Below are 54,468 nucleotides of genomic sequence, written 5' to 3'. Positions count from 1 at the left end.
GTGCACGGCCCCGCCCTGCGCCGCTCCGCCGAGCCCCCGGTGGCCGTGGACCTCGGCTACGGGGCGGCGCCCTGGACCGCCGTCGAACTGCAGACCCGGCTGCGCACCGCCGATCCGCGCACCCGGGTCGTCGGCATCGAGATCGACCCCGCCCGGGTCGAGGCGGCCGGACCGTACGAGCGCGAGGGCCTGAGCTTCGTCCACGGCGGCTTCGAGGTCCCGGTGCCGGGCGAGGTCGCGCTGATCCGGGCCGCGAACGTGCTGCGCCAGTACGACGAGGCGGAGGTCGCCGCGGTGTGGCGGCGGCTGTGCACACGGCTGGCCCCGGAGGGGCTGCTGGTGGAGGGGACCTGCGACGAGATCGGGCGGCGGCACGTGTGGGTGGCGCTGGGGCCGGAGGGGCCGCGCACGGTGACCTTCGCGACCCGGCTCGGCTCGCTCGACCGTCCCTCGGACCTGGCGGAGCGGCTGCCGAAGGCGCTCATCCACCGCAATGTGCCGGGCGAGCCGGTGCACGCTTTCCTCCGCGACTTCGACCGGGCGTGGGCGGCGGCGGCCCCGTACGCCTCGCTGGGCGCGCGGCAGCGCTGGATGCGGTCGGTACGGGACCTGGCGGCGGACTGGCCGCTGCGGGACGGGCCGCGGCGGTGGCGGCAGGGCGAGGTGACGGTGGACTGGCCGGCGCTCGCGCCGTCCGCCCCCTGAACCCCTGCCCCCTCCCGAGCCCTCCGAGCCCCTCTGAGCCCCTCCGAGCTCCCTTGCGCCCCCTGAGATCCCCTCAGTTCTCGCACAGGGAACGGATTCCCTCGATCAGTCGTCCCCTGTGGGGGGAAGTGACCCGACGGGCCCGGGTTTCCTCTGTTGCTTTGCCCCGACGCATGGCACTATCACCAAGGTCACCACAAGTTACTGACGGTAAATCAGCTGGGGGAGCTAGTGAACCGACGCCGTTGCGCCACCGCCGCGATCACCGTGGTCAGTGCCCTGACGGTGCTGGCCTCGCCGATGCTCGCCCTGCCCGCGTACGCGGCGCCCGCCGCGCCCCTCGCGCCCGAACCGCCCCCGGCCGCGACGCAGAAGAAGACCCTCGAAGAGGTCCGCAAGGAGATCGACGCGCTGTACCGCAAGGCGGCCGTCGCCACCGACGCGTACAACCTGGCCGAGGAGCAGGCCAAGCGGCAGTCCGCGGAGATCGTGGAGCTGGCCCGGATGATCGTGGCCGGCCAGGCGAAGATCGAGGAGCTCAAGACCCAGGCCGGCGCCGCCGCCCGGGCGCAGTACCGCAACGGCGGCCTGCCCGAGGGCGCCCAGCTCGTCCTCACCGACGACCCGCAGCTCTTCCTCGACAACGCCGGCCGCCTCAAGGAGGGCCAGAAGGCCACCAAGGACCTCCTCGGCGAACTCACGCGCTCGCAGGCCGAACTGACGACGTATACGAAGGAAGCCAGCGACAACTGGACCAAGCTGGAGGCCAACCGCGTCAAGCAGGCCAACGCGAAGAAGGAGATCAACGACAAGATCGCCGCGGCGAAGAAGCTGGAGAGCACGCTGGCCGCCGAGGAGTTGGCCCGGCTGCTCAAGCTGGAGGAGGACGCCCAGTACCGGTCGCAGACGACCTGGCTGAGCTCCGGGATCCTCAAGGAGCTGAACGGCACGGCGACCCCGCAGGGCCGCAAGGCGGTCGAGTTCGCGACGGCGCAGATCGGCAAGCCGTACATCTGGGGCGCCGAGGGGCCCGGCTCCTACGACTGCTCCGGGCTGACCCAGCGGGCGTGGGGCGTGGCCGGCCGGAACATCCCGCGCACCTCGCAGGAGCAGTGGCGGCTGCTGCCGCGCGTGGAGATCAAGGACATGCGGCCCGGCGACCTGATCGTCTACTACCGCGACGCCAGCCACATCGGCATGTACGTCGGGAACGGCGCGATCGTGCACGCGCCGCGCCCGGGACGGAACGTCACGCTGGCGGGCGCGGGCTCGATGGAGATCCTCGGAGTCGTCCGCCCGGAGCGGTGACCGGCGCCACAGGCCGCCCCGGTGACCCGCGCCACAGCCCCGGCGTGATGTTCGTCATGACTCCGCGGGCAACAACCTCCCCATGCGCGGCATATGCCATCGGCTCTTCGGTGTTCAGTGCGTGATCGCCATTCCGCTGCACCGCGCAGTACCGCTATGGTCCCCGTCGGTGGGGCGCGGTTCGTCGTCCCGCCGCGCCCTCGGGGGGAGGGAAGGAAACCAGGACGATGCCCGTACCCGTACCGCGACAGAGGACCACTTCGGCGGCCCCCGTCGTGGAGGCCGGCACAGCCACTGGCACCGATCTCACGCTGCTGGTGATCGAGGACGACCCGGCAGGCGCCTTCGCCGTCCCCGAGCTGCTCGACGGCGCCGGGCCCCGGCTGCGCATCCGCACCGCCCGCAACCTCACCGAGGCGGAGCGGCTGCTCACCGACGACGTGCACTGCGTCCTCGTCGACCTCGCCCTCCCGGGCGCCGGCGACGACCCGCTCGCACCGCTGCACCACGTACTGCGGCTCGCGCCGCGGCACGCCGTGCTGGCCCTCGCCGCGTCCTCGGACGCCGAGCTGGCCGCCGAGGCGGTACGGGTCGGGGCGCAGGACCACCTGTTCCGCGAGGAGCTCGACGGCCGGCTGCTGAGCCGGGCGATCCGGTACGCGGTGGAGCGCAAGCGCGCCGACTCGGTCCAGGTGAAGCTGACCGAGTCCCGGCTGCGCGCGCAGGAGAACGCCCGCCTGGAGCGCGGGCTGCTGCCCACTCCGCTCCTCGAGGGCTCGGAGCTGCGGTTCGCCGCCCGCTACCGGCCCGGCCGGTCCCGGGCGCTGCTCGGCGGCGACTTCTACGACACGGTCCGCACGCCCGACGGCACGGTCCACGCGATGATCGGCGACGTCTGCGGGCACGGCCCGGACGAGGCGGCGCTCGGCGTGGAGCTGCGGATCGCGTGGCGGGCGCTGACCTTCGCGGGCCTGTGCGGCGACGAACTCCTCTCGACGCTCCAGCGGGTCCTGGAGCACGAGCGGGAGAGCGAGGAGATCTTCGCGACGCTCTGCACGGTGGACATCGCCCCGGACGGGCGGCGGGCGGGCCTCTGCCTGGCCGGCCACCCCTCGCCGCTGATCGCCCGGCACGGGCGCGCGGCGCAGCTGCTGCCGTACGAGGACAGCGGCCCGGCGCTCGGCCTGCTGCCGCGGGCCCGCTGGCCGCGCCGCCAGGTGGAGCTGGGCGCCTCGTGGAGCCTGATGATGTACACGGACGGCCTGATCGAGGGCCGCTCGGCGGGGCCCGGTTCGCCACGGCTCGGCCAGGACGGGATGGTCGACATGATCAACCGGCAGCTGGCGGAGGGCCTGAGGGGCGAGGCGCTCCTCGAGGCGGCGGTCACGGAGGTCCGGTCGCTGAACGGCGGCGAGCTGACGGACGACGTGGCGGTGCTGCTGCTGGACCGCCGGCGGTAGGCGCGTACGGACGACGAAGGGCCCGGACGGGAGCAAGCCGTCCGGGCCCTTCTGCTCTTCTGGCTAGCGGCCGCCGTTGTAGGGGCCGTACGGGCCGTCGCTGCTGGAACCGCCGCGCCGGCCGCCGCCGCCCGAGACCTGCCGGATGGCGGGCCGGACGTCGACCATGAAGACGATGGCCGCGATGAGTCCGGCGATCTGCAGGAAGAGCATCGGCAGCACCAGGTTCAGGAGCAGGTTGATGCCCAGCAGGATCAGCCAGAACTTCTTCGTCTGCTTGTCGGCCGCGCGGTAGGCGTCCTCGCGCGCCATGGCGGCGAACAGGAAGGCGACCACGGCGAAGCCGAGCATGACCAGACCGATGACCAGCCAGAGGATCGAGTCGAAGTTCCAGAAGAAGGAACCGAAGCCCGTGCTGAACATCTGCTACCGCCTCGTGAGTGGGAATGCGCCTCGCGGCCAAGGTACCCCTACAACGTGCGGGGCACTCTGATTGCTCCCGCGGACTACTTCTCGGTGGACGCCGTGGTCTTCTTGGCGGGGGCCTTGCGGACGGCGGCCTTGCGCGCCGCCGGCTTCGCCTCGGCCTTGGCGTCGGACTTGGGGGCCGCCTTCGTCCCGGTCTCGGACTTCGGCGCGGCCTCGGGCTCCGTCCGCGGCTCGACGACGACGGCGATCTCGGTGATCTCCTCGGCGGCCTCGCCGCGCCAGGCCTTGACGGCCTCCTCGCCGTGCGCGGCGACCTCCTCGTACTTCTCCCGGGCCTTCACCGCGTACTCGGCGGCCACGCCGACCCCGCGCAGGGCGAGGTCCTGGGCCTGCTCGCCGAGCTTCTTCAGGTCGGTGTCGAGGGTGCCGACGACCTCGGTGAACTTCGCCTGGACGGTCGCCTGGGCCTCCTTGGCCTGCGCGGCGACCTTCTCCTGCACGGCCTTGGGGTCGGTCTTGCGCACGGCGTCGATCCGGGCCGGCGCCTCGGCGGCGAGCTGCTCGATCAGGCCGGGCACCTTGCGGGCCTGCTGGACGGCGAGGTCGGCGGTGCCGGCGGCGAAGTAGAGAGGGGTACGCAGCTCTTCGATGATGGCCATGACGGTTGGTCCTCCCGGATGTACGGATGTTCGCGTGTCCGCGGTGCACGTGGACGTGAGCTAGGACGTCGAAGGTCGGTCGGCATCGGGGGCGGTGCCGGGCGCGCCGGCCGGCGCGTCGGCAGCAGCGGCTGCGGCCTCGGCGGCGTTCTCCTTGCGGAAGGAGTCGTAGATCTGGAGCAGCACCTGCTTCTGCCGCTCGTTGATCGAGGGATCGGCCAGGATGACGGCGCGCGTCTCCAGCTCCTCCCGCTCCGTCTCGTCGAGGATCCCCGCCCGCACGTACAGCGTCTCGGCGGAGATCCGCAGCGCCTTGGCGACCTGTTGCAGCACCTCGGCGCTGGGCTTGCGCAGCCCGCGCTCGATCTGGCTCAGGTACGGATTGGACACCCCGGCGGCGTCGGCGAGCTGACGCAGCGACAGCTGCGCGCTGCGCCGCTGTTCGCGCAGGTACTCACCGAGATTGCCGACGTTGAGCGATGCCATGCTGCCGATGATGCCGCCTTCCGCTAACTATTGCAAGCACCCGCTTGCAATAGTTACTCGGACGGCGGCCCGGCTTCGACGCCGGAGCGGAAGCCGGCGGAACGGGAGCCGGCGGAACGAGGCCGCCGGAACTCAGAATCCGGCCGGCTTCAGGTCCAGCTCGCGCAGCCGCTCCGGGTCGGCCACGACGTCGATGGCCGTGATCGCGCCGTCGGTGACCGTGAAGGCCATGATCGAGATGCGCCGGCCGTCGTCGGCCACCACGACGGCTCCGGCCGTGCCGTTGATCAGCGCCGGGCGGGCGTACGGGGAGAGGCTGCCGAAGGTGACGGCCTGGGAGGCCACCGTGCGGGCGCCCTGGAGCACCACGGTGTGGCGGGCGCGCAGGACCCCGCCGTCGGAGCGCAGCACGACGTTCGGGTCGAGCACGGCGACGAGGGCCTCCAGGTCGCCGCCGCGAGCCGCCGCGAAGAAGGCGTCGACGGCCGCGCGCTGACGGGTGTGATCGGGGTCGGGGACCGGGGACCGGCCCTGCACGCGGCGGCGGGCCCGGCTCGCGAGCTGGCGGGTCGCGGCGGCGGTCTTGTCGATCAGCGGGGCGATCTCGTCGAACGGCACCCCGAACATGTCGTGCAGCACGAACGCGAGGCGCTCCGCGGGCGCGAGGGAGTCGAGCACGACGAGCAGCGCGAGGCCGACGGAGTCGGCCAGCAGCGCCTCGTGCTCGGGGTCGACACCGTCCGCCGGGTCGACGACGGGGTCGGGGATCCGCACGTCCATCGGGTCCTCGCGGCGGGACGCGCGCGAGCGCAGCATGTTCAGGCACACCCGTCCGGCGACCGTGGTCAGCCAGCCGGCGAGGTTCTCGACGACGTCGGTGTCCGCGCGCTCGGCGCGCAGCCAGGTCTCCTGGACGGCGTCCTCGGCCTCGCTGAGCGAGCCGAGCATCCGGTACGCCACCGCCCGCAGCCTCGGCCGCTGCTCCTCGAACCGCTCCGCGAGCCACGCACTCCGCTCCGCCGCGCCGCCCGTGCTCCCCGTGGTCATGCCCCGTGCCCCCACCCAATAGATCTGCTTGCCGATAATCCGTGACGGATCGATTTTGGTTACCCTGGCAAGCATGACAGCCATGGCACCCACCCGCACCGAACCGGACCTGTCGTTCCTCCTCGACCACACCAGCCACGTGCTGCGCACGCAGATGGCGGCACGGCTCGGGGAGATCGGGCTGACCCCGCGCATGCACTGCGTCCTCGTCCACGCCCTGGAGGAGGAGCGCACGCAGGCGCAGCTCGCCGAGATCGGCGACATGGACAAGACGACGATGGTGGTGACCGTCGACGCCCTGGAGAAGGCGGGACTCGCGGAGCGCCGGCCGTCGAGCACGGACCGGCGGGCGCGGATCATCGCGGTGACCGAGGCGGGGGCGAAGGTCGCCGAACAGAGCCAGAAGATCGTCGACGGGGTGCACGGGAGCGCGCTCGCGTCGCTGCCCGAGGAGGACCGGGCGGCGCTCACGCGCGCCCTGAACCTGCTGGTCACCGGGCATCTGGAGACCCCGGAGGAGAGCCCGCGCCCGGCCCGGCGGGCCCGCCAGAAGGCCTAGCGCCCCACCGCGACCGAGCGGCGTTCCGTAAAAGATAGTCTGCAACAAAACTATCTGCTACGGTCTCTCCTGTTGCCTCCCGACGACAGGAGAGACCGCCATGACCACGTCCACCGCCCCCGCCCCGGCAGCCCCGGCCGCTACCGCCGCGCCCTCCCGCTGGCTCGCCCTCGGCGTCCTTGCCACCGGCATGCTGATGACGATCCTCGACGGCAGCATCGTCACCGTCGCGATGCCGACCATCCAGAGCGACCTCGGCTTCAGCCCGGCCGGGCTGAGCTGGGTCGTGAACGCCTACCTGATCGCCTTCGGCTCGCTGCTCCTGCTGGCGGGGCGGCTGGGCGACCTGATCGGCCGCAAGCGGATGTTCCTCGCCGGCACCGGCGTCTTCACCGCCGCCTCACTGCTCGCGGCGGCCGCCACCTCCCCGGGCGTACTGATCGCCGCCCGCTTCCTGCAGGGCGCCGGCAGCGCGATGGCCTCCGCCGTCAGCCTCGGCATCCTGGTCACGCTCTTCACCGAACCCCGCGAACGGTCCAGGGCCATCGCCATATTCAGCTTCACCGGCGCGGCGGGCGCGTCGATCGGCCAGGTGCTCGGCGGCGTCCTCACCGACGCGCTCACCTGGAACTGGATCTTCCTCATCAACCTGCCCATCGGCATCGCGGCGATCCTCGTCGCCCTCCCCGCGCTGCCCTCCGACCGCGGCCTCGGCCTGAGGGCCGGCGCGGACGTCCTCGGCGCGCTGCTGGTCACGTCCGGCCTGATGACCGGCATCTACGCGGTCGTCACCATCGAGGAGTACGGGGCGGGTTCGGCCCACACCCTCGGCCTCGGCGCCCTCGCGCTGGCCCTGCTCGCCGGCTTCCTCGTCCGCCAGGCGAAGGCCGCGAACCCGCTGATGCCGCTGCGGATCCTCCGCTCGCGCAGCGTCTCCGGCGCGAACCTGGTCCAGATGCTGACGGTCGCCGCGATGTTCGGCTTCCAGATCCTCGTCGCGCTCTACATGCAGAAGGTCCTCGGCTACAACGCCTCGCAGACCGGCCTCGCGATGCTGCCGGCCGCGGTGGTCATCGGTGCGGTGTCCCTGGGCGTCTCCGCCCGCCTGAGCGCCCGCTTCGGTGAGCGCAACGTCCTCCTGGCCGGCCTCGCCCTGCTGATCGGCGTCCTCGGCCTGCTGACCCGGGTCCCGGTCCACGCCTCGTACGTCACCGACCTCCTCCCCGTCATGCTCCTCGCCGCAGGCGGCGGCCTCGCCCTCCCGGCCCTGACCTCGCTGGGCATGTCCGGCGCGAAGGAAGCGGACGCGGGCCTCGCCTCGGGCCTGTTCAACACCACCCAGCAGATCGGCATGGCCCTCGGCATCGCCGTCCTCTCCACCCTGTCCGCCGCCCGTACGAACTCCCTCACCAAGGCCGGCCACCCCACCCCGGAAGCCCTCACCAGCGGCTACCACCTCGCCTTCGCCATCGCCACGGCCCTCCTGATCGCCGCCTTCGCAGCAGCCCTCACGGTCCTGAAGACTCCGAAGTCCCCCGAGATCCCCGCCTAGTGCGGCGACCGGCCACCGAAGGCCGACAGGGTCCGTTCCAGAAGGGGCATCGCGCGGATGACCCTTCTGGAGCGGATCAGGGCGTCCCAGGCCGGTTCGAACTTCTTCCAGCCGCCCGCGTACGCGAGGTGGCGCAGGCGTTCGTGGGTGGCCGGTTGGGCCGCGGCGCCCTTCCAGATGTTGGACCAGCGGTAGAAGTCGCGGTACGCGCGCCAGTAGCCGTCCTCCAGTTGGCGTGGGGTCATGCCGGCCGGGCGGTAGACGACGTGGCGGGTGTCGTAGAGGTCCCAGTCGCGGTGGACGATCCGGTCCTCCGCCTCCATCTGTTTCCACAGGCCCGTGGACGGATACGGCGTCATGATGTGGAAGGTCGCCGTCTCGATGCCCTGCTCGACCGCCCACTCCACCGTCCGGTCGAAGACGTCCGGGCCGTCGTGGTCCAGGCCGAAGACGAAGCTGGCGTTCACCATCACGCCCACGTCGTGCAGCCGCCGGACCGCCGCGTCGTAGTCGCGGCCGATGTTCTGGTTCTTGCGGCGCTCCGCCAGGTTCGCGTCGTTGACCGTCTCGAAGCCGACGAACAGGCTCCGCAGACCCGCCTCCGCCGCCTTCTCCAGCAGGTCCGGCTCCAGGACCGACTTCACCGTGCCGGCCGCCTGCCACAGCCGGCCCATCCCCTTCATCCCCTCGAACAGCGCCTCCGCGAACCGCCGGTTGCCGAGCAGGTGGTCGTCCAGGAAGTACAGGTGCCGGCCGGGCAGCCGCTCGATCTCGGCGAGCGCGTCGTCCACGGCCTGGGTGTAGAACGACTTGCCGCCCTCGAAGAACGCGTCCTTGTAGCAGAAGTCGCAGTGGTGCGGGCAGCCGCGCGAGACCACGATCGAGTTCGGGACCAGGTAGAGGTGACGCTTGATCAGGTCCCGCCGGACCGGCGGCAGACCGGCGAGTGTGCGGGACTTCGAGTCGTAGCGGGTCAGCGGCGCGCCGTCCCTGAAGTCCTTCAGGAACAGCGGCCAGATGTCCTCCCCGGGTCCCGTGAAGATCGTGTCCGCGTGCGCCGCCGCCTCCTCCGGCAGCGACGTGACGTGCAGTCCGCCCATCGCCACGTGGACGCCGCGCGCCCGGAAGTGGTCGGCGATCTCGTAACTCCGGCGCGCGGAGGTGATGTACGGCTGGAGGACGAGCAGGTCGGGGGTCGGCAGCGCCTCGATGTCGACCCGCTCGACGTGCTCGTCGTACAGGGTCACCTCGTCGTCCGGGTCGAGGTACCCGGCGAGCGTCGCCAGGCCGAGCGGCGGGAAGAGCGAGTACTTGATGGGCCGGAACAGCGGGCTGGTCGCCTCTGTCAGGGCGGGCAGGATCATCGTCACACGCATGCCTGCCCAGACTCGAACACCTACCCGACCGGTTCCAGGGCCCGCGCCTCCCGACTCCGTACGCGCGTCAGCGCCACCCCCACCAGCACCACCGCCATCCCTGCCACCACCCGCGCCGACAAAGCCTCGTCCAGGACCACCGCGCCCAGCCCCACCGACACCACCGGCAGCAGATAGCCCACCGTCGCCGCGGCCGTCGGGCCCTCCTCCGCGATCATGCGGTAGTTGAGGTGGAAGGTCAGACCGGTCGCGAACACCCCGAGGACGACGACCGCCAGGACCCCCGCCCACGTCACCCGTACCGGCCCGCCGCCCGCGGCCGCGAGGCCCGGCGCCGACCAGGCCGTCGCCGCGAGGAGTTGCGCCGCGGACAGCGCGAGCGGGCCGTCGCCGCGGCCCGTGAGCCGCCGCGCCATGTACGCGAACGCCACCGCGTAGCTCGCCGCCGCGGCCAGCAGCGCTATCACCCCCGCGCTCATCAGGCCCGCACCCGCGCTCCACGGCGCGAAGATCAGCAGCACCCCCGCGAAGCCGAGCAGCAGACCGCCCGCCCCGGCCGCCCCGGGGCGCCGCTCCGTCCCGAGCCCCAGGCCGATGAGCAGCGACCAGAGCGGGGTGGTGGCGTTCAGGACACCCGCGACCCCGCTGTCCACGGTCTGCTCACCGACCGAGAAGAGCAGGAACGGCAGCGCGTTGCAGAAGAACGCGGCGACCAGCAGCCGCCCCCACGTGCCCCGGTCCCGCGGCAGCCGCTGCCCGGCCGCGGCGGCGAGTCCGACCAGCACCCCGGCCCCCAACAGGCAGCGGACGAAGGTGATCCACACCGGGCTGAGCCCCTGCTCGAGGGAGATCTTGATCCACAGGAAGCCGGAGCCCCAGAGCAGGGCGAGGACTCCCATCCGTAGCCACACACGTATCGACGACGCCATGGCTACACGGTCTCCCGAGCCCATCCGACAGGACAAGCGAAGAATCGCGTATCCAGCGTTAAGCTCTGCTACATGCTGGACGTCAGACGCATGCAGGTGCTCCGGGCCGTCGTCACCAGCGGCTCGGTCACGGCCGCCGCCGCCCACCTCGGCTACACCCCCTCCGCGGTCAGCCAGCAGGTCGCCGCCCTGGAGAAGGAGGCGGGTATCGAGCTGCTCGAACGCGTCGGCCGCGGGGTCCGCCCGACCGCCGCCGGCCGGCTGCTCACCGAGCACGCCGCGCTGATCGGCCGTCAGGTCGCCGAGGCCGAGACCGCGCTGGCCGATCTGAGGGCGGGCCGCACCGGCCGGATCTCGGTCCGCTACTTCGCCACCGCGGGCGCCGAGCTCGTCGCGCCCGCCCTCGCCCGGTTCCGCACCGCGCACCCCGACGTACGCGTCGACCTGCGGCTCGTCGACCAGTCGGGGACGGCCGCCGCGGAGGGCGACGAGCCCGACGTCACCCTGGTCGTACGGCCCCGGAACGCGCCCTCCCCCTCCGGACCCCTGCGCCTCGTCCATCTCCGGGACGACCCGTACCGCGCCGTCCTCCCCAAGAACCACCCGCTCGCCGTCCGCCGCACGATCGACCTCGCCGACCTGGCCGACGAGGCATGGGTCGGCAGCGAGCGCCCCGGACCCTGCCTCGACGCGGTCCTGGAGGCGTGCGCGGCCGCGGGCTTCACGCCCGGCTACACGGTGGAGTGCGAGGAGTACGCGACCGCGCAGGGCTTTGTGGCGGCCGGCCTCGGCATCAGCCTGATCCCGCTCATGGGCCTGGGCAGCCGCCACCCGAACGTGGTCGTCCGCACGGTCCGCGCCCCGGAGCCGGTCCGCACCATCCAGGCGGAGGTACGGGAGTCCTCGCTCGCCCTGCCCGCCGTACGCACCCTCCTGACCGCCCTTCAGGAGGGCTGAGCGGCCAGGCTCTCGGGCAGCGGGCGCGCGTGGACGACGTCGAGCCCGGACACCGCCCGGAAGAGCGTCGGCCTGGAGAACTCCGCCGCGGCGGCTACCTCGCCGACGGACACCGCGTCGAAGCCCTTCTCCAGGAAGAGCGCGACGGCCGCGTCCGAGATGGCCTGCCGGGTCCGCTCCTTCTTCCGCTCGCGCAGCCCGCTCACTTCTTCCCCTCCACCAGTACGGCGATCCCGTCGAGCAGCCGCTCCAGGCCGAAGCGGAACTCGTAGTCCGGCTCGTCGGCCTCGTCCATGACGCCGGCGTCGAGCACCCGGGTGACGGCCGGGTACCGCTCCGGGTCGGCGAGGCGGCGCAGTGTGTGGCCGTACCGGGAGAGAACCTGTTCCGGGCGCTCGCCGCTGGTGGCGATCACCGCGGCGACGTCCGCCATCATCAGCGCCTCGCTCCGCACGTAGCCGCCGACCAGCATCATCAACGACACCTTCGTGCCCTCGTCGAGCCCGGTGTCCGCGAGCGCCCGCAGCCCCCATTCCCACCACGCGACCATGTGCGGCGTCGCGGGCGGGCCGGAGGTGGGGAGGCGGAGCGCCCAGAGATTGCGGTGGTAGACCTCGCGCATCGACCAGGCCCACCGCCCCAGAGCCTCGCGCCAGTCGGCGTCGGGCGGGAAGAGGTCGGGCGGCGGCGCGCCGGTCGCCGCGTCCTGCATCAGCACGTGCAGCTCGCTCTTCGCGCCGACGTACCGGTACAGGGACATCGTCGAGACGCCGAGCTCCTTGGCGACCCGGCCCATGGAGACCGCGTCCAGGCCCTCCGCCGAGGCGACGGCCATGGCCGCGTCGACGATCCGGTCGAGGGTGAGACCGGGCTTCGGGCCCTTGGACGGGCGCTCCCGCAGGCCCCACGCCGCCTCGATGCTCGGCGGCAGGAAGGTTCCGCCGTCGGCGGCCCCGCCCCCGCCCGCAGGCCCACCGCCACCGGCGCCGGTACCGCTCCGGTCCGCCTCGTCCGCCATCCTCGCCCGCCTCCACACCTCGTGCTTGACGGCCATCCTAGTAATGCGTAACCCTTACACAGTAACGCGTATGCCATACGCAGTACCGTTCCGTGCGCTCACGAGGGGGAAACCCATGCCACCCGCCATCGAGGCCACCGGCCTCCGCAAGGCCTATCGCGACCTCCAGGTCCTCGACTCGATCGACCTGCGCGTCGAGTCCGGCACCGTCTTCTCGCTGCTCGGCCCCAACGGTGCCGGCAAGACCACCACCGTCCGGATCCTCGCCACCCTCACCGACGCCGACGCCGGCCGGGCCCGCGTCGCCGGCCACGACGTACGCGCCGAACGCTCCGCCGTCCGCCGCGCCATCAGCCTCACCGGCCAGTTCGCCGCCGTCGACGAACTCCAGACCGGCGCCGAGAACCTGCGCATGATGGCCCGGCTCTCCGGCCTCTCCCGTACCGCCGCCGACCGGCGCGCCACAGAACTCCTGGAGCGGTTCGACCTCGCCGACGCCGGCCGCCGCCCGGCCCGTACGTACTCGGGCGGCATGCGTCGGCGCCTCGACCTCGCCGCCGGACTCGTCCGCGACGCCGAGGTGATCTTCCTGGACGAGCCCACCACCGGCCTCGACCCGCGCAGCCGCCAGGAGCTCTGGCAGGTCGTCAGGGACCTCGCCGAGGGCGGCACCACGGTCTTCCTCACCACCCAGTACCTGGAGGAGGCCGACCTCCTCGCCGACCGGATCGCCGTCATGGACGCCGGCCGCGTCGTCGCCGAGGGCACCGCCGCGGAACTCAAGGCCCGGGTCGCCGGCCACCGCCTCGACCTCGTCCTCGCCACCACCGCCGACTACGAGCGCGCCGCGCTGCGCCTCGCCGGGCGGGCCGCCCTCCACCGCTCCCGCGAGACGCTCACCCTCGGCGTCCCCACCGACGGCACCGCCGCCCACGTCCGGGCCCTGCTCGACGAACTCGACCCCGAGCGCACCGACATCGCCCGCTTCTCACTCCACACCGCGACCCTCGACGACGTCTTCCTCGCACTCACCGAGAAGGAGCAGCTCACCCATGTCTAGCGCCCTCATGTCCAGCGCCCTCACGATGACCGGGCGCAGCCTGCGCCTGAGCCGCCGCAACGTCGACGCGGTCATCACGTCGATCCTGCTGCCCGTCATGCTGATGCTGATCTTCGTCTACTTCTTCGGCGGCGCCATCGAGACCGGGACGCAGTACGTGACGTACGTCGTCCCCGGCGTCCTCGTCCTGTGCTCGGGCTTCGGCGCGGCCAGTACCGCGGTCGCCGTCAGCGACGACATGAAGGGCGGCATCGTCGACCGGTTCCGCTCGCTCGACATCGGCGGCACGGCGATCCTCGCCGGCCACGTCGGCGCCAGCGTCGCCCGCAACCTGGTCGCCACGACGCTCGTCCTCGGCGTCGCGTTCCTCATCGGCTTCCGGCCCGCGGCCGGTCCGCTCGGTTGGCTCGCCGCGCTCGGTCTGCTCGTCGCGTACATCACGGCCGTGTCGTGGCTGTCGGCGGCGGCCGGGCTGCTCGCCAGAACGCCCGAGGCGGCGGGCGGGTTCACCTTCTTCGTGATGTTCCTGCCCTACCCGAGCAGCGCGTTCGTGCCGATCGAGACCATGCCGTCCTGGCTGCACGGCTTCTCCGAGCACCAGCCGGTCACCCCACTGATCGAGTCCCTGCGCGGGCTGCTGCTCGACCAGCCGGTCGGCTCCACGCCGTGGGTCGCGCTGGCCTGGTGCGCGGGGCTGCTGGTGGTGGCGGTCGCCGCGTCGGGCGGGCTGTTCGCCCGCCGGACGCGCTGACTCTCGTACGGGACCTCAGGTCAGCAGGTCGTCCACCCCGGGGTCTCAGGTCAGCAGGTCGTCGACCTGCGCCTCGCCCTCGCGGTACCGGCGGGCGATCTCCGCGCTGCAGTCGTCCGCCGTCCGCTGGAGCTGCTGCCGGCGCCGCGACACCTGCTGCTCGTACCCGGCCAGCCGGCCCATGGCCGTGTGCAGTTCGTCGTCCGTGCGCGCGCCCAGGTCCGACAGCTCCACCTCGGACAGCATCTCGGACGCGAGCCGCCGGTACTCCTCGCCCCGCGGCGTCGACAGCGTCACGTGCCGCGCCGACGTGCGCAGCCGCGACGGCGCGTCCGCGAGGATCTCCGAGAGCTCCGACAGCCGGTCCACCGCCGGCGCCGCCGGGTCGGACCGGCGCGCCAGCTCGGCCCGCAGGATGTCGATCCGGCCCTGCAGCATCCGCCGTACGTAGCTCAGGTCCGCCTCGTCGCCCTGCGCGTCGCGGCGCAGCGCCCGCAGTTCCGGCAGCCGCAGCGCGGCCAGCTCGGGCCGCGGGAGGTAGCCGGGACCGGGCTCGGCGGACCGCTGCATGGGCGGACGCACTGTCGTGCCGCCGCCGTCGACTCGGGTGCTGTACGGCGTCTGCCCGGCGCCAGGTGCACTCATGTCTTGACCCCATCCCTCGTCCGGTGCGCGACGCACCGCCTGAGAGGCATGGTGCCACTCCTGCATGTGCACGTGCAGGCGCTCTGCACCCGTTCGGCCCCAGATAGGTTGGTACGTATGCGTGCAGTGGTGCAGAGGGTGGACGGCGCGAGCGTCGTCGTCGCAGGAGAGACCGTCGGTGAGATCGTCGGTGAGGGCTTGTGCGTGCTGGTGGGAGTCACCCACGACGACACGCCGGAGAAGGCCGCGCAGCTGGCCAGGAAGCTGTGGAGCGTACGGATGCTCGACGGCGAGAAGTCCTGTTCGGACGTGAACGCCCCCTTGCTGGTGATTTCTCAGTTCACCCTCTACGGGGACGCGCGCAAGGGCCGCCGTCCCACCTGGAACGCCGCCGCACCCGGACCGGTCGCCGAGCCGCTCGTCGACGAGGTGGTGGCGCAGCTGCGGGCGCTCGGGGCGCAGGTGGAGACGGGCCGGTTCGGAGCGAAGATGCGCGTCTCGCTCACGAACGACGGCCCGTTCACGGTGCTGCTCGAAATCTGATCCCTGAGGCCGGCCCCGGTTTCACGAGCCCCGAGGCCCGGCCCCGGGTCGTACGAGCCCTACGGCTCGACGACGACCTCCTGCGCGGCGGCCGTCTTCTCGCCCACCAGCAGCGGCGCGTCCACCGGCACGTTCCGCTTCACCAGCGCCAGCGCGATCGGCCCCAGCTCGTGGTGCCGTCCCGAGCTGGTGACGAACCCGAGCTGACGGCCCTCGGCCCCGTCGGCGGCCAGCCGGACCGGCGCGCCGTGCCCCGGCAGGTGGACCTCGCTGCCGTCCAGGTGCAGGAAGACCAGCCGACGCGGCGGCTTGCCGAGGTTCTGCACCCGGGCGACCGTCTCCTGGCCCCGGTAGCAGCCCTTCTGCAGATGGACGGCGGTGCCGATCCAGCCGAGCTCGTGCGGGATGGTCCGGTGGTCGGTCTCCGCGCCGAGCCGGGGCTGGTGCGCCTCGATCCGCAGCGCCTCGTACGCGAGGATGCCGGCCGCCGGGCCGTGGGAGGCCGCGAAGGACTCGAGGTCGGCGCGGGGCAGGAACAGGTCGCGGCCGTGCGGGGTCTCCCGTACGACGACACCCTCCGGCACCTCGGCGATCGAACCGGCCGGCAGATGGACCACGGCGAAGTCGTCCGTACGGTCAGCGACCTCCACCCGGTAGAAGAACTTCATCGACTCCAGGTACGCGAGCAGCTCGGCCTGCGTGCCCGGCTCGACGTGCGCCCACACCGTCTCGCCGTCGTCGACGAGGTACAGCGCGTGCTCGATGTGGCCGTTCGCGGAGAGGATCAGCGCCTCGGTGGCACGGCCCACGGGGAGATCGCTGACGTGCTGGGTGAGCAGCAGGTGCAGCCAGCTCAGCCGGTCGTCGCCGGTGACGGCGACGACGCCGCGGTGCGAGAGGTCGACGAATCCGGTGCCGTCGGCGAGGGCGCGCTGCTCGCGGAACAGATCGCCGTAGTGCGCGGCGACGCCTTCGTCACGGCCTTCGGCGGGGACGGCGCCGGGCAGGGACAGCAGAGGGCTGTGCGTTGAATGTCGCTGCATGGAAGAAAGCCTACGACTCGGTACCGGCGGCCTTCGCGGCGCAGTCCCGGCAGCGGCCGAAGATCGCGAAGTGCTTCATGTCGGTCTCGAAGCCGAAGGTCCCGCGCAGCTTCCCGGTGAACTCCGCGGCCACCTCGACGTCCGCCTCGATGACGCTTTCGCAGTCCCGGCAGACCAGGTGCAGGTGGTGGTGCCGGTCGGCGAGGTGGTACGTCGGCGCACCGTGTCCCAGATGGGCGTGGCTGACCAGACCCAGCTCCTCCAGGAGCTCCAGGGTCCGGTAGACGGTGGAGATGTTGACGCCCGAGGCGGTCTTGCGCACCTCGACGAGGATGGCGTCGGGCGTCGCGTGTTCGAGCGCGTCCACCGCCTCCAGGACAAGCTGGCGCTGGGGCGTCAGCCGGTAGCCGCGCTGCCGCAGGTCGCTCTTCCAGTCGGTGCTCACCACGCCCCCAGTGTATGAGGGCGTGGCGGAAGCGCCGAGAGCCTTCCTAACGGAAGAAGGCGATGCCGTCGTCCGGCATGTCGGGAAGGTTGCGCGCCATCTCCGCGACCTCCTCCGGCGTGACGACCTTCTTCAGGTGCGCCGACATGTAGGGGCGCAGTTCGACCTCGGGGGTGGCCTTCTCGCCCACCCACATCAGGTCGCTCTTCACGTAGCCGTAGAGCCGCTTGCCACCGCTGTACGGGTCGGCGCCCTGGGTGCGCGCGACGGCGTCGGTCACCAGGTCGATCTGCGGCTTCTTGTCGGCCAGCTCGCCGTACCAGATCTCGACGATGCCCTGGTCACGGACCATGACGACCTCGACCTTGCGGTCCTTGTCGATGCGCCAGTAGCCGCTCTCGCTCTCCAGCGGGCGGACCTTGTTGCCCTCGTTGTCCAGGACCCAGGAGTGCGAGTGGTACTCGATGAAGTCCCGGCCGTCGTGGCTGAACGTCACGGACTGCCCGAAGTTGCACTTCTCCGCGCCGGGGAAGTCGGCGACACCCGCGCCTTCCCACGTGCCGAGGAGGAACGCCAGCGGGACGAGGTCCGGGTTGAGGTCGGACGGAATCTCGATCATGGGGCTGCTCTCGCGATGTGTGGTGGTACGGGTCTCAGCGCTGGCCCTGGTACAGCTTCTTCACGGTCAGGCCGGCGAACGCGACAACGGCGACGCAGACCAGAGCGAGCAGAGTCTCGAAGAAGATGATCACTGAGTGCTCCTCGTGAGCGGTGAAGGCAGTAAAGGGCCGGACCCCAGCTTAGTGGGCAGGGGCCCGGCCCTCTCTGTGAGGTGGGTCTAGCGGGTCACCCCAGGAGCTGCGCCTGCAGGGCGACGGTCTGCTGGAACGGCACGGTCGCGACCCCGCCCTTGCGGGACAGCGTGACCACGCCGAGGGTGTCGCCGGCCTGGATCACCGACCAGCGGGTCTGCTCGGCGCCGTACGGCACGGTCTCGTCGTAGCCGTACGCGGAGACGTACGGGACCTTGACCTCGCTGGCCAGATCCTCCGTGTCCTCCCAGTTCTCCACCCCGGTGGGCAGCACCATGCTGCCCATCACGCCGGTCTTCAGCGCCTCGTCCCGGAAGTCCTCCGCGAAGGCGACCGAGTTGAAGCGGAGCAGGTGGACGCGGGTGACGGTGCCGTCCGGGGCGGTCCAGCCGCGCGCCGCGACGTGGCGCAGCGCGGTCTCGGCGACCTCGCGCTTCAGGCCCGGCAGGGCCTCCTTCGGGTACGTGGCGAAGAACTGGTCCGTGGTGACCCAGCCGCCGGTCAGCTTCGGGTCAGGCTTCGCACCGGCGGGCGCGGGGAGCAGCAGCGCCCGCAGGTCGGCGTGGTGGACCTCGCCGTCGTTGCCGTCGGTGAAGGGGCGCGGCACGCCGGCCGGGAGGGCGGGGAGGCTGAGCTTCGGGTAGTCCCAGCGGCCGTCGCTCTCGGTGGCGAGGCCGGGCACGTCGGTGCGCTCCATGGCGGTGATGCCCATGGCCGTACCGGCACCGAGACCGCCGCACACGAGGACGGCGGCGGTCCAGCGCAGCGCGGCCCGGAGGGCGCGGCGCGGGGGCTTGGGGGCGGGGACTTCGGCCACGGGGACCGGGACCGTGGCCGGTTCCGGGGCCGCCTCGGGGGCCGGGGCCGGGTTGGGGGCCGGGGCCGCCTCGGGGGACTCGGCCTGCGCCGGAACCGTGGCCTCGGTCTCGACCGCGTCCGTCACCTCGGTGGTGTCCGTCTGCTCGCTCATACGTACTCCCCCGGGGACTTGATGTGGTCGAGCTGCTTCTTCACCAGCGTCGCCACCGCGGACTTGTCGAACGGCTTCCCGCCCGAGGCGCTGACCGACACGAGGAACTCCGAGTCGTACGCGGAGCAGGTCATGCCCTCCAGCTGGTGCTGCTTCTCGTCCTTCTCGACGTCGGTGGGCGCCGGGATCAGGAAGCAGGCGGAGTTCTTGTGACCACCGATCTTCGGCCCCTTCTTCAGTTCGAGGAGCTCGGCGAGGTCGTTCCGCAACTCGTACATGTCGTGGATCCGGCGCTTGTCCTTCATCCGCGTGATGTGCACGGTCACGACGAGGTCGTTGTCCGCCGAGGCGAACGAACGGACGGCGATGCCCTTGATGCCGGCGCGGTCGACGCGCTTCTCGAACTCGCGGCGCTTCTTGCCGGCCAGGCCCTTGCCCTCCTCCTTGACGAGGGCCGCGGCCTGCTTGTCGTCGAGCTCGCCGTCGTTCCCGTACAGGTCGACGTCGGGCCCGAGTCGGTAGCCGTCCGGCACCGGCAGGAGCAGCTTGTTCAGCTCGGTGGTGGCCCTGCCCCGGGAGAACAGCTCGGCGGCCGGGTCCTTGTCGGCGGCGGTGGCGTCGGGCTTCTCCCACACCTGCGTGGGCGCGCTGCGGTCCGCGCCGGCGACGGTGATGCCGGTGTACGTCAGGCCGCCGCCGATCGCGCCGACGACGAGCACGGCGGGCAGGACGACGGTCAGCAGCGTGCGACCGCGCCGGGACGTGGTGGTCTCGGTGGTGGTCACAGCGGTGTTCTGGTCCTCGTTCACAGGCGCCCCAACTGCCTCTCGGCCACCGACTTGATGTCGTTCTTCGAGATCTTCTTCGTGTCGAAGACGAAGACCTCGGCCATGATGTCGCCGCGGTGGAAGTAGGCCCTGGCCTCGTAGAAGTCCAGGTAGCCGGCCTTCCGCCGGACCGGGAAGACGTAGTAGTGCCCGTTGGCCGAACCGGCCATCGCATCACCGCTGTTGCCGGCGTACTTCGTGTTCGGCATGTACTCCATCTGGTCCGCCGCGTGGTCGCGCGCGCCCATCACGTCGCTCGGGCGGTACTGCACGAGACGGATCTCGGTGATCCGGTGCTCGCCGGTGCGCCAGGAGGTGCTGGCGATCCGGCGGACCTTGTTGTCGAGCTGGTACTCGAGCTCGAACGACGGGCTGTTGAACTCCGCGGCGTACTGGGGCAGCGACACCCAGCCGTCCCCGAGCGTGAACTCCGGCGCCTTAGCGCCCGCCGGCTTCGGCAGCAGCAGCTTGCGCAGGTCGCCGTTGGTCCGGACGCTCCTGTCCTCGGCAGAGCTCAGCGGCACCGGCTGCTTCCCCTTCGGGAGCGGCTTCGGGTACGCGAGGTCGGGCTGGTTCAGCGCGGGCAGCGCGGTGGGCTCGCGGTCGGCCTGGATGCCGTACCCGACGGCCGTGCCGCCGACGATGCCGAGCACGGCCGCGACGGCGATGAGCAGCGCGGTGCGCCCCCGCTTCCGTGCGGCCGGCGAGGCGGGCGCCGCAGGCTCGGCAGGCATGGCCGGTGCGTCTGAAGTGGCCAGTGTGTCTGGTGTGACTTGCGAGTCTTGAGCTTTTTCCGGCGTTTCTTCGGTGTCCAAAAGGGGTCCCCCCACGAGACCTGAAGCGCGGATTCCGTTACCCGCGCACAAGGCTGACAACGTAGAGGCACCGGGGGTTGCCCCGCCGAGCATTACAGTTCGGCATATGGCGAAGAAGCTCGTGATCAAGGTGACCGCCGGGGCCGACGCCCCCGAACGCTGCTCCCAGGCCTTCACCGTGGCCGCCGTGGCCGTGGCCAGTGGGGTCGAGGTCTCGCTCTGGCTGACCGGCGAATCGTCGTGGTTCGCGGTCCCGGGCAAGGCGGCCGAGTTCGAACTCCCGCACGCCGCCCCGCTGCCGGACCTGATCGACTCGATCCTGGCGGGCGGCCGGATCACCCTCTGCACCCAGTGCGCGGCCCGCCGCGAACTCACCGAGAAGGACATCCTGGACGGCGTCCGCATCGCCGGCGCCCAGGTCTTCGTCCAGGAGGCCATGGCCGACGAGACCCAGGCCCTCGTCTACTAGTCCCGTCGGGCTCCGCTGGTCCCGTCGGGCTCCGCTGGTCCCGCGTTCGGCTCCGCTAGTCCCGTCGGGCCTCCGCCGCGACCTCGTCCGTCCTGGTGAACGTCCGGCGGTAGGTGCGGGGCGGCACCCCGCGGCGGCGCACGAACTGTTCGCGCAGGACCGCCGCGCTGCCGTACCCGACGAGACGGGCGATCTCCTCGACCCGGAGGTCCGTCGTCTCCAGAAGCTCCTCCGCCCGGCCGAGCCGCTGGCCGAGGACCCAGGCGTGCGGAGTGGTCCCGGTCGCGGCGGTGAACCGGCGGGCGAAGGAGCGGCGACTCATCAGGGCCCGGCGAGCCAGTTCGGCCACCGGCAGCGGTTCGTGGAGGTTCTCGCGGGCCCAGGCGAGGACGGCGCCCAGTCGTTCGTCCTCGCAGTCCTCGGGCACCGGGGCGGTGACGAACTGCGCCTGTCCGCCGTCGCGGTGCGGCGGCAGGACGAGGTCACGGGCGACCGCGTTCGCGGCCGCCGCGCCGTACTCGCGGCGCAGGAGATGCAGACAGAGGTCGAATCCCGCGGAGGCGCCCGCGCCCGTGAGGATCCGGCCCTCGTCGACGTACAGGGCGTCCCGCTCGACGGTGACCGACGGGTGGCGCTGCGCGAGCAGATCGGCGAACCGCCAGTGCGTGGTGGCCCGCAGCCCGTCGAGCAGACCGGCCGCGGCGAGCGCGAACGAGCCGACGCAGTGCGACCCGACGACCGCCCCGCGCGCGTGGGCGGCGCGGAGCGCATCGAGCACCGGGGCGGGCGGCGGAGTACGGAAGTCGGCCCAGGGGAGGACGAGTACGAGATCGGCGGAGGCGATCCGGTCGAGCCCGTGGGTGACGGCGAGCGGCACGCCGAGGTCGGTGGGGACCTGCCCCGGCCGGTCCGCGCAGAGCGCGAAGTCGAAGCGCGGGAGCCCCGCCGGCGGGGCGGCGAAGACCTCCGAGACGAGCCCTACGGCAAGCATGCCGACGCGGGGCGGGGCGTAGGCGGCTACGTCGAGGAACGGCGGCATGCGGGGGAGTGTGGCACGCGCCGGGCCCGGCGCGCGGAGGGTATGGCACAAAACCCGCGATGGGTGGCAGTGCGGCCACTCGTCGGCGCTCCTCCGCCGGGCGAAGCTGAGGACATGACCGACCAGCCGCGCGGAAACACCGCCACCTTCACCGTCCTGACCACCGGTTACACCCTCTCCACGGGCCCGGGCGTCGCCGCCACCGTCTCGTACGTGACCGACGGGGACCGCCATGTGATCGTCGACCCCGGCATGGTGGCGAGCCGCGACCGGATCCTCGGCCCGCTGGCCGAACTGGGCCTGGGGCCGGACGACATCACCGATGTCGTGCTCAGCCACCACCACCCCGACAACACCATGAACGTCGGCCTGTTCGGCCGGGCGCGCGTCCACGACCACAAGGCCGAGTACCTGAACGACCAGTGGACCGACCGGGACGCCGAGGGCCATGAACTGACTCCGTCCCTGCGGCTGATCCGCACGCCGGGCCACAGCCCCGAGGACATCACCCTCCTCGCCGGCACGGCCGAGGGCGTCGTCGCCTTCGTCGGCGATCTCTGGTGGCGCCCGGACGGCCCGGCCGAGGACCCGGTGGCCCCCGACCGCGACCAGCTCCGCACCTCGCGCCTGCGGGTCCTGAAGTCGTCCGACGTGATCGTCCCCGGCCACGGCGGGCCGTTCCCGGCCGGCGACGAGGCGGTGCTCTAGGCCCCTCCCGCACCCGGAGGGCTACTGGTCCTGATCCCGGCGCTTCTTGCCGTCGAGCTCGTCCCACCACGCGTCGGACTGCGGGTCGCCCGACGGATCGTCCCACCAGCGGTCCTCGGGCCCCCGCCGGTTCGCCACCATCGCGGCGACCGGCGGAATGAGCATGGCGACCACGCACATCCCGATCGCCACGGGCATCGACCACAGGCGCACCACGGCCCAGGCCCCGACGAAGAGCACCAGGCAGAGGCCCATCATCCAGAAGTAGACACGCCGTCGCCGTGCGTACATACCTCCAGCGTATGCCCGACCCCCACCCCCGGGCAGACCGAAGGGCCGTGCCTCTAGTCCTGGTGATGGCGTCCAATAGTCCTGGTGATGGCGTCCAACCGTCCCTGACCGCCGACAGCCGGAACGGCATCGGCGGGCTGCCCCGAACGGTCCTGGGCAGCCTGGACCGCTGTCGGCGTCCGTCGGCGTGGCGCATCCCGTGCGCCGTCCTCCGGACGATCGACGGTCCTCGGTGCGCGGAGGGAAACGGGCCTCGTGTGGTGCGCGGGCGGGCGATGGGTCTCCGTACCAGTCCGGCGGCGCGCCTCCAAGCGCACTCGCCCGACCGATTCCGTCTGCCTGCGGGATACGGACTTCTCTGCCCTACGCCGCGCGCCCAGCCCCTGGCCGCGCCTCCCGATCACGACGGCCGAAGCCTCGTGCCGGGACGTCTTCACTCGTGTCGTCGTCGTACTCCGCTGCCAGTGCTGCGCGCCCCACCGACTGGAGTACGCGGGATCCACCACGATCACCGCAAGGCCCGCCCGATGCGCCATCACCACCAGCCGCGACATGAAGTCCGCGTACGGCATACCAGCCACCAGCGCCCGAAAGCGCCGCCCTGACCGCCTCGACCAACCACATCGCTCGCGACCGATGTCGAATGCGAGGTCCTCGACCACCAGGGCCGTAGCTCCTGACGCCTTGGCAGCCCGGATCAGCCTGCTGCAGGCGTGCCTCACCTGCGCATCACGGTGGGACGCCCGTCCCCCGTAGTCGACATCGATGCGGTCGGGCCGCCCCACCGGGTTTCCGTGCACGTCCAGACGCCAGACCGCGAGGTGGTCCACGTTCTGGTCGATGCCCAGCACGCCACCGGCCAGCGCCGCGGTCATCAACGCCTCGTCGTCCCTGCCCGCCGGCAGGGCGGCTTCCGCCGGGGTGAACGACGCAGTCAGATAGCAGCGGCCCCCGTCGAACCGGACGGTGTAGCCGACGGCCCGATGCGCCTCGACCTGCGCACGCCACTCCTCGGTGCGGTACGCGAAACGGCAACGCGCGTCCAAGGTGTAGCGGCCGAAGCGGTCGCAGTGCTCCCGATGACGCTCCGCGAGCATCGCCGGCAACTTGACCACGACGACGCCGTCGGGATCGACTCTGAGGGACTGGTTTCCGTAGGTCTTCCCGGCCTCGCCGTCCGCCTCGATCCGGTTCCGCGCTTCCCACCAGCGGTCCCGCCACGTCTCCAACGACCGCTCCGACCGGCCCAGATGCAGGCGATGACGCAGGAGGTCCTTGCCCCCGCGGACCACATGCACCCGCCCCGCCGCCGCATCGACGCCAACCCGGGCGGCTCGCGCCCGAAGGCACTGGAGGCGCTGCTGTTTGGCCGCCCGGACGCGCCGCGTCGGATAGCCCTTGATCCTCGTGGACCCGTCACGCTCACCGACCGGAACGGCCAGCCGCCGCTCGATCGTCTCGATCTCGGCGACAAGGCTCTTCAGGTGAGCCGCCTGCGCTCGCCTGGCCAGCTGCCACTGGTCGTTCGAACCGCGCGTGATCGTGCCCGCCCACCGGGAAGAGGTGAGGGCCGTCAACTCGCGCTTGCGCCGCGCGAAATCAGCGGCGTTGTGTCGGGTACCCAGAGCTACCCGCTCGGCAAGGTCGCGGGACGCGAGTCGGGACAGGTACTCGGCCAGTTCGCGAAGGACCAAGGCGTCGCGGTCCGACAACCGCAGCCTGGTCCGGACCGTGAGCGCCCCCGTGGGGGCAACCAGGCGCGGAGGACTGAGCACCCGTAGTCCGGATGCGGAACGCTCGACCATGCCCCACCCCCGATCACCTGCCCGTCGAACGTGTCAACGAGCCAGGCGCGCGAAGGTCACACGGTCGGCCGAATCATCGGACCGGAAACGGCACGAAGGACCGCACAGGAAGCGTCCAACCCCCAGAAGTGCGGCCCTTCGGCCAGTAGGTGAGGCTTCACGCCGCGCCGGGCTCCGAGGGACGGAGTCCGGCGCAGCCGCTCGAAGCCTTGAGAATCACACCGCGATGGCGACGTCCGTCAGGCTGCCCGTCTCGGTGACGACGACCTTGCGGTCGGCCTGGGCGCCGGGGATGAGGGCGCGCAGGGTCCACTCGCCGGCGGCCGCGTAGAAGCGGAACTGGCCGGTGGCCGAGGTGGGGACCTCGGCGGTGAACTCGCCCGAGCCGTCGAGGAGGCGCACGTAACCGGTGACGGGCTCGCCGTCCTTGGTCACCTGGCCCTGGATGGCCGTCTCACCGGGCTTGAGGGTGCTGACGTCGGGGCCGCCGACCTGGGCTCCACACATGTTCTTCGTCCTGTCCTGGGGGAGGGGAGGGGTTACTTGTTGGCGCCGAGCTCGATCGGCACGCCGACGAGGGAGCCGTACTCGGTCCACGAGCCGTCGTAGTTCTTGACGTTCTCGACACCCAGCAGCTCGTGCAGGACGAACCAGGTCAGGGCCGAACGCTCACCGATGCGGCAGTAGGCGATGGTGTCCTTCGCCAGGTCGACCTGCTCGTCCTCGTAGAGGGCCTTGAGCTCGTCGTCCGACTTGAAGGTGCCGTCGTCGTTGGCGTTCTTCGACCACGGGATGTTGCGGGCGCTCGGCACGTGGCCGGGGCGCTGCGACTGCTCCTGCGGGAGGTGCGCCGGGGCGAGCAGCTTGCCGGAGAACTCGTCGGGCGAGCGGACGTCGACCAGGTTCTGGGCGCCGATCGCGGCCACGACGTCGTCGCGGAAGGCGCGGATCGAGGCGTCCTGTGCCTTGGCCTTGTACTCGGTGGCCGGGCGGGTCGGCACCTCGGCGACGAGGTCGCGGGAGTCGAGCTCCCACTTCTTGCGGCCGCCGTCGAGGAGCTTCACGTCCTGGTGACCGTAGAGCTTGAAGTACCAGTAGGCGTACGAGGCGAACCAGTTGTTGTTGCCGCCGTAGAGGACGACCGTGGTGTCGTTCGCGATGCCCTTCGCGGAGAGGAGCTTCTCGAAGCCCTCCTGGTCGATGAAGTCGCGGCGGACCGGGTCCTGCAGGTCCTTCGTCCAGTCGATCCGGATGGCGTTGCGGATGTGGTTCTTCTCGTACGCCGAGGTGTCCTCGTCGACCTCGACGACGGCGACCTGCGGGTTGTCGAGGTTGGCCTCGACCCAGTCGGCGTCTACCAGGACGTCGGTGCGAGCCATGCTTGTTCTCCTCCGGGGCAGTGTGCGGCGGGTGTCGTGCAGGGGATGGTGCGGGTACGCGTCATCGCGTGCGTACGGCTACACGGGGTGGGCGACCCCGACCCGGACGGTCGGAGAGCCTGAGGAATACGGGATTCGGACGTCCCGCTCAGACGGAGCGACAGAGCATGGCGGCGATGCGGCACAGGTCTACTGCCCGCCGCTTCGTGAGATCCGCCTGTCGCTTCATGCCACCGATCGTAGGGACGGACAGGCGGCCATGTCACCGGTGTGTCGTATTTTGAGACGCGATCGTCCACAAAGTGGGACGCGATCCCCCCGGCGCGGCCCGCCGCCCGACTCGGGGCCCGCTGTCCCGGTTCCGCATCTGCGGATCGGACAGCGTCGTCTCAGCATGTGACCCGCATGGGCGTTTCAGCCCGTCAACGCCACATTCGTGCCGGTCACGGCGATCGCCACGCCGTCCGCGCGGGCCTCGATGCGCTCCAGCTTCATCCCCGCCGGCAGGTCTCCGATGCTCCGCTCGAAGTCCGTACGGGACCGGACCAGGTCCTCCAGGCCGGGGATGCCCTCCCCCGGCACCTCGTCGGCGCGCACCCGGATGGTGTTCCCGTCGACGAGGGTCACGGTGGACACGACGCTCCGCGTCACCGTCCGGCCGATCAGCGGGAGCTTGAAGCTGCCGGTGACCTTCACCTTGCCGTTGCCGCCGTACGCCACGGACACGTTGCTGTCCGCGGCCTTGGTCAGGTCCCCGTACGAGACGAGCGCGGTGCCGGTCAGGCTGCGCGCCTTCCCGCCGGCCCAGTCGCCGTCCACGGTGACGTCGTGCAGCGCCACCGACAGCTCGCTGATCCGGATCTTCCGCTTGCCGGCCTGGGTCTCCATGCCGGTGACGACGACGTCGACCTGGTCGAAGCGCCGGTCGGCGACCTGGGTGAGGAACGGGAAGCCCTTGATGTCCACCTCGGTCGAGCCCGCCCGGACCGGCCCGAGCATCACCCGGTCGGCCGCCTCGGACTCCACGTACGCGACCGCGAGCCGGTCGGCGCCGACCAGTGCCCCGATCAGCAGTACGGCGACGATCAACACAACCCGCAGTGCTCGCACGGCCCGCAGTCCCCCGTTCGTCCCTCACGACTTACACGGCTCACACGGCCCACACGACCCAAAAGCCTCGGCCCCCTGACATGTTCATCGACGTGTCAGGGGGCCGGATGGTTCCGAGGGGCGGGCCCGACGTGCCGGGCCGCCCGGTCAGGCCAGGGCGCGTCCCAGCAGGTAGACGGCGGGAGCGGCGGCCGTCAGGGGCAGCGCGACGCCCGCGGTCATGTGCACGAAGCGGGACGGGTAGTCGTACGCGGCGACCCGCAGACCGATCAGCGCGCACATCCCCGCGCCCAGCCCGAGCCCCGCGCCCGCGGCGCCGAAGCCGGTGAACCCGCCGGCCGCGATGCCGGCGCCCGCGGCGGCGAGCAGTGCCACGACGACGGAGACCGGGGTGGGCAGCGGCAGGGCGCGTGCGACGGTCGCGACGGCGACGGCGAGCCCGCCGACGACGACCGCGTCCGGGTCCGCGCCGAGGTGTCCGGCGGCCAGGATCGTCAGGGCGGCGGAGGCGACGGTGGCCATCAGGCCGTACATCCGCTCGTCCGGGTCCGCGTGGCTGCGCAGCTGGAGGACGAGGGTGAGCAGCACCCAGACGCCGAGCGTGCCGATGATCGCGGCGGGGGCGTTGTCCCGGCCGGCCGCGAGCAGCGCGGCGTCGGCGGCCAGACCGCCGGCGAAGGCGAGCGCGATGCCCTGCCGGGCCGGCCACATGCCGTTGAGCCGGAACCAGCCGGCGGCGGTGACGGCCTGGAGCAGGACCAGCGGCACGAGCAGCGCGTACGGGCCGAGCGCGGCGCCGCCGGCGAGCAGGACGCCGAGGACGGCGGTGAGTCCGGCGGGCTGGATGCCCGGGTCGATGATCGGCGAGCGGCCCTCGGCGCGGGCGCGCTGGGCGTCGGTGATCCGGGTGTTGCCGGAGGTGGTGGGCGCGGAGTACGCGGGACCCGGCTCGGCGCCGGAGGGCGCGGGCGAGGCCGGCGCGGCGGCCGGCTCCTGGTACGCGACGGGGGCCTCAGGCGGCAGCGGTGCGGCGGGCTGCTGCGGGAGGTAGGCGGTCTCGTCGGCCGCCGGGGCGACGGTGGGCTGGTACTGGGTGTCCCAGGTCTGGCCCTGCCAGGTCTGGGTCGTCCCCGGGTCCTGGTACTGCGGCTGGTGCTGCGGGTACGACTGCCCCGGCTGCTGGCCGTACGGGTCGTACGGCTGCTCGCCGTACCCGTACTGCTGGTCACTGCTCATGTCTCCGGTTCACCCTCCTGCGAACGGCGGGAGCACCTCGACCGTGCCGCCCTCGGCCAGCCGTACGGTCTCATGCGGGCGGGTCCCCACGGGGTCCCCGTCGACCAGGAACGAGCACCGCATCAGGACGCGGACCAGCTCGCCCGGATGCGCGGCCCGCGCCGCGTCCAGCGCCTCGGCCAGGGTCTCGGCGGCGTACGGCTCCTCGGCGACACCGGCGGCGGACTTGGCCGCGGCCCAGTAGCGGATGGTTCCCGCTGCCATAGCGGCGCTCCCTTCGTTCGTGTGCGCGCCGCCCCCCATGATGGTCTATCGGCGGGTGAGCCAGTCGCCCAGCCGGACGAGGAGGTCCTCGGCCGCCGCGTTCTCCGCGTGGCCCATCCCCCGCTCCAGCCACAGTTCGGCCGGCCGGCCCGCGCGCTCTGCGGCCTCGGCGAGCATGAGCGGGTGATCGAGGGGGAAGTACGGGTCGCGGTCGCCGTGCACGATCAGCAGCGGTGTCGGCGCGATCAGCGGGACCGCCTCGACCGGGGAGAGCGGTACGGGGTCCCACTCCTCGTGGTGGATCCGGGTGCCGAGGCCGTAGCGGCCGACGAGCCGCCCGACCGGGCGGGTGATCACCCAGTGGACGCGTCGCATGGGCGGCGTCCCCCGGTAGTACCAGCGCGCCGGGGCGCTCACGGCAGCAACCGCGTCGGTGTGTGCTTCCGTGCGCCCCCTGTGCAGTGCGGCGTGTCGCAGGACGACGGATCCGCCCATCGAGAAGCCGACCGTGACGACGCGCTCGTGGCCCAGCTCACGCGCCCAGCGCACCGCCGCGGCCAGGTCGAGGACCTCCCGGTCGCCGACCGTGGACCGGCCGCCGGAGCGGCCGTGGCCGCGGAAGGAGAACGTGACCACCGCCGCGTCCCGCGTCAGGACCTCGGCGACGCGGCGCACCGCCGGACGGTCCACCGAGCCGGTGAAGCCGTGGGCGACCACGATGGCGGTCGGCGCGGAATCGGTGACACTTGCCGTACACGGCTCGTAAACCGCCTCGATCCGGACACCGTCGTCCGTCGTGAGGGTGGCGCGCCGAGGGCCATAAGTGATCGAGGAAACATCCACCATGTGAAATCGACCCTCTGCCTCGGAACTCTTCTGGGCTATTCTGCTTGGCGAGAGGATCCGGGCAGCGAAGCCCCCGGGTCCTTTTGTGTTTTGCCGCCGTTGTTACGAGCAGGTGAACGAAAGCTCTCAGGGCGCGGGAGCAGTGAGTGAGAACGAAGCAGTGCCGAAAACGCCTCGCAGGGACCGAGGAGGAACCGACGTGATGGGCGAGCCAACCGTGCACGACCGACGACGACCGAAGACGACCCAGGCAGGCAGGACGCCCCGGACAGGCGGGGCGATCGAGACAGGGGGCGCGCGATGAGTTCTCTGCTGCTCCTGACCAACGCCCTCCAGCCGTCGACGGAGGTGCTCCCCGCCCTCGGCCTGCTGCTGCACAACGTGCGGGTGGCCCCCGCCGAGGGCCCGGCGCTCGTGGACACCCCGGGCGCCGACGTGATCCTGGTCGACGGCCGGCGCGACCTCCCGCAGGTCCGCTCGCTCTGCCAGCTGCTCCGCTCCACCGGCCCGGGCTGCCCGCTGGTGCTCGTCGTCACGGAGGGCGGCCTGGCGGCCGTCACCGCCGACTGGGGCATCGACGACGTGCTGCTCGACACGGCGGGCCCCGCGGAGGTCGAGGCGCGGCTGCGGCTGGCCATGGGCCGCCAGCAGATCGTGTCCGACGACTCCCCGATGGAGATCCGCAACGGCGACCTGTCGGTCGACGAGGCGACGTACAGCGCGAAGCTGAAGGGCCGGGTCCTGGACCTGACCTTCAAGGAGTTCGAGCTGCTGAAGTACCTCGCCCAGCACCCCGGCCGGGTCTTCACCCGCGCCCAGCTCCTTCAGGAGGTCTGGGGGTACGACTACTTCGGCGGCACCCGGACGGTCGACGTCCACGTACGGCGTCTGCGGGCCAAGCTCGGCCCCGAGCACGAGTCGCTGATCGGCACCGTCCGCAACGTCGGTTACCGGTTCGTAGCCCCTGAGAAGGTGGAGCGCGCGGCGGAGGAGGCACGGGCCAAGGAGGGCGCGCGGGTCAAGGAAGCCACGCGTGACCTCACCCCTTCGGAGGACAGGGACGTGGTGGAAGCCACAGCCCGACCTGCCAAGAGGTAGGTCCCCCCGCGTAGACTTCCGCGCGTGGCCAAGGTGACGCGGGACGACGTGGCGCGACTGGCGGGTACTTCGACCGCAGTCGTGAGCTACGTCATCAACAACGGACCCCGGCCGGTCGCCCCGGCCACGCGCGAGCGTGTCCTCGCCGCCATCAAGGAGCTGGGCTACCGGCCCGACCGCGTCGCGCAGGCCATGGCCTCGCGGCGCACGGACCTCATAGGCATGATCGTGCCGGACGCCCGGCAGCCGTTCTTCGCTGAGATGGCGCACGCGGTCGAACGGGCCGCCGCCGACCGCGGAAAGATGGTGCTGGTCGGCAACTCCGACTACCGCGACGACCGCGAGGTGCACTACCTGCGGGCCTTCCTCGGCATGCGGGTCGCCGGACTGATCCTGGTCAGCCAGGGCCCCAGCGAGCGCGCCGCGCAGGAGATCGAGGCCTGGGACGCCCGTGTGGTGCTGCTGCACGAGCGGCCCGAGGCGATCGACGACGTGGCCGTCGTGACCGACGACATCGGCGGCGCGCAGCTCGCCACCCGGCATCTGATCGAGCACGGGCACGCGAGCGTGGCCTGTCTCGGTGGCGTCCCGGACACCCCTTCGGTCGGCGACCCGGTCGCCGACCACGTCGAGGGCTGGCGGCGCGCGATGCAGGAGGCCGGCCGGCCGACGGACGGGCTGCTCTTCGAGGCCCCGTACAACCGCTACGACGCGTACCGGGTGGGTCTGAAGATCCTCTCCGGTCCGGACCGGCCGTCGGCGATCTTCTGCTCCACCGACGACCAGGCGATCGGCGTGCTGCGCGCGGCCCGCGAGCTGCGCATCGACGTGCCGGGCGAGCTGGCGGTCGCGGGCTTCGACGACGTGAAGGAGGCGGCGCTCACCGATCCGCCGCTGACCACGATCTCCTCGGACCGTCCGGCGATGGCCCGGGCGGCGGTGGACCTGGTCCTGGACGACTCGCTGCGGGTGGCGGGGTCGCGCCGGGAGCGCGTGAAGCAGTTCCCGTCGGCGCTGGTGCTCCGCCGCTCCTGCGGCTGCGAGTAGCGGCCGCGGCCGACCGGCGGCGGCCGAAGCGGGCCCCTCTTCGTCGAAGCGGGCCCCGTCCTCGGAGGCGGGCCCCGTCTTTATTTGGTGCATACACGCTTCTGTCGGGCTTCTCAGCCCTTTCTCAGACAGTTCTCATGCACGGCTCCGAAAGTCGTTGCCATGACGGACTACCCCCAGCAGCCCCAGCAGCCGTACTACCCGCCGCAGCCGCCACAGCCGCCGTACCAGCCGGGTCCTGCCCACGCCTCCCCCGCCCCGCGCCGGGCCAAGCGGGGCGTCGGTCTCATGGCCGCCGTGGCCATCGCCGCGGCGGCGATCGGCGGCGGCACAGCGACCCTGGTCCAGCAGTACACCGCCGACCCGGTCGCGGCCGGCTCCAGCGGGGTCAGCGGCACCAACGTCGTGGCGAGCAACAAGGGCACCGTCGCCGGCGTGGCCGAGGCGGTGTCCCCCTCCATCGTGGAGATCTCCGCGAGCGGCACCGCGGGCAAGTCCACCGGCTCCGGCGTGATCATCACGTCCGACGGCGAGATCGTCACCAACAACCACGTCGTCTCCGGTGCCTCCGAGATCACCGTGCAGCTGAGCGACGGCAAGAGGTACCGGGCCACGGTCGTCGGCACCGACCCCGACAAGGACCTCGCGCTGATCAAGCTCCAGGGCGCGTCCGGGCTGAAGGCCGCCACCCTCGGCGACTCGTCCAAGGTGAAGGTGGGCGAGGAGGTCGTGGCGATCGGCTCCCCCGAGGGCCTGACCGGCACCGTCACCAGCGGCATCGTCTCCGCCCTGGACCGCGACGTGACGGTGGCGAAGGACGAGGGCCGGGACCAGCAGCAACAGCAGCCGCAGTACGACCCGCGGCAGGGCTGGCCGTTCGAGTTCGGCGGGCAGGAGTTCAACGGCGACACCGGTGATTCCAAGACCACGTACAAAGCGATCCAGACCGACGCCTCCCTCAACCCGGGGAATTCCGGCGGCGCGCTGATCAATATGAACGGGGAGATCATCGGGATCAATTCCGCCATGTATTCGCCGAGTTCCTCGAACGGCTCCACGGCCGGCAGCGTCGGCCTCGGCTTCGCGATCCCGATCGACACCGTGAAGGGCGATCTCGACGCGCTCCGCTCGGGCGGCGACAACTGAACGCGTCCGGGCCGGACGCCGATCCGGCGTGCGAGTCTTGGCCCATGACAGGTCCGGAGAACGAAGGCGACCGCATCCTCATCGTCGACGACGAGCCCGCGGTCCGCGAGGCGCTGCGCCGCAGTCTCGCCTTCGAGGGGTACGGCACCGAGGAGGCCGTCGACGGCCTCGACGCCCTCGCGAAGATCGAGTCGTACGCCCCCGACCTCGTCGTCCTCGACGTGCAGATGCCGCGGATGGACGGGCTGACCGCGGCCCGGCGCATCCGGGCCTCCGGCGCGACCCTGCCGATCCTGATGCTGACCGCCCGCGACACAGTCGGCGACCGGGTCACCGGCCTGGACGCGGGCGCGGACGACTACCTGGTGAAGCCGTTCGAGCTGGACGAGCTGTTCGCCAGGATCCGGGCGTTGCTGCGGCGCAGCTCGTACGTGCGCGCCACGGCGGCGCAGCCGGAGGGCCACGTGCTCTCCCTGGCCGACCTGCGGATGGACCTGGCGACCCGCGAGGTGACCCGGGGCGGCCGGCCGGTGGAGCTGACCCGCACCGAGTTCACGCTCCTGGAGATGTTCCTGGCGCACCCGCGGCAGGTGCTGACCCGGGAGCAGATCCTGAAGGCCGTGTGGGGCTTCGACTTCGAGCCCAGCTCGAACTCCCTGGACGTGTACGTGATGTATCTGCGGCGCAAGACGGAGGCCGGCGGCGAGCCGCGCCTGGTGCACACGGTGCGCGGCGTCGGCTACGTGCTGCGGGCCGGCGGCGAGGCGTGACCGGGCGGCTGCTCCGACGGTTCCGGGGGCTGCCGCTGCGCTCCCGTCTCGCGCTGCTGACGGCGACGGCGGTGGCGGTCGCGGTCGCGGCGGTGTCGGCGGCGTGCTGGTTCGTGACGCGGGCGCAGCTGGAGTCGGAGCGGGACCAGTCGCTGCAGGACTTCCGGCTGCCCGAGAGGCACCTCAACGATTACGTGCTGAGCTGCGCGAGCGGCAGCCAGGACGCTCCGGTCCCGGCGGGCGTCCGGGACACCGTGCAGATCGTTCTGACCACCGGGAAGTCCTGTTCGTTCGGCGCCTCGCCGATCCCGGTCCGGGTGGCGGATCTGGCGGTGGCTCGCGGCGACCTCGGGTCCGCCCTGCGCACGGAGCGGGCGGAGAACGGCCAGGAGATGCGGGTCCACACGTACCAGGCGGTGATCGGGCAAGGCACGGTGGGCGTGCAGGTCGCGCGGCCGACGTCCGAGATCGACAACTCCATGGCCACCCTCGCCTGGGTGCTGCTGCTGGTCTCCGGCATCGGGGTGATCGGGGCCGGGGCGGCCGGGCTGTGGGTGGCGCGGGCCGGGCTGACGCCGGTGGACCGGCTGACCGAGGCGGTCGAGCACGTGGCCGCGACCGAGGACCTGACGGTGCGGATCCCGGTCGAGGGCGAGGACGAGGTGGCGCGGCTGTCGCGCTCGTTCAACGCGATGACGGCGGCGCTCGCGTCGTCCCGGGACCGGCAGGCGCAGCTGATCGCGGACGCGGGCCACGAACTGCGCACTCCCCTGACGTCCCTCCGCACCAACATCGAGCTGCTGGCGCGGAGCGAGGAGACGGGCCGCGCTCTGCCGCCGGACGACCGGCGGGCGCTGATGGCGTCGGTGAAGGCGCAGATGACGGAGCTTGCGGCGCTGATCGGCGACCTGCAGGAGCTGGCCCGGCCGGACGCGGTGGCCCCGGGGCCGCTGGAGGTGGTGGCGCTGCACGAGATCCTGCGGTCGGCGCTGGACCGGGCGCGGCTGCGGGGGCCCGAGCTGACCTTCGTCACGGAGCTCGCGCCCTGGTACGTACGGGCGGAGCCGGCCGGGCTCGAGCGGGCGCTGGTGAACGTGCTGGACAACGCGGTGAAGTTCTCGCCGCCGGGCGGCACGGTGGAGGTCACCCTGTCGGACGGCGGCGTGCTGACGGTACGGGACCACGGGCCGGGCATCCCGGCCGACGAACTCCCGCACGTCTTCGACCGTTTCTGGCGCTCCCCGTCGGCGCGCAGCCTGCCGGGGTCGGGCCTGGGCCTGTCGATCGTGGCCCGTACGGTCCATCAGGCGGGCGGCACGGTGACGCTGGCCGCGGCGGAGGGCGGCGGCACCGCGGCGGTGGTCCGCCTCCCGGGGGCCGCGGCGCCGCCTCCGTCAGTTGTGGGCGATGAGCGAGGCGACCAGGCCTGAGCGGGTGTTCGGGAAGTCCATGGGGACGATGCCGAGGCCCTTCCAGGAGCGGGCCGTGCCGTCCAGAAAGGCGTGGACGCGCGGGTTGAGGCTGTCGGAGTTCCAGCGCGGCGGCAGATAGGCCGACGTGCTGACGAAGTTGATGTACATCCGGCCCGGCTGCTCGACGGCCTTGCGGAAGTGGGCCTCGATCTTGGGGTACTTGGCGTCCGGCAGTGCGTTCCAGTCGTCCTGGATGTCGAACGCGCCGCCGTACCAGCGCACGCCGGGCAACCCGCCGTTGTCGGCGATGAGGACGACCTTGCCGCGGGCCTGGCCCAGGGCGGGGAGCGTGTCGCCGATCTGGAACAGGGGACGCCAGCCGCGGTTGTCGAGGTAGTCGTCGAAGATCGCGCCGAAGGTGGCGTCGGAGTCCGACGAGTACTCCTGCTTGACCCGCATGAGGACGGTCTCGGAGGGGTGGGCGGCCAGGAAGTCGCGGCAGGCCACGAGGACGTCGCCGAACATCATGTTCTGGTACGAGGAGCCGTGGTGGATGGCGAAGGAGCCGCCGGTGACCCGGCAGCGCACGTCGAGGAACCGGATCCCCGAGGCGAGCTGCTGCGCGATCGTCGTGTTCTGGCACTCGGACCAGAGTCCGCCGTAGCGGGCGCCGGAGTCGTGGGTGCCGGGGATGGTGAGCTTCTGGAGCGGGGTGGGGTCGCCGTGGCCGGCCATCCAGTCCTGGGTGGTGACCGCCCGCGCGGAGGGGGCCCCGATCAGGAGGGTGGCACCGGCTGCCGCGGCGCCCGCGAGAAAGCTTCGTCGGTCCATGTGCCGGAGTATGACGCGTACGCGACAACGAATGCCAGAGTCGCGCGTACCCGAAAGTAACGTACGGGAAAGGGGCGGCGGTCCGTCGAAACGGTCCGCCGCCCCTCTTCGGATCCGGGTTACTTGACGATCGTGATCCGGTCCGTCGCCGGCGGGGCCAGCGGGGTGGTCGCCGAGGAGTGGGCGCCCAGGTAAGCGGTGAACAGGTCCAGGTCGGAGGCGCCGACCAGCTTGTTCTTGTGGTCCTTCAGGACGGCGAAGCCGTCGCCGCCGCCCGCCAGGAACTCGTTCATCGCGACGCGGTAGGTCTTCGACGGGTCGATCGCCTCACCGTTCAGCTTCACCGAGTCGACGACGATCCGGTCCGCGCCGGTCTTGGTCAGGTCCAGCGTGTACGTGAAGCCCTTCGAGACCTGGAGGATCTTCGGGGCGGCCTGGTTCGCGCCGCTGACCTGCTGCTGCAGGGCGGTGATCAGCTGGGCGCCGGTCAGGTCGACCGCGGTCATCATGTTGGTGAACGGCTGCACCGTGTAGGCCTCGCCGTAGGTCACCACGCCGTCGCCCTCACCACCGGACTGCGCGTACGTCAGAGGCGCGCGGACACCGCCCGGGTTCATCAGCGCGAGCTGGGCGCCGCCCTTGTCGGCCGGGGCCATGCCCTCGAGCTGCGCGTCGGCGATCAGGTTGCCGAGCGGCCTCTCGATGCCGACGGCCGGGTCCTTGGGGTCGGGCAGCGGGTTCTCGATACTGGCGGAGATGTGGCCCACCGGACGGTTCGAGATCGGCGCGGCCAGCGCCTTGAAGCGGCCGATCAGGTCCGTCATGTCCTTCGCCGGGGCCACGTCACGGGTGACGACGTGGTTCGCCGAGGCGACGGCGGTGCGGACGATGTCCTTCGAACGACGGTCGTAGGTCAGCGTCGTGTCCGTGTACAGCCGGCCGAACGACGCCGCCGACGTGACCGTGCGCGGCTTGCCCGACGGGTCCGGGATCGTGCACGCGTACGCCTGGTGGGTGTGGCCGGTGACCAGCGCGTCGACCTGCGGGGTCACGTTCTTCGCGATGTCGACGATCGGGCCGGAGATGCCGGCCCCGGCGCCCGGGGTGTCGCAGTCGTAGTTGTACGCGCCCGAGGCCGGCATGCCGCCCTCGTGGAGCAGCGCGACGATCGACTTCACGCCCTTGCGCTCGAGGATCTTGGCGTACTTGTTGATCGTCTCGACCTCGTCGCCGAACTTCAGGCCCTTGATGCCCTCCGCCGACACGATGTTCGCCGTGCCCTCCAGGGTGACGCCGATGAAGCCGATCTTGACGCCGTCGCGCTCCCACACGAAGTACGGGTCCAGCATCGGACGGCCCGACTTCTCGTCCGTCACGTTGGCCGCGAGGTACGGGAAGTTCGCCCCCTGGAAGGTCTTGCCCTCCTCGAAGCAGCCCTCGACCGGGTGACAGCCGCCGTTCTGCATCCGGGCCAGCTCGCGCGCGCCCTCGTCGAACTCGTGGTTGCCCACGGAGCTGACGTCGAGCTTCAGCTTGTTCAGCGCCTCGACGGTCGGCTCGTCGTGGAACAGGCCGGACACCAGCGGCGAGGCGCCGATCATGTCGCCCGCGGCCGCTGTGACGGAGTACGGGTGGCCCTGGCGGGCCTGCCGCAGGTGCGTGGCCAGGTACTCGGCGCCGCCGACGCCCTCGACGGTCTTGGTGGTGCCGTCCGGGTTGAGCTGCGTGAGGCGGCCCGACGAGCCGGTCGGCGGCTCCAGGTTGCCGTGCAGGTCGTTGAAGGACAGCAGCTGGACGTCGACGTAACGCCCCTGGCCGTAGCCGCCCCCGCCGCTGGTCTGCGCGGCCCCGGCGGGCAGCGCCGCGACGAGCGCGCCGACCGTGGCGATCCCCGCCCCGGCGGCCAGTATCCGCCGTGCCGCTGTGGACTTCTTCCGATTCGTGGACATGCTCTCCCCTTTAGGCCCCCGCGCCCCTTGTGCGGCGTCGCTCGACTCCTGGCCTGCCGGTGCAGCCTAGAGTCAACGCGCGTAGCGCAACAGGGGGGAGCGGGTTACGAGCCGGTTGCCATTGACCCCCCGGACGGCTTCTCCGACTTGCGCGGCCACCCGCCGTAGGCTCGTACTCATGACGATTGACTCGACTCCGGCTCTGGAGCCCGGACGGCAGATCCACACCCTCGACGAGCTCTCCCCCGAGCAGGTCGACCAGGTCCTCGAGCTGCTCGCGGAGGCGGACCGCGTCGACGGCATGCACGCCGTCTCCGAGCAGGGACGGCTGTACCTCCGGCACGGCAGGCGTGAGGGCATCCGTCATTTCCTGCTCACCGTCGGCCCCGAACTGCGCGGATACGCCCAGTTGGAGGACACCGACCCGATCGAGGCGCCGGCCGCCGAGCTCGTCGTGCACCCGAGCCACCGGGGCCGCGGGCACGGCCGGGCGCTCGGCAGCGCGCTGCTCGCCGCTTCCGGCAAACGGCTGCGGGTGTGGGCGCACGGCGGCAAGTCCGCCGCCCGCCACCTGGCCCAGGTGCTCGGACTGACGCTGTTCCGTGAACTGCGCCAGATGCGCCGCCCGTTGAACCCGCTCGACATCCCCGAGCCGGTGCTCCCCGAGGGCGTCACGATCCGCACCTTCGTCCCCGGCCAGGACGACACGGCCTGGCTCGCGGTCAACGCGGCGGCCTTCTCCCACCACCCCGAACAGGGCTCGCTCACCCAGCGCGACCTGGACGACCGGACGGCCGAGCCGTGGTTCGACCCGAAGGGCTTCTTCCTCGCCGAGAAGGACGGCCGGCTCGTCGGCTTCCACTGGACGAAGACGCACGCCGAGGAGCAGCTCGGCGAGGTGTACGTGGTCGGCATCCTTCCGGAGGCGCAGGGCGGCGGGCTCGGCAAGGCGCTGACGGCGATCGGGCTGCGACACCTGGCGGCGCAGGGCCTGCCGACGGCGATGCTGTACGTGGACGCGGACAACACGGCGGCCGTGACGGTGTACGAGCGGCTCGGCTTCGCCACGCACGAGGTGGACCTGATGTACCGCACGGAGTCGTAGCAGCCTCGGACCCAAGACCTTTCTGACAGGGGGCGGTTGACACCGCCCCCTCTCTTCCACCACCCTTTCACTATTCGAATAGTGAAAGGGTGGTGGAAGGACGACATGGTCGAGTACCGCATCGACCGGCGCAGCGGAGTCGCCACCTACCTCCAGATCGTCCAGCAGACCAAACAGGCCCTGCGCATGGGCCTGTTGGAGCCGGGCGACCAGCTGCCCACCGCGCGCGAGGTCGTCGAAGCGACGGCCATCAACCCGAACACGGTGCTCAAGGCCTACCGCGAACTGGAACGCGAGGGCCTCGTCGAGGCCCGCCGCGGCCTCGGCACCTTCGTCCGCGCGACGCTCGGCGCCGCCTCACCCGCCGACTCGCCCCTGCGGGCGGAACTCGCGGAGTGGGCGCGCCGGGCACGGACGGCCGGACTGGAGCGGGACGACGTCGCCGCGCTCTTCACCTCCGTACTGGAACAGCACTTCAAGGGGGACGACCACACATGACCGACCCGGTCATCGAGGCCGACGGCCTCGGCCTGCGCTACGCCCGCCGCCGGGCCTGGGCGCTCAAAGACTGCGACTTCGCCCTGCCCGGCAACCGGATCTGCGCCCTCGTCGGCCCCAACGGCGCCGGCAAGTCGACGCTGCTCGGCCTGGCCGCGGGCCTGCTCCGCCCCACCGAGGGCCGGCTACAGGCCCCGGCACGGGAGCGGATCGCGTACGTGGCCCAGGACAAGCCGCTGTACGGACAGCTCACCGTCGCCGAGACCCTGCGGCTCGGCCGCGAGCTGAACCCCGACCGCTGGAACGACACCGTCGCCGAACGGATCACCGCCGCCGGCCCGCTGCCGTCCGACGCGAAGGTGCGTGCGCTGTCCGGGGGGCAGCGCACCCGCCTCGCCCTCGCCCTCGCGCTCGGCAAGCGACCGGAGGTGCTGCTGCTCGACGAGCCGATGGCCGACCTCGACCCGCTCGCCCGGCGCGAACTCATGGGCGCGCTCATGGCCGACGCGGCGGAGCACGGCACGACCGTGGTGATGTCCTCGCACATCCTCACCGAGCTGGAGGGCGCCTGCGACCACCTCCTCCTCGTGCACGGCGGCCGGATCCGCCTGGAGGGCGCGATCGACGACCTGCTCGCCGCGCACACGCTCCTGACGGGCCCGGTCGCCGACCTGGCGCCGCACACCGTCGTCTCCTCGCGCACGACGGGCCGTCAACTCACCGCGCTGGTACGCCGCGAGGGCCCGGTGGACGGCCCCTGGCGGACGACACCGCCGACCCTGGAGGACCTCCTCCTCGCCCACCTCAGCACCGAGCGCACCCCGGAAGGAACCCCGGCATGAGCAGCCTCGCCCTGAAGGGCCCGTACTGGGTGACGGTCCGACAGCACCGGAAGGCGCTGTGGTGGACACTCGGCCTCGCCGCCGTCGCCGTGGTCGCGCTGGTGACCTCACGGCTCTGGTCCGACAGCGCCGTGGCGGCGCTGCGCGCGGCGGGCTGCACCGTCTCCAGCGAGAACCCGACCTGCTTCCAGCCCACTCGCGACTACCTCGACGACCAGTGGAACGCCCGGCACATCGTCGAGTACGCCGCCATGGGCATGCTCGTCCTGCCCGGCATCGTGGGGGCGTTCGTCGCAGGTCCGATGCTCGCCCGCGAGCTGGAGTCCGGCACGTACAAACTGGCGTGGACCCAGTCCGTCACCCCGACGCGCTGGCTCGCCGCCAAACTCGCCGTGCCCGCCGCCCTCGTCCTCGCGGGCCTCCCGCTGCTGAGCCTCGCCTTCTACTGGGCTTGGCGGACCGGCCCGGCCCACGACTACCCGACGTACTGGTACGAGCCGAACGTCTTCGTCTCGTACGGCATCGTGCCGGTGGCGCACACCCTCCTGGGACTGGCGCTCGGCGCGGCCGTCGGCCTGCTCGTGCGGCGCACCGTCGTCGCGATGAGCGTCACCGCGCTGATCACCGGTGCGGCCCTCGCGGTGCTCGCCTGGCTGCGGGCCGGCCTGTGGCCCGTGAAGACGATCACCGGCAGCAGCGTGGACGTCTCCGCCTCCGCCGACTGGCGGCTCGACCACGGGATGGTCACCGCCACGGGTGAACGCATCCGCTGGGGCGACTGCGTCGTCACCCCCGACGTGGACGCGCGCCAGTGCATGACCGCCCGCGGCGGCGTCGCCGAATTCATGGACGTCCACCCGGCGTCCCACTTCTGGCCGCTCCAACTCGTCGAGACCGGCATCTGCCTCGCCGTCGCCGCCCTCGCGATCCTGCTCGCGTTCCGCGTGCTGCGCCGCCGGCACGGCTGAGACGCCCGTCCCGGCCCGTGGGCGGGGCCCCTGCGGCCCCGCCCACAGTCGCCCGCACGACATGTCGTCGTCACCCCCCATTCAGACGCACTTGCGACGCTCACTCAATGAAGCCCGCCGTGCGCCCACTCCCCCCGGGGAGACTTCCTCCCACCACGGCCCGCTCCGACGCGCCCGTTCACCCCTTCGCGCGGAAGAATGGGGCCATGAGCCAGCAGCCCGCCGAGGTCCCGGTCCAGTCCTCCGCCCAGCCGACCGCCCAGCCGTCGATCGGTTCCATAGCCGCGCACCGCCCGCACGCCGTCAATTCGGGCCCCGTGTCGGACCTCGAGCCCGACCTGGACGCCGATCTCGACGCGTACGAGGAGGACGGCGAGGGCGCCGAGCTGCCCCAGGGGCGCTTCCTCGACCGGGAACGCAGCTGGCTCGCGTTCAACGAGCGCGTCCTCGAACTCGCCGAGGACCCGCACACCCCGCTCCTCGAACGAGCCAACTTCCTGGCGATCTTCGCGTCCAACCTGGACGAGTTCTTCATGGTCCGAGTGGCCGGCCTCAAGCGCCGCATCGCCACCGGCGTCGCCACCCGCTCCGCCTCCGGCCTGCAGCCCCGCGAGGTCCTCGACCTGATCTGGACCCGGTCCCGCGAGCTCATGGCCCGGCACGCCGCCTGCTACCAGCAGGACGTCGCCCCGGCCCTCGCCGACGAGGGCATCCACCTCATCCGCTGGCCCGAGCTCACCGAGAAGGAGCAGGCCCGCCTCTTCACCCTCTTCCGGCAGCAGATCTTCCCGGTCCTCACCCCGCTCGCCGTCGACCCCGCGCACCCCTTCCCGTACATCTCCGGCCTGTCGCTCAACCTGGCCGTCGTCGTGCGCAACCCGGTCAGCGGCCACCGGCACTTCGCCCGGGTCAAGGTCCCGCCGCTGCTGACCCGCTTCCTGGAGGCCTCCCCGCAGCGCTACGTCCCCCTGGAGGACGTCATCGCGGCGCACCTGGAGGAGCTGTTCCCCGGCATGGAGGTGCTGGCGCACCACATGTTCCGGGTGACCCGCAACGAGGACCTCGAGGTCGAGGAGGACGACGCCGAGAACCTGCTCCAGGCCCTGGAGAAGGAACTGCTGCGCCGCCGCTTCGGCCCGCCGGTCCGCCTGGAGGTCGAGGAGTCCATCGACCCGTACGTGCTCGACCTGCTGGTCCGCGAGCTGAAGATCTCCGAGTCCGAGGTCTACCCGCTGCCCGGCCCGCTCGACCTGACCGGCCTGTTCGGCATCGCCTCCCAGGACCGGCCCGAACTGAAGTACCCGAAGTTCATCGCCGGCACCCACCGCGACCTCGCCGAGGTCGAGTCCGCGTCCGCGCCGGACATCTTCGCCGCGCTGCGCGAGCGGGACGTGCTGCTCCACCACCCGTACGACTCGTTCTCCACCTCCGTCCAGGCCTTCCTGGAGCAGGCCGCGGCCGACCCGGACGTCCTCGCGATCAAGCAGACGCTGTACCGGACCTCCGGCAAGTCCCCCATAGTCGACGCGCTCATCGACGCCGCCGAGGCCGGCAAGCAGGTCCTCGTCCTCGTCGAGATCAAGGCCCGCTTCGACGAGCAGGCCAACATCAAGTGGGCCCGCAAGCTGGAAGAGGCAGGCTGCCACGTCGTCTACGGCCTCGTCGGCCTGAAGACGCACTGCAAGCTGTCGCTCGTGGTCCGCCAGGAGGGCGAGACGCTGCGCCGGTACTCGCACGTCGGCACCGGCAACTACCACCCGAAGACGGCCCGGCTGTACGAGGACCTCGGCCTGCTCACCGCCGACCCGCAGGTCGGCGCGGACCTGTCCGACCTGTTCAACCGGCTCTCCGGCTACTCCCGCCGGGAGACCTACCGGCGCCTGCTCACCGCCCCCAAGTCCCTCCGGGACGGCCTGATCACGCGGATCAACAAGGAGGTCGTGCACCACCGCGCCGGACGGCCCGCCTACGTCCGCATCAAGGTCAACTCCATGGTCGACGAGGCCATCATCGACGCCTGCTACCGGGCCTCGCAGGCCGGTGTCCCGGTCGACATCTGGGTCCGCGGCATCTGCGCCGTACGGCCCGGCGTCACCGGCCTCTCCGAGAACATCCGGGTCCGCTCGATCCTCGGCCGCTTCCTGGAGCACTCCCGGATCTTCGCCTTCGGCAACGGCGGCGAACCCGAGGTGTGGCTCGGCAGCGCCGACATGATGCACCGCAACCTGGACCGCCGCATCGAGGCCCTGGTCCGGGTCTCCGACCCGGCCCACCGGGCCGCGCTCACCCGGCTCCTGGAGACCGGCATGTCCGACACCACCTCCTCCTGGCACCTCGGCCCGGACGGGAACTGGACGCGTCACGCGACCGACCCGGACGGCCAGCCGCTGCGGCACGTCCAGGAGATGCTCATCGACGCGCGGAGGCGCCGGCGTGCACAACCCTGACTTTCCCCGCGACGTGACGGCAGGACCGCCCACGGCAGGCGGCCTGCCCCCCGCAGGGGAACCGACGGCACGGGAAACGACGGCACGGGAACGGACCGCGGGGGAGGTGTTGGCCCCCTTCCTGCACGCCCGGGCCGCGGACTTCCTGCGCAGCCTGCGGCTGCACGCCGAGAGCGGCGCGGACACCGGCGGGGCGGAGGAAGCCGCCCGCGCGCTGCGCGGCGCGGCCCGCCGGATCAGCGGCACCCTGCACACCTTCCGGGTACTGCTCGACCCCGTCTGGGCCGACGACCTGCGCACCGAGCTGGCCTGGCTCTCCGGGACGCTGGCCCTGGAGCACGCCTGCACCTCCCGGCTCGTCCGGCTGGTGGACGCGCTGTCCCGCCTGTCGGGCGGGGGCGGCGCGGCCGGCGCGGGCGCGAACGGCTCCGGCGTCCCGGCCGCCCGCGGCTCGGACGGCGGCGGACACGGGCTGACCGTGGGCGCCGCCCGCGCGGGCGCGCTGCTCGAACGCCAGCTCACCCTGGCCCGGACCCGGGCCCACTCGGCGGCCCTGCAGGCGCTCGGCTCGTCCCGGTTCCACGCGGTCGCCGACGCGGTCGCGCTGCTCGCCTCCGACGTGCCGCTGGGCCCGGCCGGCGCCGCATCGGCCGAAGAAGTCCTGCACGCGCCCGCCGAGGTCGTCGAACGCCGGCTGCTCGACGCCGTCACCCTCCTGCCGCTGGCCCGCGCCGCCCACCCGTACAACGCCGAGGCCCTGGAGCTCGCCGCCGGCGAGGCCCAGGACGCCCCCTGGCACCGGGCCCGCCAGCTGCTCCGGCTGCACCGGTACGCGCAGGAGGCGCTGCGCGCGGACGGCGCCGCGGACCCCGTCCTGTACGAGGCGGGCCGGACCCTGGACCGGCACCGCGACGCCGCCGAGGCCGCCGCCGCGGCCGCTACGGCCGCCCGCACCCCCCGGATCGCCCCGGCCACCGCGTACGCCCTCGGTGTCCTGCACGCCGACCAGCGCCACGAGGTCGAGGCCTCCCGCTTCGCCTTCCAGCAGACCTGGCAACGCGCCACGGCCCCCGTCTCATGACCTCCGCCCCCACCCCGATCCTGGCCGCCGGCTGCGTCCTGTGGCGCCCGGCACTCGCGGGCGGGGGCATCGAGATCGCCCTGGTCTTCCGCCCCAAGTGGAGCGACTGGTCGCACCCGAAGGGCAAGCTGAAGCGTGGGGAGAAGGCGGAGGATGGCGCGCGTCGGGAAGTGCGGGAGGAAACCGGCATGACTTGCGACCTTGGCATCGAGCTGCCGACCGTTCACTACGCAGTGGAAGGCCGCCCGAAAGAGGTGCGCTACTGGGCAGCCGAGGTGGCCGGTGGCTCGTTCGAACCGAACCGGGAGGTAAGCCGGTTGCTGTGGCTCTCTCCCGAGGCGGCGCGAGCCCGCCTGACACAGCAGAGAGACAAGGAGCTCGTCGACGCCTTCCTCAAAGCGTGGAATGAACCGCCGCCCGGCGCCACACTGGCCTGAGAAGCGAGGGGTCAAAGGGAGCCTTGTCACTAACACCCGCCGGTACGGGCAGTACGAGCACCGATGTGAGTGCGCAGGAAATCACCTCGCGTCTCCGTTCCAGCGCCATGCTCCCCCACTTCTCCCGACGCCACCCACGCAGCAGGTTTCGTTTCGCTTCGGCGTCGAGGTGCTCCTGCCTTTCGGCCCCCAAATCCTCGATGTTCCTAGTTAGCCGCGCCAGCAGGTCACGGACGTCGCCCCAGGCCGACTTCCCTGCGGCAACCGATTCTTCGATCGCCCGCCGTTGCACACAGAGCGCGGTCAGCTTCTCCTCACCGCGCCACGCAGTCGTGTCCTGTGTGGTGCCAGAGAAATACTCGTCCAGGTAGTCGAGTACCAGACCCTCCAGGTACCGGTCCACCGATTCCACCCCGCGACCGATTCCCCTGCAGTTGACGTCTCCGCACCGGTAATAGTCGCCGTACTTGGCGTTCCTGCCCGTCGCTCGGTTTCCGCTCAGCTTCGAGTGGCAGACCTCGCCGAGGTCGTTGAGCCGCCCGCACCGCAGAACTCCCGAGAACAGGTATGCCCGGACCTTCATGGCATCCGTCGGGCCCGGGCAGACTCCTTCCCGCCGCATGCCTCGATGGAGACGCGCAGCGTTCACCCCCGTCATGATGGTCTTCCACGTCTCGAAGCCGATCCCCTCCAGCTCCTCGTCGACGTGGTGCCACTCCCCGATCACTGGCTCGCCGGTTGTCGGATCCGTCACCAGGACGCCGTCGAGAACTCGACCACCCCACCAGGCCGGATTCGCGACGAGCGCCTTCACGCCCTGTTCCGACCAGCGGCCTCCCCGTGCCGTCCCGACGCCTCGCCTGTTCAGGTCAGCGGCGATCCCTCGCCACGACATGCCCGCGGCTCGCGCCTTGATCATGGCGACCAGGTGCGGCCACTCATCGTCGTTCCTGTGCTTGTTACCGCAGCGAAAGGGGTTCCGAGCGGCTCCCAGCCAGCCGAATCGACGAGGCCCGGCAAACACCCGGCCTTCCTCCGCCCGGTCGGCACGGCTCCTCGCCGTACGCGTGCGGACTCTGTCCACCTCCGCCAAACCGAGACCCAGGCCGTCGTCACAAGCAAGATCAAGCACCGATGAGCCCTCGATGAAGACTCCGTCGCCAGCCATCATCAGAGCGTCCTGGAAGCGGACGAAGTCGCGGGGAAGGCGGTAGACCCGTTCGCGCTCGACGCTGACGCACCCACGAACGGGAATCCCCGACTCCCGCTCACAACCATGTGCAATGTCCTGGCACATCCAGTGGAACGCGGGGCGCGTCACGGCGGCCTTCGCGGCCGTCAAATTGTTGTCCTCGTAGTACAGCACCACGGCACAGCCCAGCCGCTCCGCGTTTCTGGTGTTGTTCCTGTGCTGGCGGGTGAGTCCGGTCGAGTCGCCGTCCAGCCGGTCGGCGGAGACCCGGGCGTAAGAGATCAATGGCGTCCGCCCGCCCAACCAGCTGTCCGGTGTGCCACCCTTGTCCAGCCACATCTGTAGCTCAGGGGCCACGTACCAGCGGGAGAACGTCCTGGACGCCCGCTCGGCATCACGCGTGTCGATCACGCCACACCCCCTTGTGCACCGTCAGTCGCAACGACTCAACGAGCGGTATCACCGAAAGGGCACGGCGGAGTCCAGCCCCGCGACCGCGCCCTCCTGGACGCGCTCGTGTCCTCGGCCGCGCGCTGAGGCACCTCCGCCCGCCGACGCCACCCGCGACGGGCATCCGCACCACGCCTTTCGGCACGGTTCACTTTCCGTTCACTCTCCTCCGTCGACGGCTTCACCTGTTCTGCCTAATTTCGGCCGTACAAGGTGCACGGCACTGCGCCGCTGCACTCACCCCGACACACGCCGTCATAGAACGGCCAGGACAACAGGTCCCGGCGGGCGGCTTCTGGAAGGAACACCCGAAAGTGAAGCTTTCGCGCAAGAACGGGCTTCGCGCCTCCGCGATCGGTGCCCTCGTCGTGTCCGGCGCCCTGGTCCTCTCGGCGTGTGGTTCGGACGACAACAGCGGCAACACCGACGGCGGCAAGAAGACCGCCGCCGCGTCGAACATCAAGTGCGACGGCGCCAAGGGCCAGCTCCTGGCCGCCGGCTCCACGGCGCAGAAGAACGCCATGGACCTGTGGGTCAAGAACTTCCAGGCTGCCTGTGACGGCGTCGAGGTCAACTACCAGGCCATCGGCTCCGGCGGCGGCATCACCAAGTTCAACCAGGGCCAGGTCTCCTTCGCCGGCTCCGACTCCGCTCTCAAGGACGAAGAGGTCGCCGAGTCGCAGAAGATCTGCAAGGGCGGCAAGGGCGTCAACCTGCCCATGGTCGGCGGCCCGATCGCCATCGGCTACAAGCTGAACGGTGTGGACAACCTCGTCCTCGACGCCTCCACGATCGCCAAGATCTTCGACGGCAAGATCACCAAGTGGAACGACGCGGCGATCGCCAAGCTGAACCCGACCGCCAAGCTGCCGGCCACCACCATCCAGGCCTTCCACCGCTCCGACGAGTCGGGCACCACCCAGAACCTGGGCAAGTACCTCTCCTCGGCCGCCGCGGCCGACTGGAAGTACGACCCGAAGTCGAAGGCGTGGCCCGCCCCCGGCGGCCAGGCCGCCAACGGCTCCTCCGGCGTCGCGACCGGCGTGAAGGACACCGAGGGCGCCATCGGCTACTTCGAGCTGTCCTACGCGACCGCCAGCAAGATCTCCACGGTCGACATCGCCACCGGTGCCGCCGCCCCGGTCAAGGCCACCACGGAGAACGCCTCCAAGGCCATCGCCGCCGCCAAGGTCAAGGGCACCGGCAACGACGTGGCCCTGTCCCTCGACTACACCACCAAGGCCGAGGGCGCGTACCCGATCGTCCTCGTCACGTACGAGATCGCCTGCGACAAGGGCAACAAGGCGGAGACCCTGCCGACCCTGAAGGCGTTCCTCAACTACACCGTGAGCGACGAGGGCCAGAAGGTCCTCTCCGAGGCCGGCTACGCCCCGCTCCCGGCCGAGATCGCGGCCAAGGTCCGCGCGATCGTCCCCACCCTGTCCTGATTCCAGACCGGGTCCGGCCCGTCCAGCACCCCTGACGGGCCGGCCCCGGTTTCCGGTGCACCGCCGCCAGGAACCCCCCGGGGTTCCGCAGACCGGAGAGTCCGATGGTTTCGACAACCAAGCAAGCCACCCCACCGCCACCGCGCGGTGACATAGACAACAGCCGGAGTGCCAAGAGCACCGGCCGCGCCGGAGACCGCATCTTCCTCGGTCTCTCCCGCGGCTCCGGCATCACCCTGCTCGTGATCATGGCCGCGATCGCGGTCTTCCTGAGCTACCGCGCCGTGCTCGCCATCTCGCAGGACAGCACGAACTTCCTCACCACCTCCGAGTGGAACCCGGCCGGCCAGCCGCCGGTCTTCGGCATCGCGGTCCTCGCCTTCGGCACGGTCGTCTCGTCGATCATCGCCATGGCCATCGCCGTGCCGGTCGCGATCGGCATCGCGCTGTTCATCTCGCACTACGCGCCGCGCAAGCTCGCCGCGCCGCTCGCGTACGTCGTCGACCTACTCGCCGCCGTCCCCAGCATCATCTACGGCCTCTGGGGCGCGATCTTCCTGGTCCCGTACCTGGACGGCCTGAACAAGTGGCTCGACCAGTACATGGGCTGGACGTACATCTTCGACAAGTCCAGCGACGGCCCCGCCCGCTCCCTGTTCACCGTGGGCATCCTGCTGGCGATCATGATCCTGCCGATCATCACCAACGTCACCCGTGAGGTCTTCCTCCAGGTCCCGCGCATGCACGAGGAGGCCGCCCTGGCCCTCGGCGCCACGCGCTGGGAGGTCATCCGCATGTCGGTGCTGCCCTTCGGCCGCTCCGGCATCATCTCGGCCTCGATGCTGGGCCTGGGCCGCGCGCTCGGCGAGACGATCGCCGTCGCCGTCGTGCTCTCCCCCAGCTTCCTCATCTCCGGGCACCTCCTCGACCCGGGCGGCGGCACCTTCGCGCAGAACATCGCCTCCAAGTTCAACGAGGCCAACGAGTTCGGCCGTGACGCGCTGATCGCCTCCGGCCTGGTGCTCTTCGCCATCACCCTGCTGGTCAACGGCGCGGCGCGCTGGATCATCGCCCGCCGCAAGGAGTACTCGGGGGCCAACGCATGACCGCCATACAGGAACGCCCGGTGAACTCCGTCGTACGCCACGACCCGCTGAGCCACGCCCGGCTCCCCCGCTGGACCCCGATCGCCGTCGTCGCCGGCTCGATCGCGGCCGCCGTCGGCCTCGGCCTCGGCGCCGGCTGGCACAGCCGCCTCCAGTGGGGCCTGCTCGCCGCGCTGTTCTTCGTCCTCGGCACGTACGCCGTCACCGCCAAGGTGGAGGGCCGCCGCCAGGCCAAGGACCGGGTCGCGACCAGCCTCGTCTGGGTCTGCTTCATCCTGGCCGTCGTCCCGCTGCTTTCGCTGGCCTGGACGACGATCAGCAAGGGCATCGAGGTCCTGGACGCGAACTTCCTGACCCACTCGATGAACGGCGTCCTCGACGCCGACGAGGGCGGCGGCGTCTACCACGCGCTGCTCGGCACCATCGAGCAGGTCGGCATCGCCACGCTCATCGCCGCCCCGATCGGCCTGCTCACCGCGGTCTACCTGGTGGAGTACGGGCGCGGGAAGCTCGCCCAGGCGGTCACCTTCTTCGTCGACGTCATGACGGGCATCCCGTCGATCGTCGCGGGCCTCTTCATCCTCGCCACCTGGAATCTGATGCTGGGCTTCGGGCCCTCCGGATTCGCCGGCGCGATGGCCCTCGCGATCCTGATGATGCCGGTGGTCGTCCGCTCCACCGAGGAGATGCTCAAGCTCGTCCCGAACGAGCTGCGGGAGGCCTCGCTGGCCCTCGGCGTCCCGAAGTGGCGGACGATCCTGAAGGTGGTCCTGCCCACCGCGATCGGCGGCATCACCACGGGCGTCATGCTCGCGGTCGCCCGCATCACCGGTGAGACGGCCCCCGTCCTGCTCCTCGTGTTCGGTACGAAGCTCATCAACCCGAACCCCTTCGAAGGCGCGCAGGCCTCCCTGCCCCTGTACGTGTACGAGCAGTACGCGGTCGGTACCGACGCCGCCATGGCCCGTGCCTGGGCCGCCGCGCTCGTCCTCATCGCCTTCGTCATGATCCTCAACCTGGTGGCCCGCGGCATCGCCCGCTGGAAGGCCCCGAAGACCGGCCGCTGACCGCGGCACATTGGAAGTGATTCAGATGGCCAAGCGAATCGACGTCAGCGGCCTTTCCGCGTACTACGGCGCCCACAAGGCGATCGACGACATCTCGATGACCGTCGAGCCCCGCTCGGTGACGGCCTTCATCGGCCCCTCCGGCTGTGGCAAGTCCACGTTCCTGCGCACCCTCAACCGCATGCACGAGGTCATCCCCGGCGGGCGGGTCGAGGGCAAGGTGATGCTGGACGACGAGAACCTGTACGGCGCCGGCGTCGACCCGGTCGCGGTGCGCCGCACGGTCGGCATGGTGTTCCAGCGCCCCAACCCGTTCCCGACCATGTCGATCTTCGACAACGTGGCGGCGGGCCTGCGGCTGAACGGCAAGTACAAGAAGTCCGAGCTGAACGACATCGTCGAGCGCTCGCTGAAGGGCGCGAACCTCTGGAACGAGGTCAAGGACCGCCTGAACAAGCCGGGCTCCGGCCTCTCCGGCGGCCAGCAGCAGCGTCTGTGCATCGCCCGCGCGATCGCGGTCGAGCCGGACGTCCTGCTGATGGACGAGCCCTGCTCGGCGCTCGACCCGATCTCGACGCTGGCGATCGAGGACCTGATCGGCGAGCTGAAGGAGCGCTTCACGATCGTCATCGTGACGCACAACATGCAGCAGGCCGCCCGCGTCTCCGACCGCACCGCCTTCTTCAACCTGGCGGCGGTCGGCCAGCCCGGCAAGCTGATCGAGCTGGACGACACCGAGCGCATCTTCTCCAACCCGTCCGTCCAGGCCACCGAGGACTACATCTCCGGCCGCTTCGGATAACCCCAGAACCGTCTGCGGTGCTGCATGGCGGTGCCACCGCACGACGAAGGCCCGGTCCCTCTCGCAAGAGAGGGACCGGGCCGCATCCGTTGTGGGCAATCGTCGCCGCCCCGTTGTGGGCATACGTTCCGCATGGGGTCCCCCAGGACGAAGTCCTAGGGGGAGGATCAGGGTGGGCACAACCTCGGGGACCGGCTCCCGCTCAGGACCGCCCACCCGAAGGGCCCGCTTCCCTCCTGGAGGGAAGCGGGCCCATTTACGTATGTCCGGCGCGACCCGTCAGCCGAAGATCAAGGCCACCACGTAATAGCTCGCGGCCGCGACCAGCGCCGCCGCCGGCATCGTGATACTGCATTCCCTCGGGGGATAACCCCCGAACCCCCAGCCCGACGGGGCAAGGCGCTTCGGACCATCAGCCGAAGATCAAGGCCACCACGTAATAGCTCGCGGCCGCGACCAGCGCCGCCGCCGGCATCGTGATGAACCACCCCAGGATGATGTTCTTCGCGACACCCCACCGCACCGCGTTCACCCGCTTCGTCGCGCCGACGCCCATGATCGCCGAGGTGATCACGTGCGTCGTCGAGATCGGCGCGTGGAAGAGGAACGCCGAGCCGAACATGATCGACGCGCCCGTCGTCTCCGCCGCGAAACCCTGCGGCGGGTCGAGCTCGATGATCTTCCGGCCGAGGGTCCGCATGATCCGCCAGCCACCCGCGTACGTACCGAGCGACAGCATCACCGCACAGGCGATCTTCACCCACACCGGGATCTCGTCGCCCGCCTGCTGCACGTCGGCGATGACCAGGGCCATCACCACGATGCCCATCGTCTTCTGCGCGTCCTGCAGACCGTGGCCGAGCGCCATGCCCGCCGCGGACACCGTCTGGGCGATGCGGAAACCGCGCTTCGCCTTGTGCGGGTTCGCCTTGCGGAACATCCACAGGATCACGCACATCACCAGGTAGCCGGCCACCAGGCCGACCACCGGCGAGATGAACATCGGGATCACGACCTTGTCGAGGACGCCCGACCAGATCACCTCGGTCCCGCCGGCCAGCGCCGCGCCCACCATGCCGCCGAACAGCGCGTGCGAGGACGAGGACGGCAGACCGAAGTACCAGGTCACCAGGTTCCAGATGATCGCGCCGACGAGCGCGGCGAAGAGGATGCCCATCCCCTTGTCGCCCTCGGGCGTCTCGATCAGGCCCTCACTGACGGTCTTGGCGACCCCGCTGCCGAGGAACGCTCCGGCGAGGTTCATGACGGCCGCCATCGCCAGCGCCGCGCGCGGCGTCAGCGCCCGCGTGGAGACCGACGTGGCGATCGCGTTCGCCGAGTCGTGGAAACCGTTCGTATACGTGAAGCCGAGCGCGACACCGATGGTCACGATCAGCGCAAAGGTGTCCACGAAGCCTCAGGACTCCTTGACCGCGATGGTCTCCACCGTGTTGGCCACGTGCTCGAAGGCGTCGGCCGCCTCTTCCAGCACATCCACGACCTGCTTGAGCTTGAGCACCTCGATGGCGTCGTACTTGCCGTTGAAGAGCGTCGCGAGCAGCTTGCGGTGGATCTGGTCGGCCTGGTTCTCGAGCCGGTTGACCTCGATCCAGTACTCGGTGAGGTTCTCCATCGTCCGCAGGTGCGGCATCGCCTCGGCGGTCAGCTCCGCCGCGCGGGCCAGCACCTCGATCTGCTGCTCGACGCCCTTGGGCAGTTCCTCGATGTTGTAGAGGACGACCAGGTCGACGGCCTCCTCCATGAAGTCCATGATGTCGTCGAGGGAGGACGCGAGGTTGTAGATGTCCTCGCGGTCGAACGGCGTGATGAACGAGGAGTTCAGCTGGTGGAAGATCGCGTGCGTGGCGTCGTCGCCCGCGTGCTCCGCTGCCCGCATCCGCTCCGCGATCTCGGCCCGGGCGGAGGAGTCCGCTCCGAGCAGTTCCATCAGGAGCTTCGAGCCCGTGACGATGTTGTCCGCGGAAGCGGCGAACATGTCGTAGAAGCTCGTCTCCCTGGGGGTCAGACGAAAGCGCACGTGGGGTCCTCGGGGTGCATGGGTTTCGGTCAGGCTGATGCTAGGCGCATCATCCGGCCACGGCTAACCGGCGTCTTTCAGTGTCGCCCATCAGGCACAGTGATCTGCACGGACCCCCGCCCGGAGGCGCAGGGCCCGGTATCATATACCCACGAGGGGTATACCAACCCCCTCTGGACAGCGGGAGGACGCGATGACGACCACCGAGGCGGACCAGGTCACCCCCGAGGCCGTCGAGCCCACCGACCATGACCACGGCGTGCACGGGTACCACAAGCAGAAGGACGAGCACCTCAAGCGGCTGCGCCGCATCGAGGGCCAGATCCGCGGACTCCAGCGGATGGTCGACGAGGACGTCTACTGCATCGACATACTCACGCAGGTCTCCGCGTCCACCAAGGCGCTCCAGTCCTTCGCGCTGCAGCTCCTGGAGGAGCACCTGCGGCACTGCGTGGCCGACGCGGCCCGTACCGGCGGCGACGAGATCGAGGCGAAGGTCGAGGAGGCCACGAAGGCCATCGCCCGCATGATGCGGACCTGAGGCCGGCCGCCGGTGGCGGAATCCGGCCGCGGCGTACGGCGCGGCGTGGAAGCCACCGCGCCGCCGCGGTCTCAACGCCGCCGCACGTCGGCGGCGGTCGCCTTGAGCACCTCGTCGATCCTGAGCACCTCGTCGATGCGGTCCGGGCTGAGCCGTTCCCCGTCGGCGGCGGACGCCGCGATCATCAGCTCACCGCACAGCTCGATCTCGGCGAGGGCGATGTGGTCGTGGTCCAGGACGGTCGTCGGAGTGGGCGGGGCCACGCGCATTCACCTCTTCCTAGCCGGTGTCGGTCTCCAAGCGTAGGGAGCACGGCACGCAGCGCGCATGACACGTCAGGACCATTTGCGCCTTGGCCCACACCGCCCCGCCGGTGGCCCACTCCGCCCACCGGCGGCCCACACACCGCCCCGCCGACGGCCGTTACGCCTCGATCCGCCCCGCGTAGATGTCCTCCGCGTCCGGCAGCCGCACCTCGACCGGCGTCCCGAAGCCGAACAGCAGCGTCGTCGACGCGACCGCGACCGTCCGCCCCTGGTTCAGGTAGCTGAAGCGGTGCCGCACCTTGCGCAGCCGCCCCTCGTCGTCCAGGTACGCGTCGAACGGCACCGCGTCGTTGGCGAACCCTTTCGCCGCCGCCGCCAGCGCGC

At 71.3% G+C, this 54,468-nt stretch carries 58 protein-coding genes and 1 pseudogene (2 of these 59 running past the window's edge); 28 read left to right on the top strand and 31 right to left on the bottom strand.

The genetic code is table 11. The features are described 5' to 3' along the window. The 3 genes from R2D22_RS20115 to R2D22_RS20105 all read left to right on the top strand — a co-directional run. Window positions 1-705: the 3' portion of a class I SAM-dependent methyltransferase gene (locus R2D22_RS20115; protein ID WP_318105492.1), read on the top strand. 93 nt of this gene lie to the left of the window's left edge; the window shows 705 of its 798 coding nt (coding positions 94-798); its start codon lies beyond the left edge, outside the window; it ends in the stop codon at window positions 703-705. Window positions 706-936: 231 nt separating this feature from the next. Beyond that, on the top strand, window positions 937-2,013 hold the full coding sequence (locus R2D22_RS20110; RefSeq protein WP_318105490.1) for a C40 family peptidase: 1,077 nt from the start codon (window positions 937-939) through the stop codon (window positions 2,011-2,013). A gap of 227 nt (window positions 2,014-2,240) precedes the next feature. Next, on the top strand, window positions 2,241-3,473 hold the full coding sequence (locus R2D22_RS20105) for a PP2C family protein-serine/threonine phosphatase (protein WP_318105487.1): 1,233 nt from the start codon (window positions 2,241-2,243) through the stop codon (window positions 3,471-3,473). A gap of 63 nt (window positions 3,474-3,536) precedes the next feature. Here the strand turns inward: R2D22_RS20105 and R2D22_RS20100 are convergent, their stop codons facing one another. The 4 genes from R2D22_RS20100 to sigJ form a co-directional block, all read right to left on the bottom strand. Continuing rightward, entirely contained in the window at window positions 3,537-3,896 is a 360-nt protein-coding gene (locus R2D22_RS20100) for a DUF2516 family protein (protein WP_318105484.1), read from the bottom strand. Between the two features lie 83 nt (window positions 3,897-3,979). Next, window positions 3,980-4,561, bottom strand: coding sequence for a hypothetical protein (locus tag R2D22_RS20095; protein ID WP_318105481.1), 582 nt, complete (start codon window positions 4,559-4,561; stop codon window positions 3,980-3,982). Window positions 4,562-4,621: 60 nt separating this feature from the next. Next, entirely contained in the window at window positions 4,622-5,047 is a 426-nt protein-coding gene (locus R2D22_RS20090) for a helix-turn-helix domain-containing protein (RefSeq protein ID WP_318105479.1), read from the bottom strand. A 132-nt stretch (window positions 5,048-5,179) separates the two neighbouring features. Next, a complete protein-coding gene (gene sigJ / locus R2D22_RS20085) occupies window positions 5,180-6,094 on the bottom strand; it encodes an RNA polymerase sigma factor SigJ (protein WP_318105477.1) in 915 nt (304 codons plus the stop codon). Between the two features lie 73 nt (window positions 6,095-6,167). On the opposite strand from sigJ, the gene R2D22_RS20080 reads away from it, so the two are divergent. Together R2D22_RS20080 and R2D22_RS20075 are read left to right on the top strand one after the other, a co-directional pair. Then, complete coding sequence (locus R2D22_RS20080) at window positions 6,168-6,653, top strand: MarR family winged helix-turn-helix transcriptional regulator (protein ID WP_318105475.1); 486 nt, start codon at window positions 6,168-6,170, stop codon at window positions 6,651-6,653. A gap of 100 nt (window positions 6,654-6,753) precedes the next feature. Further along, entirely contained in the window at window positions 6,754-8,205 is a 1,452-nt protein-coding gene (locus R2D22_RS20075; protein ID WP_318105473.1) for an MFS transporter, read from the top strand. On the opposite strand, the gene R2D22_RS20070 is transcribed toward R2D22_RS20075, so the two are convergent. Together R2D22_RS20070 and R2D22_RS20065 are read right to left on the bottom strand one after the other, a co-directional pair. Beyond that, a complete protein-coding gene (locus tag R2D22_RS20070; RefSeq protein ID WP_318105471.1) occupies window positions 8,202-9,581 on the bottom strand; it encodes a B12-binding domain-containing radical SAM protein in 1,380 nt (459 codons plus the stop codon). The two genes, R2D22_RS20075 and R2D22_RS20070, sit on opposite strands and share 4 nt — an antisense overlap. A gap of 20 nt (window positions 9,582-9,601) precedes the next feature. Continuing rightward, window positions 9,602-10,510 (bottom strand): DMT family transporter, encoded by a 909-nt coding sequence (locus R2D22_RS20065; protein ID WP_318105469.1) that lies wholly within the window; start codon window positions 10,508-10,510, stop codon window positions 9,602-9,604. 72 nt (window positions 10,511-10,582) lie between these two features. Here R2D22_RS20065 and R2D22_RS20060 point away from each other — a divergent pair, with 72 nt between their 5' ends. Then, window positions 10,583-11,467, top strand: a complete 885-nt coding sequence (locus R2D22_RS20060) for a LysR family transcriptional regulator (protein ID WP_318105467.1) — start codon at window positions 10,583-10,585, stop codon at window positions 11,465-11,467. A 56-nt stretch (window positions 11,468-11,523) separates the two neighbouring features. Here the strand turns inward: R2D22_RS20060 and R2D22_RS20055 are convergent. After that, window positions 11,524-11,676, bottom strand: a pseudogene (locus R2D22_RS20055) (TetR/AcrR family transcriptional regulator); the annotation flags it as partial. Next, window positions 11,670-12,521, bottom strand: a complete 852-nt coding sequence (locus R2D22_RS20050) for a TetR/AcrR family transcriptional regulator (protein WP_318105463.1) — start codon at window positions 12,519-12,521, stop codon at window positions 11,670-11,672. The gene R2D22_RS20050 and the pseudogene R2D22_RS20055, both read right to left, overlap by 7 nt. 79 nt (window positions 12,522-12,600) lie before the next feature. Between R2D22_RS20050 and R2D22_RS20045 the strand changes: the two genes are divergently transcribed. Both R2D22_RS20045 and R2D22_RS20040 read left to right on the top strand, forming a co-directional pair. After that, a complete protein-coding gene (locus tag R2D22_RS20045) occupies window positions 12,601-13,545 on the top strand; it encodes an ATP-binding cassette domain-containing protein (protein ID WP_318105461.1) in 945 nt (314 codons plus the stop codon). A gap of 7 nt (window positions 13,546-13,552) precedes the next feature. Then, the gene (locus R2D22_RS20040) at window positions 13,553-14,296 is read left to right on the top strand and encodes an ABC transporter permease (protein ID WP_411977154.1); all 744 of its coding nucleotides are present in this window, start codon (window positions 13,553-13,555) and stop codon (window positions 14,294-14,296) included. Window positions 14,297-14,341: 45 nt separating this feature from the next. On the opposite strand, the gene R2D22_RS20035 is transcribed toward R2D22_RS20040, so the two are convergent. Then, entirely contained in the window at window positions 14,342-14,941 is a 600-nt protein-coding gene (locus tag R2D22_RS20035) for an RsiG family protein (protein WP_318105457.1), read from the bottom strand. 117 nt (window positions 14,942-15,058) lie between these two features. Here R2D22_RS20035 and dtd point away from each other — a divergent pair, with 117 nt between their 5' ends. Then, window positions 15,059-15,484 carry a D-aminoacyl-tRNA deacylase gene (gene dtd, locus R2D22_RS20030; protein ID WP_318105455.1) on the top strand — a complete coding sequence of 142 codons (426 nt, stop codon included), beginning with the start codon at window positions 15,059-15,061 and terminating at the stop codon, window positions 15,482-15,484. Between the two features lie 59 nt (window positions 15,485-15,543). Here dtd and ygfZ read toward each other — a convergent pair whose 3' ends face one another. The 6 genes from ygfZ to R2D22_RS20000 all read right to left on the bottom strand — a co-directional run bounded on the left by ygfZ (window position 15,544) and on the right by R2D22_RS20000 (window position 20,315). Further along, a complete protein-coding gene (ygfZ, locus tag R2D22_RS20025) occupies window positions 15,544-16,527 on the bottom strand; it encodes a CAF17-like 4Fe-4S cluster assembly/insertion protein YgfZ (RefSeq protein WP_318105453.1) in 984 nt (327 codons plus the stop codon). A 10-nt stretch (window positions 16,528-16,537) separates the two neighbouring features. Beyond that, window positions 16,538-16,975: a Fur family transcriptional regulator gene (locus R2D22_RS20020; RefSeq protein ID WP_318105451.1), complete on the bottom strand. Its 438-nt coding sequence runs from the start codon at window positions 16,973-16,975 to the stop codon at window positions 16,538-16,540. Window positions 16,976-17,018: 43 nt separating this feature from the next. Then, window positions 17,019-17,591, bottom strand: coding sequence for a heme-binding beta-barrel domain-containing protein (locus R2D22_RS20015; protein ID WP_318105449.1), 573 nt, complete (start codon window positions 17,589-17,591; stop codon window positions 17,019-17,021). 227 nt (window positions 17,592-17,818) lie between these two features. After that, on the bottom strand, window positions 17,819-18,754 hold the full coding sequence (locus R2D22_RS20010; protein ID WP_318105448.1) for a hypothetical protein: 936 nt from the start codon (window positions 18,752-18,754) through the stop codon (window positions 17,819-17,821). Next, the gene (locus R2D22_RS20005) at window positions 18,751-19,539 is read right to left on the bottom strand and encodes a hypothetical protein (protein ID WP_318105446.1); all 789 of its coding nucleotides are present in this window, start codon (window positions 19,537-19,539) and stop codon (window positions 18,751-18,753) included. The genes R2D22_RS20010 and R2D22_RS20005 overlap by 4 nt, the downstream gene beginning before the upstream one ends. A 20-nt stretch (window positions 19,540-19,559) precedes the next feature. Further along, window positions 19,560-20,315 carry a hypothetical protein gene (locus tag R2D22_RS20000; protein ID WP_318105444.1) on the bottom strand — a complete coding sequence of 252 codons (756 nt, stop codon included), beginning with the start codon at window positions 20,313-20,315 and terminating at the stop codon, window positions 19,560-19,562. A 187-nt stretch (window positions 20,316-20,502) separates the two neighbouring features. Here R2D22_RS20000 and R2D22_RS19995 point away from each other — a divergent pair, with 187 nt between their 5' ends. Next, window positions 20,503-20,865 (top strand): DsrE family protein, encoded by a 363-nt coding sequence (locus R2D22_RS19995; protein ID WP_318105441.1) that lies wholly within the window; start codon window positions 20,503-20,505, stop codon window positions 20,863-20,865. A gap of 55 nt (window positions 20,866-20,920) precedes the next feature. Here R2D22_RS19995 and R2D22_RS19990 read toward each other — a convergent pair whose 3' ends face one another. Continuing rightward, the gene (locus tag R2D22_RS19990) at window positions 20,921-21,904 is read right to left on the bottom strand and encodes a GlxA family transcriptional regulator (RefSeq protein ID WP_318105438.1); all 984 of its coding nucleotides are present in this window, start codon (window positions 21,902-21,904) and stop codon (window positions 20,921-20,923) included. Between the two features lie 114 nt (window positions 21,905-22,018). On the opposite strand from R2D22_RS19990, the gene R2D22_RS19985 reads away from it, so the two are divergent. Then, a complete protein-coding gene (locus R2D22_RS19985; protein WP_318105437.1) occupies window positions 22,019-22,612 on the top strand; it encodes an MBL fold metallo-hydrolase in 594 nt (197 codons plus the stop codon). A gap of 21 nt (window positions 22,613-22,633) precedes the next feature. Here R2D22_RS19985 and R2D22_RS19980 read toward each other — a convergent pair whose 3' ends face one another. The 8 genes from R2D22_RS19980 to R2D22_RS19945 form a co-directional block, all read right to left on the bottom strand. Then, window positions 22,634-22,903 (bottom strand): DUF3099 domain-containing protein, encoded by a 270-nt coding sequence (locus R2D22_RS19980; protein WP_318105436.1) that lies wholly within the window; start codon window positions 22,901-22,903, stop codon window positions 22,634-22,636. Window positions 22,904-22,956: 53 nt separating this feature from the next. Continuing rightward, window positions 22,957-24,708: a transposase gene (locus R2D22_RS19975; protein ID WP_318105433.1), complete on the bottom strand. Its 1,752-nt coding sequence runs from the start codon at window positions 24,706-24,708 to the stop codon at window positions 22,957-22,959. Between the two features lie 216 nt (window positions 24,709-24,924). After that, on the bottom strand, window positions 24,925-25,215 hold the full coding sequence (locus tag R2D22_RS19970) for a DUF1416 domain-containing protein (protein WP_318105430.1): 291 nt from the start codon (window positions 25,213-25,215) through the stop codon (window positions 24,925-24,927). Between the two features lie 32 nt (window positions 25,216-25,247). Beyond that, entirely contained in the window at window positions 25,248-26,087 is an 840-nt protein-coding gene (locus tag R2D22_RS19965; RefSeq protein WP_318105428.1) for a sulfurtransferase, read from the bottom strand. A 414-nt stretch (window positions 26,088-26,501) separates the two neighbouring features. Next, on the bottom strand, window positions 26,502-27,197 hold the full coding sequence (locus tag R2D22_RS19960; RefSeq protein ID WP_318105426.1) for an LmeA family phospholipid-binding protein: 696 nt from the start codon (window positions 27,195-27,197) through the stop codon (window positions 26,502-26,504). A gap of 147 nt (window positions 27,198-27,344) precedes the next feature. After that, window positions 27,345-28,433 (bottom strand): hypothetical protein, encoded by a 1,089-nt coding sequence (locus tag R2D22_RS19955; protein ID WP_318105424.1) that lies wholly within the window; start codon window positions 28,431-28,433, stop codon window positions 27,345-27,347. A 9-nt stretch (window positions 28,434-28,442) separates the two neighbouring features. Next, entirely contained in the window at window positions 28,443-28,697 is a 255-nt protein-coding gene (locus R2D22_RS19950; protein ID WP_318105423.1) for a MoaD/ThiS family protein, read from the bottom strand. A gap of 45 nt (window positions 28,698-28,742) precedes the next feature. Continuing rightward, window positions 28,743-29,543 (bottom strand): alpha/beta hydrolase family protein, encoded by an 801-nt coding sequence (locus tag R2D22_RS19945; protein ID WP_318105421.1) that lies wholly within the window; start codon window positions 29,541-29,543, stop codon window positions 28,743-28,745. Window positions 29,544-29,843: 300 nt separating this feature from the next. Here R2D22_RS19945 and R2D22_RS19940 point away from each other — a divergent pair, with 300 nt between their 5' ends. The 5 genes from R2D22_RS19940 to R2D22_RS19920 all read left to right on the top strand — a co-directional run bounded on the left by R2D22_RS19940 (window position 29,844) and on the right by R2D22_RS19920 (window position 35,034). Beyond that, window positions 29,844-30,641, top strand: coding sequence for a winged helix-turn-helix transcriptional regulator (locus R2D22_RS19940; RefSeq protein WP_318105418.1), 798 nt, complete (start codon window positions 29,844-29,846; stop codon window positions 30,639-30,641). A 24-nt stretch (window positions 30,642-30,665) separates the two neighbouring features. Continuing rightward, window positions 30,666-31,688, top strand: coding sequence for a LacI family DNA-binding transcriptional regulator (locus tag R2D22_RS19935; protein ID WP_318105416.1), 1,023 nt, complete (start codon window positions 30,666-30,668; stop codon window positions 31,686-31,688). Between the two features lie 162 nt (window positions 31,689-31,850). Beyond that, window positions 31,851-32,834, top strand: a complete 984-nt coding sequence (locus R2D22_RS19930) for a S1C family serine protease (protein WP_318105415.1) — start codon at window positions 31,851-31,853, stop codon at window positions 32,832-32,834. 44 nt (window positions 32,835-32,878) lie between these two features. Beyond that, window positions 32,879-33,604, top strand: coding sequence for a response regulator transcription factor (locus R2D22_RS19925; protein WP_318105413.1), 726 nt, complete (start codon window positions 32,879-32,881; stop codon window positions 33,602-33,604). After that, window positions 33,601-35,034, top strand: a complete 1,434-nt coding sequence (locus tag R2D22_RS19920; RefSeq protein WP_318105410.1) for a sensor histidine kinase — start codon at window positions 33,601-33,603, stop codon at window positions 35,032-35,034. The genes R2D22_RS19925 and R2D22_RS19920 overlap by 4 nt, the downstream gene beginning before the upstream one ends. Here the strand turns inward: R2D22_RS19920 and R2D22_RS19915 are convergent. Beyond that, window positions 34,999-35,847: a phosphatidylinositol-specific phospholipase C gene (locus R2D22_RS19915; RefSeq protein ID WP_318105408.1), complete on the bottom strand. Its 849-nt coding sequence runs from the start codon at window positions 35,845-35,847 to the stop codon at window positions 34,999-35,001. The two genes, R2D22_RS19920 and R2D22_RS19915, sit on opposite strands and share 36 nt — an antisense overlap. Window positions 35,848-35,966: 119 nt before the next feature. Then, entirely contained in the window at window positions 35,967-37,796 is a 1,830-nt protein-coding gene (locus R2D22_RS19910) for a bifunctional metallophosphatase/5'-nucleotidase (protein ID WP_318105406.1), read from the bottom strand. A gap of 178 nt (window positions 37,797-37,974) precedes the next feature. Here R2D22_RS19910 and mshD point away from each other — a divergent pair, with 178 nt between their 5' ends. The 7 genes from mshD to R2D22_RS19875 all read left to right on the top strand — a co-directional run bounded on the left by mshD (window position 37,975) and on the right by R2D22_RS19875 (window position 45,174). Then, window positions 37,975-38,901, top strand: a complete 927-nt coding sequence (gene mshD / locus R2D22_RS19905) for a mycothiol synthase (RefSeq protein WP_318105403.1) — start codon at window positions 37,975-37,977, stop codon at window positions 38,899-38,901. A gap of 105 nt (window positions 38,902-39,006) precedes the next feature. Then, entirely contained in the window at window positions 39,007-39,399 is a 393-nt protein-coding gene (locus R2D22_RS19900) for a GntR family transcriptional regulator (protein WP_318105401.1), read from the top strand. Then, a complete protein-coding gene (locus R2D22_RS19895; protein ID WP_318105399.1) occupies window positions 39,396-40,241 on the top strand; it encodes an ABC transporter ATP-binding protein in 846 nt (281 codons plus the stop codon). Before R2D22_RS19900 ends, R2D22_RS19895 begins: the two co-directional genes overlap by 4 nt. Continuing rightward, on the top strand, window positions 40,238-41,209 hold the full coding sequence (locus R2D22_RS19890; RefSeq protein ID WP_318105396.1) for a hypothetical protein: 972 nt from the start codon (window positions 40,238-40,240) through the stop codon (window positions 41,207-41,209). The genes R2D22_RS19895 and R2D22_RS19890 overlap by 4 nt, the downstream gene beginning before the upstream one ends. 206 nt (window positions 41,210-41,415) lie before the next feature. Beyond that, the gene (locus tag R2D22_RS19885; RefSeq protein WP_318105394.1) at window positions 41,416-43,656 is read left to right on the top strand and encodes an RNA degradosome polyphosphate kinase; all 2,241 of its coding nucleotides are present in this window, start codon (window positions 41,416-41,418) and stop codon (window positions 43,654-43,656) included. Window positions 43,657-43,699: 43 nt separating this feature from the next. After that, window positions 43,700-44,737 (top strand): CHAD domain-containing protein, encoded by a 1,038-nt coding sequence (locus R2D22_RS19880; RefSeq protein ID WP_411977153.1) that lies wholly within the window; start codon window positions 43,700-43,702, stop codon window positions 44,735-44,737. Continuing rightward, window positions 44,734-45,174, top strand: a complete 441-nt coding sequence (locus R2D22_RS19875) for an NUDIX hydrolase (protein WP_318105386.1) — start codon at window positions 44,734-44,736, stop codon at window positions 45,172-45,174. Before R2D22_RS19880 ends, R2D22_RS19875 begins: the two co-directional genes overlap by 4 nt. On the opposite strand, the gene R2D22_RS19870 is transcribed toward R2D22_RS19875, so the two are convergent. Then, window positions 45,131-46,777 carry a recombinase family protein gene (locus R2D22_RS19870; RefSeq protein WP_318105384.1) on the bottom strand — a complete coding sequence of 549 codons (1,647 nt, stop codon included), beginning with the start codon at window positions 46,775-46,777 and terminating at the stop codon, window positions 45,131-45,133. The genes R2D22_RS19875 and R2D22_RS19870 overlap by 44 nt on opposite strands. Before the next feature lie 353 nt (window positions 46,778-47,130). Here R2D22_RS19870 and pstS point away from each other — a divergent pair, with 353 nt between their 5' ends. The 4 genes from pstS (at window position 47,131) to pstB (ending at window position 51,239) form a co-directional block, all read left to right on the top strand. Then, window positions 47,131-48,264, top strand: a complete 1,134-nt coding sequence (pstS, locus tag R2D22_RS19865; RefSeq protein WP_318105382.1) for a phosphate ABC transporter substrate-binding protein PstS — start codon at window positions 47,131-47,133, stop codon at window positions 48,262-48,264. Window positions 48,265-48,368: 104 nt separating this feature from the next. Next, on the top strand, window positions 48,369-49,370 hold the full coding sequence (gene pstC / locus R2D22_RS19860; RefSeq protein WP_318105380.1) for a phosphate ABC transporter permease subunit PstC: 1,002 nt from the start codon (window positions 48,369-48,371) through the stop codon (window positions 49,368-49,370). Then, a complete protein-coding gene (gene pstA / locus R2D22_RS19855; RefSeq protein ID WP_318105377.1) occupies window positions 49,367-50,437 on the top strand; it encodes a phosphate ABC transporter permease PstA in 1,071 nt (356 codons plus the stop codon). Before pstC ends, pstA begins: the two co-directional genes overlap by 4 nt. A gap of 25 nt (window positions 50,438-50,462) precedes the next feature. Further along, the gene (gene pstB / locus R2D22_RS19850) at window positions 50,463-51,239 is read left to right on the top strand and encodes a phosphate ABC transporter ATP-binding protein PstB (RefSeq protein WP_318105375.1); all 777 of its coding nucleotides are present in this window, start codon (window positions 50,463-50,465) and stop codon (window positions 51,237-51,239) included. Between the two features lie 412 nt (window positions 51,240-51,651). Here pstB and R2D22_RS19845 read toward each other — a convergent pair whose 3' ends face one another. Both R2D22_RS19845 and R2D22_RS19840 read right to left on the bottom strand, forming a co-directional pair. Beyond that, window positions 51,652-52,650 (bottom strand): inorganic phosphate transporter, encoded by a 999-nt coding sequence (locus R2D22_RS19845; RefSeq protein ID WP_318105373.1) that lies wholly within the window; start codon window positions 52,648-52,650, stop codon window positions 51,652-51,654. Window positions 52,651-52,656: 6 nt separating this feature from the next. Next, entirely contained in the window at window positions 52,657-53,277 is a 621-nt protein-coding gene (locus R2D22_RS19840) for a DUF47 domain-containing protein (protein WP_318105370.1), read from the bottom strand. 193 nt (window positions 53,278-53,470) lie between these two features. On the opposite strand from R2D22_RS19840, the gene R2D22_RS19835 reads away from it, so the two are divergent. Then, window positions 53,471-53,818, top strand: a complete 348-nt coding sequence (locus R2D22_RS19835) for a metal-sensitive transcriptional regulator (protein ID WP_318105368.1) — start codon at window positions 53,471-53,473, stop codon at window positions 53,816-53,818. Window positions 53,819-53,889: 71 nt separating this feature from the next. On the opposite strand, the gene R2D22_RS19830 is transcribed toward R2D22_RS19835, so the two are convergent. After that, the gene (locus R2D22_RS19830; RefSeq protein ID WP_318105364.1) at window positions 53,890-54,087 is read right to left on the bottom strand and encodes a hypothetical protein; all 198 of its coding nucleotides are present in this window, start codon (window positions 54,085-54,087) and stop codon (window positions 53,890-53,892) included. 154 nt (window positions 54,088-54,241) lie between these two features. Continuing rightward, window positions 54,242-54,468, bottom strand: the 3' portion of a protein-coding gene (locus R2D22_RS19825) for an SCO4651 family lipoprotein (RefSeq protein ID WP_318105361.1). 610 nt of this gene lie beyond the right edge of the window; only the last 227 of its 837 coding nucleotides appear in the window; its start codon lies beyond the right edge, outside the window; its stop codon occupies window positions 54,242-54,244.

The organism is Streptomyces sp. HUAS YS2 (assembly GCF_033343995.1).
In the GTDB taxonomy this organism is placed as follows: domain Bacteria; phylum Actinomycetota; class Actinomycetes; order Streptomycetales; family Streptomycetaceae; genus Streptomyces; species Streptomyces solicathayae.
Note: the sequence above shows the minus strand (reverse complement) of the source record. Positions and strands in the feature narration are given on the sequence as shown.

Excerpts from the sequence above, each read along its gene's own strand:
- R2D22_RS19900 (WP_318105401.1), top strand. The coding sequence starts at position 39,007 with ATGGTCGAGTACCGCATCGACCGGCGCAGCGGAGTCGCCACCTACCTC.
- R2D22_RS20070 (WP_318105471.1), bottom strand. The coding sequence starts at position 9,581 with ATGCGTGTGACGATGATCCTGCCCGCCCTGACAGAGGCGACCAGCCCG.
- sigJ (WP_318105477.1), bottom strand. The coding sequence starts at position 6,094 with ATGACCACGGGGAGCACGGGCGGCGCGGCGGAGCGGAGTGCGTGGCTC.
- R2D22_RS19830 (WP_318105364.1), bottom strand. The coding sequence starts at position 54,087 with ATGCGCGTGGCCCCGCCCACTCCGACGACCGTCCTGGACCACGACCAC.
- R2D22_RS20040 (WP_411977154.1), top strand. The coding sequence starts at position 13,553 with ATGTCCAGCGCCCTCACGATGACCGGGCGCAGCCTGCGCCTGAGCCGC.
- R2D22_RS19955 (WP_318105424.1), bottom strand. The coding sequence starts at position 28,433 with ATGAGCAGTGACCAGCAGTACGGGTACGGCGAGCAGCCGTACGACCCG.
- R2D22_RS19995 (WP_318105441.1), top strand. The coding sequence starts at position 20,503 with ATGGCGAAGAAGCTCGTGATCAAGGTGACCGCCGGGGCCGACGCCCCC.
- R2D22_RS19965 (WP_318105428.1), bottom strand. The coding sequence starts at position 26,087 with ATGGCTCGCACCGACGTCCTGGTAGACGCCGACTGGGTCGAGGCCAAC.
- dtd (WP_318105455.1), top strand. The coding sequence starts at position 15,059 with ATGCGTGCAGTGGTGCAGAGGGTGGACGGCGCGAGCGTCGTCGTCGCA.
- R2D22_RS19945 (WP_318105421.1), bottom strand. The coding sequence starts at position 29,543 with ATGGTGGATGTTTCCTCGATCACTTATGGCCCTCGGCGCGCCACCCTC.
- R2D22_RS19970 (WP_318105430.1), bottom strand. The coding sequence starts at position 25,215 with ATGTGTGGAGCCCAGGTCGGCGGCCCCGACGTCAGCACCCTCAAGCCC.
- R2D22_RS19915 (WP_318105408.1), bottom strand. The coding sequence starts at position 35,847 with ATGGACCGACGAAGCTTTCTCGCGGGCGCCGCGGCAGCCGGTGCCACC.
- R2D22_RS19950 (WP_318105423.1), bottom strand. The coding sequence starts at position 28,697 with ATGGCAGCGGGAACCATCCGCTACTGGGCCGCGGCCAAGTCCGCCGCC.
- R2D22_RS19890 (WP_318105396.1), top strand. The coding sequence starts at position 40,238 with ATGAGCAGCCTCGCCCTGAAGGGCCCGTACTGGGTGACGGTCCGACAG.
- R2D22_RS19990 (WP_318105438.1), bottom strand. The coding sequence starts at position 21,904 with ATGCCGCCGTTCCTCGACGTAGCCGCCTACGCCCCGCCCCGCGTCGGC.
- pstB (WP_318105375.1), top strand. The coding sequence starts at position 50,463 with ATGGCCAAGCGAATCGACGTCAGCGGCCTTTCCGCGTACTACGGCGCC.
- R2D22_RS20060 (WP_318105467.1), top strand. The coding sequence starts at position 10,583 with ATGCTGGACGTCAGACGCATGCAGGTGCTCCGGGCCGTCGTCACCAGC.
- R2D22_RS20105 (WP_318105487.1), top strand. The coding sequence starts at position 2,241 with ATGCCCGTACCCGTACCGCGACAGAGGACCACTTCGGCGGCCCCCGTC.
- pstA (WP_318105377.1), top strand. The coding sequence starts at position 49,367 with ATGACCGCCATACAGGAACGCCCGGTGAACTCCGTCGTACGCCACGAC.
- ygfZ (WP_318105453.1), bottom strand. The coding sequence starts at position 16,527 with ATGCAGCGACATTCAACGCACAGCCCTCTGCTGTCCCTGCCCGGCGCC.
- R2D22_RS20015 (WP_318105449.1), bottom strand. The coding sequence starts at position 17,591 with ATGATCGAGATTCCGTCCGACCTCAACCCGGACCTCGTCCCGCTGGCG.
- R2D22_RS20075 (WP_318105473.1), top strand. The coding sequence starts at position 6,754 with ATGACCACGTCCACCGCCCCCGCCCCGGCAGCCCCGGCCGCTACCGCC.
- R2D22_RS19940 (WP_318105418.1), top strand. The coding sequence starts at position 29,844 with ATGAGTTCTCTGCTGCTCCTGACCAACGCCCTCCAGCCGTCGACGGAG.
- mshD (WP_318105403.1), top strand. The coding sequence starts at position 37,975 with ATGACGATTGACTCGACTCCGGCTCTGGAGCCCGGACGGCAGATCCAC.
- R2D22_RS20045 (WP_318105461.1), top strand. The coding sequence starts at position 12,601 with ATGCCACCCGCCATCGAGGCCACCGGCCTCCGCAAGGCCTATCGCGAC.
- R2D22_RS20090 (WP_318105479.1), bottom strand. The coding sequence starts at position 5,047 with ATGGCATCGCTCAACGTCGGCAATCTCGGTGAGTACCTGCGCGAACAG.
- R2D22_RS20080 (WP_318105475.1), top strand. The coding sequence starts at position 6,168 with ATGACAGCCATGGCACCCACCCGCACCGAACCGGACCTGTCGTTCCTC.
- R2D22_RS19980 (WP_318105436.1), bottom strand. The coding sequence starts at position 22,903 with ATGTACGCACGGCGACGGCGTGTCTACTTCTGGATGATGGGCCTCTGC.
- R2D22_RS19930 (WP_318105415.1), top strand. The coding sequence starts at position 31,851 with ATGACGGACTACCCCCAGCAGCCCCAGCAGCCGTACTACCCGCCGCAG.
- R2D22_RS19895 (WP_318105399.1), top strand. The coding sequence starts at position 39,396 with ATGACCGACCCGGTCATCGAGGCCGACGGCCTCGGCCTGCGCTACGCC.
- R2D22_RS19975 (WP_318105433.1), bottom strand. The coding sequence starts at position 24,708 with ATGGTCGAGCGTTCCGCATCCGGACTACGGGTGCTCAGTCCTCCGCGC.
- R2D22_RS19875 (WP_318105386.1), top strand. The coding sequence starts at position 44,734 with ATGACCTCCGCCCCCACCCCGATCCTGGCCGCCGGCTGCGTCCTGTGG.
- R2D22_RS20095 (WP_318105481.1), bottom strand. The coding sequence starts at position 4,561 with ATGGCCATCATCGAAGAGCTGCGTACCCCTCTCTACTTCGCCGCCGGC.
- R2D22_RS20000 (WP_318105444.1), bottom strand. The coding sequence starts at position 20,315 with ATGCCTGCCGAGCCTGCGGCGCCCGCCTCGCCGGCCGCACGGAAGCGG.
- R2D22_RS19885 (WP_318105394.1), top strand. The coding sequence starts at position 41,416 with ATGAGCCAGCAGCCCGCCGAGGTCCCGGTCCAGTCCTCCGCCCAGCCG.
- R2D22_RS20035 (WP_318105457.1), bottom strand. The coding sequence starts at position 14,941 with ATGAGTGCACCTGGCGCCGGGCAGACGCCGTACAGCACCCGAGTCGAC.
- R2D22_RS19985 (WP_318105437.1), top strand. The coding sequence starts at position 22,019 with ATGACCGACCAGCCGCGCGGAAACACCGCCACCTTCACCGTCCTGACC.
- R2D22_RS20065 (WP_318105469.1), bottom strand. The coding sequence starts at position 10,510 with ATGGCGTCGTCGATACGTGTGTGGCTACGGATGGGAGTCCTCGCCCTG.
- R2D22_RS19835 (WP_318105368.1), top strand. The coding sequence starts at position 53,471 with ATGACGACCACCGAGGCGGACCAGGTCACCCCCGAGGCCGTCGAGCCC.
- R2D22_RS19925 (WP_318105413.1), top strand. The coding sequence starts at position 32,879 with ATGACAGGTCCGGAGAACGAAGGCGACCGCATCCTCATCGTCGACGAC.
- pstC (WP_318105380.1), top strand. The coding sequence starts at position 48,369 with ATGGTTTCGACAACCAAGCAAGCCACCCCACCGCCACCGCGCGGTGAC.
- R2D22_RS19910 (WP_318105406.1), bottom strand. The coding sequence starts at position 37,796 with ATGTCCACGAATCGGAAGAAGTCCACAGCGGCACGGCGGATACTGGCC.
- R2D22_RS20050 (WP_318105463.1), bottom strand. The coding sequence starts at position 12,521 with ATGGCCGTCAAGCACGAGGTGTGGAGGCGGGCGAGGATGGCGGACGAG.
- R2D22_RS20100 (WP_318105484.1), bottom strand. The coding sequence starts at position 3,896 with ATGTTCAGCACGGGCTTCGGTTCCTTCTTCTGGAACTTCGACTCGATC.
- R2D22_RS20010 (WP_318105448.1), bottom strand. The coding sequence starts at position 18,754 with ATGAGCGAGCAGACGGACACCACCGAGGTGACGGACGCGGTCGAGACC.